Annotated in this window: 57 protein-coding genes (1 of these 57 running past the window's edge); 34 read left to right on the plus strand and 23 right to left on the minus strand. The window is 58.3% G+C overall.

The window, feature by feature from the left end; all coding sequences use genetic code 11:
• Positions 1-15: 15 nt before the first annotated feature.
• The 18 genes from HPY65_07870 to HPY65_07955 form a co-directional block, all read right to left on the minus strand.
• Positions 16-438, minus strand: a complete 423-nt coding sequence (locus HPY65_07870) for a hypothetical protein (GenBank protein NPU84392.1) — start codon at positions 436-438, stop codon at positions 16-18.
• Positions 439-640: 202 nt separating this feature from the next.
• Positions 641-979, minus strand: a complete 339-nt coding sequence (locus HPY65_07875) for a hypothetical protein (GenBank protein NPU84393.1) — start codon at positions 977-979, stop codon at positions 641-643.
• A gap of 10 nt (positions 980-989) precedes the next feature.
• On the minus strand, positions 990-1,460 hold the full coding sequence (locus tag HPY65_07880; GenBank protein NPU84394.1) for a DUF1018 domain-containing protein: 471 nt from the start codon (positions 1,458-1,460) through the stop codon (positions 990-992).
• Positions 1,457-1,966: a hypothetical protein gene (locus tag HPY65_07885; protein ID NPU84395.1), complete on the minus strand. Its 510-nt coding sequence runs from the start codon at positions 1,964-1,966 to the stop codon at positions 1,457-1,459. Before HPY65_07885 ends, HPY65_07880 begins: the two co-directional genes overlap by 4 nt.
• Positions 1,967-2,641, minus strand: a complete 675-nt coding sequence (gene thyX, locus HPY65_07890) for an FAD-dependent thymidylate synthase (protein NPU84396.1) — start codon at positions 2,639-2,641, stop codon at positions 1,967-1,969.
• 14 nt (positions 2,642-2,655) lie between these two features.
• Positions 2,656-2,889, minus strand: a complete 234-nt coding sequence (locus HPY65_07895; protein ID NPU84397.1) for a hypothetical protein — start codon at positions 2,887-2,889, stop codon at positions 2,656-2,658.
• Positions 2,890-2,900: 11 nt separating this feature from the next.
• A complete protein-coding gene (locus HPY65_07900; GenBank protein ID NPU84398.1) occupies positions 2,901-3,611 on the minus strand; it encodes a DUF2786 domain-containing protein in 711 nt (236 codons plus the stop codon).
• Positions 3,611-4,141, minus strand: a complete 531-nt coding sequence (locus tag HPY65_07905; protein ID NPU84399.1) for a hypothetical protein — start codon at positions 4,139-4,141, stop codon at positions 3,611-3,613. Before HPY65_07905 ends, HPY65_07900 begins: the two co-directional genes overlap by 1 nt.
• Before the next feature lie 244 nt (positions 4,142-4,385).
• Positions 4,386-4,604 carry a hypothetical protein gene (locus HPY65_07910; GenBank protein ID NPU84400.1) on the minus strand — a complete coding sequence of 73 codons (219 nt, stop codon included), beginning with the start codon at positions 4,602-4,604 and terminating at the stop codon, positions 4,386-4,388.
• Between the two features lie 21 nt (positions 4,605-4,625).
• Positions 4,626-4,778: a hypothetical protein gene (locus HPY65_07915; GenBank protein NPU84401.1), complete on the minus strand. Its 153-nt coding sequence runs from the start codon at positions 4,776-4,778 to the stop codon at positions 4,626-4,628.
• A gap of 38 nt (positions 4,779-4,816) precedes the next feature.
• On the minus strand, positions 4,817-5,683 hold the full coding sequence (locus HPY65_07920) for an AAA family ATPase (GenBank protein NPU84402.1): 867 nt from the start codon (positions 5,681-5,683) through the stop codon (positions 4,817-4,819).
• A 395-nt stretch (positions 5,684-6,078) separates the two neighbouring features.
• Positions 6,079-7,917 (minus strand): hypothetical protein, encoded by a 1,839-nt coding sequence (locus HPY65_07925; protein ID NPU84403.1) that lies wholly within the window; start codon positions 7,915-7,917, stop codon positions 6,079-6,081.
• A 2-nt stretch (positions 7,918-7,919) separates the two neighbouring features.
• Positions 7,920-8,315 (minus strand): hypothetical protein, encoded by a 396-nt coding sequence (locus tag HPY65_07930; GenBank protein ID NPU84404.1) that lies wholly within the window; start codon positions 8,313-8,315, stop codon positions 7,920-7,922.
• Positions 8,296-9,345: a hypothetical protein gene (locus HPY65_07935; GenBank protein NPU84405.1), complete on the minus strand. Its 1,050-nt coding sequence runs from the start codon at positions 9,343-9,345 to the stop codon at positions 8,296-8,298. Before HPY65_07935 ends, HPY65_07930 begins: the two co-directional genes overlap by 20 nt.
• Positions 9,329-9,646, minus strand: a complete 318-nt coding sequence (locus HPY65_07940) for a hypothetical protein (GenBank protein NPU84406.1) — start codon at positions 9,644-9,646, stop codon at positions 9,329-9,331. Before HPY65_07940 ends, HPY65_07935 begins: the two co-directional genes overlap by 17 nt.
• Before the next feature lie 14 nt (positions 9,647-9,660).
• A complete protein-coding gene (locus tag HPY65_07945; protein ID NPU84407.1) occupies positions 9,661-10,158 on the minus strand; it encodes a hypothetical protein in 498 nt (165 codons plus the stop codon).
• 54 nt (positions 10,159-10,212) lie between these two features.
• Positions 10,213-10,449 carry a helix-turn-helix transcriptional regulator gene (locus HPY65_07950; protein NPU84408.1) on the minus strand — a complete coding sequence of 79 codons (237 nt, stop codon included), beginning with the start codon at positions 10,447-10,449 and terminating at the stop codon, positions 10,213-10,215.
• Complete coding sequence (locus HPY65_07955) at positions 10,449-10,682, minus strand: hypothetical protein (GenBank protein NPU84409.1); 234 nt, start codon at positions 10,680-10,682, stop codon at positions 10,449-10,451. The genes HPY65_07950 and HPY65_07955 overlap by 1 nt, the downstream gene beginning before the upstream one ends.
• Before the next feature lie 129 nt (positions 10,683-10,811).
• On the opposite strand from HPY65_07955, the gene HPY65_07960 reads away from it, so the two are divergent.
• The 7 genes from HPY65_07960 (at position 10,812) to HPY65_07990 (ending at position 19,794) form a co-directional block, all read left to right on the plus strand.
• A complete protein-coding gene (locus HPY65_07960) occupies positions 10,812-11,504 on the plus strand; it encodes a helix-turn-helix domain-containing protein (protein NPU84410.1) in 693 nt (230 codons plus the stop codon).
• 222 nt (positions 11,505-11,726) lie between these two features.
• Entirely contained in the window at positions 11,727-12,977 is a 1,251-nt protein-coding gene (locus tag HPY65_07965; GenBank protein NPU84411.1) for a zinc-ribbon domain-containing protein, read from the plus strand.
• Positions 12,978-13,281: 304 nt separating this feature from the next.
• Positions 13,282-14,886, plus strand: a complete 1,605-nt coding sequence (locus HPY65_07970; GenBank protein ID NPU84412.1) for an AMP-binding protein — start codon at positions 13,282-13,284, stop codon at positions 14,884-14,886.
• A gap of 87 nt (positions 14,887-14,973) precedes the next feature.
• Positions 14,974-16,299, plus strand: a complete 1,326-nt coding sequence (locus HPY65_07975; GenBank protein ID NPU84413.1) for an FAD-dependent oxidoreductase — start codon at positions 14,974-14,976, stop codon at positions 16,297-16,299.
• A gap of 9 nt (positions 16,300-16,308) precedes the next feature.
• The gene (locus HPY65_07980) at positions 16,309-17,595 is read left to right on the plus strand and encodes a peptide MFS transporter (GenBank protein ID NPU84414.1); all 1,287 of its coding nucleotides are present in this window, start codon (positions 16,309-16,311) and stop codon (positions 17,593-17,595) included.
• Positions 17,596-17,709: 114 nt separating this feature from the next.
• Entirely contained in the window at positions 17,710-18,102 is a 393-nt protein-coding gene (locus tag HPY65_07985; protein ID NPU84415.1) for a cytochrome c3 family protein, read from the plus strand.
• Between the two features lie 177 nt (positions 18,103-18,279).
• A complete protein-coding gene (locus HPY65_07990; GenBank protein NPU84416.1) occupies positions 18,280-19,794 on the plus strand; it encodes an FAD-dependent oxidoreductase in 1,515 nt (504 codons plus the stop codon).
• A gap of 53 nt (positions 19,795-19,847) precedes the next feature.
• Here HPY65_07990 and HPY65_07995 read toward each other — a convergent pair whose 3' ends face one another.
• Positions 19,848-20,789 carry a ketopantoate reductase family protein gene (locus HPY65_07995; protein ID NPU84417.1) on the minus strand — a complete coding sequence of 314 codons (942 nt, stop codon included), beginning with the start codon at positions 20,787-20,789 and terminating at the stop codon, positions 19,848-19,850.
• A gap of 395 nt (positions 20,790-21,184) precedes the next feature.
• On the opposite strand from HPY65_07995, the gene HPY65_08000 reads away from it, so the two are divergent.
• Entirely contained in the window at positions 21,185-21,733 is a 549-nt protein-coding gene (locus HPY65_08000; protein NPU84418.1) for a DUF2726 domain-containing protein, read from the plus strand.
• Between the two features lie 64 nt (positions 21,734-21,797).
• Here HPY65_08000 and HPY65_08005 read toward each other — a convergent pair whose 3' ends face one another.
• Positions 21,798-23,162 carry a sigma 54-interacting transcriptional regulator gene (locus HPY65_08005; GenBank protein ID NPU84419.1) on the minus strand — a complete coding sequence of 455 codons (1,365 nt, stop codon included), beginning with the start codon at positions 23,160-23,162 and terminating at the stop codon, positions 21,798-21,800.
• A 227-nt stretch (positions 23,163-23,389) separates the two neighbouring features.
• Between HPY65_08005 and HPY65_08010 the strand changes: the two genes are divergently transcribed.
• From HPY65_08010 to HPY65_08055, 10 genes are all read left to right on the plus strand, one after another.
• A complete protein-coding gene (locus HPY65_08010; protein ID NPU84420.1) occupies positions 23,390-24,358 on the plus strand; it encodes a 3-hydroxyacyl-CoA dehydrogenase family protein in 969 nt (322 codons plus the stop codon).
• A gap of 28 nt (positions 24,359-24,386) precedes the next feature.
• Positions 24,387-25,361, plus strand: a complete 975-nt coding sequence (locus HPY65_08015) for a 3-keto-5-aminohexanoate cleavage protein (GenBank protein ID NPU84421.1) — start codon at positions 24,387-24,389, stop codon at positions 25,359-25,361.
• Positions 25,362-25,570: 209 nt separating this feature from the next.
• A complete protein-coding gene (locus HPY65_08020) occupies positions 25,571-26,593 on the plus strand; it encodes a hypothetical protein (GenBank protein NPU84422.1) in 1,023 nt (340 codons plus the stop codon).
• Positions 26,556-27,440, plus strand: a complete 885-nt coding sequence (locus HPY65_08025; GenBank protein ID NPU84423.1) for a hypothetical protein — start codon at positions 26,556-26,558, stop codon at positions 27,438-27,440. The genes HPY65_08020 and HPY65_08025 overlap by 38 nt, the downstream gene beginning before the upstream one ends.
• Before the next feature lie 500 nt (positions 27,441-27,940).
• The gene (locus HPY65_08030; protein ID NPU84424.1) at positions 27,941-28,855 is read left to right on the plus strand and encodes an ADP-ribosylglycohydrolase family protein; all 915 of its coding nucleotides are present in this window, start codon (positions 27,941-27,943) and stop codon (positions 28,853-28,855) included.
• A 141-nt stretch (positions 28,856-28,996) separates the two neighbouring features.
• Positions 28,997-30,055, plus strand: coding sequence for a DNA cytosine methyltransferase (locus HPY65_08035; GenBank protein ID NPU84425.1), 1,059 nt, complete (start codon positions 28,997-28,999; stop codon positions 30,053-30,055).
• A 37-nt stretch (positions 30,056-30,092) separates the two neighbouring features.
• On the plus strand, positions 30,093-33,218 hold the full coding sequence (locus HPY65_08040; GenBank protein NPU84426.1) for an ATP-dependent helicase: 3,126 nt from the start codon (positions 30,093-30,095) through the stop codon (positions 33,216-33,218).
• Positions 33,219-33,248: 30 nt separating this feature from the next.
• Positions 33,249-33,686 (plus strand): very short patch repair endonuclease, encoded by a 438-nt coding sequence (locus tag HPY65_08045; protein NPU84427.1) that lies wholly within the window; start codon positions 33,249-33,251, stop codon positions 33,684-33,686.
• Between the two features lie 474 nt (positions 33,687-34,160).
• Positions 34,161-34,760, plus strand: a complete 600-nt coding sequence (locus HPY65_08050; protein NPU84428.1) for a hypothetical protein — start codon at positions 34,161-34,163, stop codon at positions 34,758-34,760.
• A gap of 28 nt (positions 34,761-34,788) precedes the next feature.
• On the plus strand, positions 34,789-35,751 hold the full coding sequence (locus tag HPY65_08055) for a gluconolactonase (GenBank protein ID NPU84429.1): 963 nt from the start codon (positions 34,789-34,791) through the stop codon (positions 35,749-35,751).
• Positions 35,752-35,861: 110 nt separating this feature from the next.
• Here HPY65_08055 and HPY65_08060 read toward each other — a convergent pair whose 3' ends face one another.
• Positions 35,862-37,439 carry an ammonia-forming cytochrome c nitrite reductase subunit c552 gene (locus HPY65_08060; protein ID NPU84430.1) on the minus strand — a complete coding sequence of 526 codons (1,578 nt, stop codon included), beginning with the start codon at positions 37,437-37,439 and terminating at the stop codon, positions 35,862-35,864.
• 310 nt (positions 37,440-37,749) lie between these two features.
• Between HPY65_08060 and HPY65_08065 the strand changes: the two genes are divergently transcribed.
• From HPY65_08065 to HPY65_08080, 4 genes are all read left to right on the plus strand, one after another.
• A complete protein-coding gene (locus HPY65_08065) occupies positions 37,750-38,409 on the plus strand; it encodes a hypothetical protein (protein NPU84431.1) in 660 nt (219 codons plus the stop codon).
• The gene (locus tag HPY65_08070; GenBank protein ID NPU84432.1) at positions 38,402-39,271 is read left to right on the plus strand and encodes a nucleotidyl transferase AbiEii/AbiGii toxin family protein; all 870 of its coding nucleotides are present in this window, start codon (positions 38,402-38,404) and stop codon (positions 39,269-39,271) included. The genes HPY65_08065 and HPY65_08070 overlap by 8 nt, the downstream gene beginning before the upstream one ends.
• A gap of 102 nt (positions 39,272-39,373) precedes the next feature.
• Complete coding sequence (locus tag HPY65_08075; GenBank protein NPU84433.1) at positions 39,374-41,068, plus strand: AMP-binding protein; 1,695 nt, start codon at positions 39,374-39,376, stop codon at positions 41,066-41,068.
• A 73-nt stretch (positions 41,069-41,141) separates the two neighbouring features.
• Positions 41,142-42,053, plus strand: a complete 912-nt coding sequence (locus HPY65_08080) for a hypothetical protein (protein ID NPU84434.1) — start codon at positions 41,142-41,144, stop codon at positions 42,051-42,053.
• Positions 42,054-42,089: 36 nt separating this feature from the next.
• Here the strand turns inward: HPY65_08080 and HPY65_08085 are convergent, their stop codons facing one another.
• Both HPY65_08085 and HPY65_08090 read right to left on the minus strand, forming a co-directional pair.
• Positions 42,090-43,055, minus strand: a complete 966-nt coding sequence (locus tag HPY65_08085) for a YgcG family protein (protein NPU84435.1) — start codon at positions 43,053-43,055, stop codon at positions 42,090-42,092.
• A complete protein-coding gene (locus tag HPY65_08090; GenBank protein NPU84436.1) occupies positions 43,052-43,690 on the minus strand; it encodes a hypothetical protein in 639 nt (212 codons plus the stop codon). Before HPY65_08090 ends, HPY65_08085 begins: the two co-directional genes overlap by 4 nt.
• Before the next feature lie 241 nt (positions 43,691-43,931).
• Between HPY65_08090 and HPY65_08095 the strand changes: the two genes are divergently transcribed.
• From HPY65_08095 to HPY65_08150, 12 genes are all read left to right on the plus strand, one after another.
• Complete coding sequence (locus tag HPY65_08095; GenBank protein NPU84437.1) at positions 43,932-44,912, plus strand: hypothetical protein; 981 nt, start codon at positions 43,932-43,934, stop codon at positions 44,910-44,912.
• Positions 44,913-44,996: 84 nt separating this feature from the next.
• On the plus strand, positions 44,997-45,500 hold the full coding sequence (locus tag HPY65_08100; GenBank protein ID NPU84438.1) for an L-2-amino-thiazoline-4-carboxylic acid hydrolase: 504 nt from the start codon (positions 44,997-44,999) through the stop codon (positions 45,498-45,500).
• A 58-nt stretch (positions 45,501-45,558) separates the two neighbouring features.
• Positions 45,559-45,900 carry a hypothetical protein gene (locus HPY65_08105; protein NPU84439.1) on the plus strand — a complete coding sequence of 114 codons (342 nt, stop codon included), beginning with the start codon at positions 45,559-45,561 and terminating at the stop codon, positions 45,898-45,900.
• Between the two features lie 37 nt (positions 45,901-45,937).
• On the plus strand, positions 45,938-46,426 hold the full coding sequence (locus tag HPY65_08110) for a CreA family protein (GenBank protein ID NPU84440.1): 489 nt from the start codon (positions 45,938-45,940) through the stop codon (positions 46,424-46,426).
• Positions 46,427-46,484: 58 nt separating this feature from the next.
• Positions 46,485-47,300: a hypothetical protein gene (locus HPY65_08115; GenBank protein NPU84441.1), complete on the plus strand. Its 816-nt coding sequence runs from the start codon at positions 46,485-46,487 to the stop codon at positions 47,298-47,300.
• A gap of 25 nt (positions 47,301-47,325) precedes the next feature.
• Positions 47,326-48,483: an aminopeptidase P family protein gene (locus tag HPY65_08120; GenBank protein NPU84442.1), complete on the plus strand. Its 1,158-nt coding sequence runs from the start codon at positions 47,326-47,328 to the stop codon at positions 48,481-48,483.
• A 53-nt stretch (positions 48,484-48,536) separates the two neighbouring features.
• Positions 48,537-49,637 carry an NAD(P)-dependent alcohol dehydrogenase gene (locus HPY65_08125; GenBank protein NPU84443.1) on the plus strand — a complete coding sequence of 367 codons (1,101 nt, stop codon included), beginning with the start codon at positions 48,537-48,539 and terminating at the stop codon, positions 49,635-49,637.
• Positions 49,638-49,655: 18 nt separating this feature from the next.
• Entirely contained in the window at positions 49,656-50,150 is a 495-nt protein-coding gene (locus tag HPY65_08130) for a hypothetical protein (protein NPU84444.1), read from the plus strand.
• A 181-nt stretch (positions 50,151-50,331) separates the two neighbouring features.
• On the plus strand, positions 50,332-51,486 hold the full coding sequence (locus tag HPY65_08135) for a hypothetical protein (GenBank protein NPU84445.1): 1,155 nt from the start codon (positions 50,332-50,334) through the stop codon (positions 51,484-51,486).
• Between the two features lie 47 nt (positions 51,487-51,533).
• Positions 51,534-52,454, plus strand: a complete 921-nt coding sequence (locus tag HPY65_08140) for a hypothetical protein (GenBank protein NPU84446.1) — start codon at positions 51,534-51,536, stop codon at positions 52,452-52,454.
• 22 nt (positions 52,455-52,476) lie between these two features.
• Positions 52,477-56,049 carry a PAS domain S-box protein gene (locus tag HPY65_08145; protein NPU84447.1) on the plus strand — a complete coding sequence of 1,191 codons (3,573 nt, stop codon included), beginning with the start codon at positions 52,477-52,479 and terminating at the stop codon, positions 56,047-56,049.
• Positions 56,050-56,332: 283 nt separating this feature from the next.
• Positions 56,333-56,686 carry the 5' end (the start) of a PAS domain S-box protein gene (locus HPY65_08150; GenBank protein ID NPU84448.1) on the plus strand. The gene runs 2,841 nt beyond the window's last position, so only the first 354 of its 3,195 coding nucleotides appear in the window; it begins with the start codon at positions 56,333-56,335; the stop codon falls past the right edge of the window.

Genomic DNA, 56,686 nt, shown 5'->3' on the forward strand with positions numbered 1-56,686 from the left:
GTTCTCTTGAAATGATCAGTCTCGCTGAATCTTCAGCCAAAGATTGATGACCCGGTTTACCCATCCCCGGAAATACTTGGCCATCTTCGGGTTCTTTCTCACGACCTCCGAGTAATGCTTGATCCGCCGGACCATGAACTCTTCCCAGTGCCTGGTTACCTTCAGCAGCGCGATGGCATCGCCGGGAGCTGAGGTAACGGCAAAATCGAAGGCGGCAATGTCAAGGGGGGAGGGAAGATCGTCCGCTCCGATGGCGTCCCAGTATTCCTTCCGGTAGACCTGCTTGGCGTAGTCGATGGGGGTGTTCGCGTCGATCTCGGGGTGGTAGTGCTTCGCCAGGCCCCAGATGGTGAAGCCGCCCGGATCATCGGGGTCGTTGGTGGGTTTCCCCTCCGCTCCGATGACCAGGAGGAATGCCCTGTCGAAGTTCTCTCTCATCGCGAACCCTTGCCAATTTGGGCCGGCACGGACTGCGGCAACGGTTACCGCAGCCCGGCCGGGAAAAGGAGGTGAACGTGTCGGGGGGAACTATAGGAAATCGTGGAGAGGGAAATCTACCAAAGCACTTGAGAAAATTACTTGAATTGCCTTTGAACGGATCCCGCCCCCACGGGGATGTGAGGGCAGGATTGTCCGGGATTTACAGATTCTCGGCGGGGTCGCTTCGTTCTTCGAACAGATTTGCCTGCGTGTAGGGAGGCTTGCGCTGGACGATTGCACGGATCCAGGCCTCCGTAAGATCGTATTTCCGGGCCAGATCCCGGTGATTGTTCCCCGTGAACTCCGCCCGGATCCGCTCGTCCCGCTTGTCCCGAAACAGGCTGTCGAGCTTCGGATAATAAATCCTCATCCCGCCGATATGCCGGGCAAGCCGGAGAGTCGGCTCCATCCCGATGATCCGGGCGACGTCCTGGTAGCTGTCGGGAAGGCAGTCCAGGGAGATCTCTTTTGCAATCTCGGTCAGCCAATCCACATCCATCGTCATGTCCTCATTGCTGATGAGCCAGGAGCCCCTTCAGACCCTCGATGGTATCGCTGGCCTGCTGCGCCGTTTTGATCCTCGGGATCTTTATGTATTTCTCAAGCCAACGTTGATATCCATCCTCATAGCGCCAGGCGATCTTTTTCTGCAGGACATTGATCATCTCGATTTGATCGCGAGAGGGCAGCATGATGACGTTTGCCGGATTCTGCCTTGCACGCTTGCGGTCGTTTATCGGCTGCCACCGGGAGCGCCTGGCCTGGCCACGGGTGCGGATGTAGTTGGATTGGATTTTGAAACCGAGGGTTCGGAAATAATTGATCAGCCCGTCCGCCTCGAAATACGTCAGACCGGCGCTTGAGCGCTTCTTCCCTTTTGTCTGTGCTCCAATGGCCAGCCTGTACTCTTCGTCCGACAGGCCGAGTTGCTTCTTCGCGATATGAATCAACTGAATCTGAACCGGTTCAATCATTTTCATGACACGGACACCCCCAATTTTTTCTTTAAGCTGTTCAAGGCTTGCTGGTTCGCCTCGGACATGGGCTCCGGCTGGTCATCCGTCTCGCGGGTGATTCCCCGCCGTGCAGCCTCCCGCTCTACCTCCGCCTTTGCTGCCACTCCGGCCGCCATCTCCCAGGCAACATGCCGCAGGTAATTGTTGTTCTTGAGCCCCTTCGGGCCGCTCTGAAGAGTTGCCTCCATTGCCTTGCCCCAGATCTCGGGCGGGCAGGGCCTGGTCTCTCCACCCTGCCAGTGGACGTTCCCGGTCTCCACCAGGTCATTCAGGTTCCTGATAATTGCCTGGGCTCTTCGCCAGGGGAGTGCTTTTGTCCCCTGGCGGAAGAGTCCCAGGTAAGCGAGAGCCTGTCTCAAAACGGGCGGCGGCAGCTTCACCAGGGCATCGAAGGTGTTCCGACAAAACGTATCGTTCTGCCAGGCCTCCGCACTGGCCACAGCCCCGCAACTCGGACAGACAAGCCGCATCTATATCCCCTCTCTGCTCGGGATATCGTCGAACACGACGGGGATCTTCATCGTCAAATCCAGCAGGAGGGGCATCATCAATTCACGCATCTGGGGATGCGCGGCGGCGGATGTCCGCAACTTGAGTACGTGTCGCCACTCACGCAGATTGGATGTCATGACGATCTCCGTCTTCAGGCTGTTGGGGAGAACGGCTCTGGCGCTTTGAGGGCTCCACTCGTGCTGCCTCAGCGTTGCATAGTATCGTTCGGCATCAAGCATTGCCCATGCCCAGTAATGATCGCTGTTCCAGGCAGTGGAAAATTCATCAGGTGTATGGTATTCCCCCGGTGCAATCTCGACCCAGGGCGGAATGATAAATGTAACCTGGGGAGCCTCATCTTTCCCAACATAATCACAGTACCTGGTTGATTCCTGGCTGAATGCGGCCAGGCGATGACGGACCAGCTCGTGCGTCACTCCGCGATCACAAATAAATCGGACCGATATGGACTCATGCTCGATCACCGACTCGTGGCTGTTTTTGATGATACTGCGAACAAAAGGGACAGCAGACTCAGTGGTGATTTTTCGTTCTGACTTGTAGCAAGTCCGGCCGGCAGCCTCGATCCGCTGCAGGATCTCGCCACTATTGATCGTCGTAAGGATTTCATGGCTTGGTTTCATCAAGATCATAATCAGCACCCCTTTCAGGTCAGCGGCACATAGGTCGTTTTCTGGACATCACAGGTGTAATCTCCGCGGATCCGGAACATCCGTCCGGGTTTATCACCAATGACTTTACAGCGGCCGTCCGGAATCACTGTATCCTTAACCCTTCCTTGCTTGATGAAGGATTCACACCATTGGCAGTTCCTCGTTTCGCATGTCGATCCCTTGCGATAGCGGAGCTCGACCTTCTTCTTCAGTCTCGGGACTCCCATGGATGCCTCCTTTATCCCAACAGGGCAGCCTGCAGCCCGTTACCGTTGCAGGATCGGTTTAGCTGAGCCTGCCTTCCCGCTGCCATCCCGTTCAGGTAGTCCCGCCATTCATGTTCTCTCAGCGTTTCTCCGCCGTTCCTTCGTATGGGCATAACTTCCACGGTTTTCGGATAATGGTTTGCCACATAGGCATCAATGGACCGGCTGTTCCCATATATCCCCGCAAATGCTTCGACCTTCTTTTTGACGACCGTTACCCATGCCTCACAGAAAATATCGGCTCTCTGGGTCTTCCTTGCCGGTTTGCACCGTTTCAGATGCTTTCCGATGTAGATCCCCCGAGCGCGTCTGATTTGGCGCATGAGCACGATGTGCGCGTATTGTGCGACTTCCGGGGCCGGATCACACCCGATGAAGAGCCATTCACCGTTACTCTCCCAGGTGATGGGAGGAGAAAAGATAACCCGGCAGCCGAACGCCTGCCCGATGATCCGTACAAGTGCCGTCTCCCAGGCAACAGGGTTCTCTTTAGCCCTTGATTTCCCCCTGCACTCCGTCGCTTCGGCGGCAAGCATATCGCCATCGGAGATGGCATATTTATCCATCAGCGTACGGGCATGTTTTAGGGCCGCCGCTGCCTCGTGTTCATTGCTGCTTCCCGCCAGGGCAAAGCATTTCTTGATCTTGTCGATGATCCGTGCACGTTCCTCCTGTGTCATCATTATGCCGCCTCCTTTGCCTTCTCCGGATCCTCCTCTTTGAGCAGGGCGTCCACGAACTTGTCGATCTCCGAGTCCGTGCTCTTGATCACGACCTGGTCGCTGGTCTCCTCGACAGTGACTCCGATCCGCTTGAGATCTGCGGCGGGAAGGTTTTCCAGGGCGTTTTTGAGTGGCTTCTCCGTCGTTTTGATCAGGACGTCCGCCTGGTCGGGCAGGTGCTTCTTGATCAACTTCACCACCTGGTCATCATCCGCCCAGGAGATCTTGCCCTTGGCCTTCTGAAACCCAACCTTGACACCGTGGAAAATCATCGTCTTGGGCTTCACAAACAACTCCCGGCCTTCCTCCAGGGCGACCTTCAGAATGGAATGACGCTCCATCACGGTTTTGACGCTCTGTTTGATGGATGGAAGACGCCGACGCTTGGCCGCGTTGATCTCGTCTTCCAGGGACCGGACCAGGGTGGAGAGCCTCTCGCGGCTCTCGGAAAATTCCTTGGTCCGCTTCTCGATATCGCCGATAGATGGCATCTGATTCACCTTTCCTTTCGGAAACGCCCGCATTCCCGGCACTTGTCGGGATGGCGGGACTGTTGTACAATGCATACCGCCGTGTCGATCCGTTCGTTACGCACAAGGCAGTGGGTTCCATTGCTGCAGGGCGTTCGGCCCGTGGTATCTTCGCGAGAGAGACCGGGCTGATTCGTTTCGGTTCGACGCGGCATTTTCTTTCCCCGTCGATGTCTGTTTTTCCTTGCCATTGCCGACTCCACCGTCATTCTGCATCGAGGAATTCATCCGCCTGGATGAACGTGAATATCGAGGCTTCACACCCAGGACACGTCACCGACACTTCAACTTCGTTCTTGCCAACATCCACTTTGAAATCGCTTTCATTCAGTTCCGCATCACACCTCGGGCATTTCATTTTTTTTATCTTCTCCTTTCCTTGCTTGATGAAGGACCAACACCACTTCCGTCTCAGGACTCCCATGGACGTCTCCTTTATCCCAACTCACCTCAGGATAATCCCCAGGCAGCGCGGGCCAAAGTAGATCACAGCGAAGATGATGATGACCCAACAGATTGCCTTCAGGTACGGTTCCCGCGTCAGCAGCGTCTCGTCCCAGGGTTCATTCTCGATGTACGCTTTGAAACGTTCGATCATGGCTCCACAGCTCCTTTCGGGATTCGAGGGCCATCCGTTTACAATCTGTCGCTGCTTTCAATGGCCATGATGATCTTTTCCGTAACCTTCGGTTCTCCAAGCTCATAGGCCTCGTTCATTGCCCTGGCCGCATAGTTGTTCACGATCAGCGGGTAGGCGTGAGAGATGGTCTTGTTCTGTCGGTCCTTCGTCGTAAGGCGCCGGCTGAGGGCCGCGAAGGCGCTCTCATCAAAGATGTCATCCACCTTGGCTCCGATGCGCTTGAACTTCAGCGTCAGATATTCCCTGATGTTCCCGTTCAACCCCCGGATCTCCGCCGTCTGGATCCGCCGGATGACCTCCCGCATATCGATATGGAGTGTCTCATTGAAAAGGTTCTTGAGCTCCACCTGGCCAACCAGGATGATACCCAACAGCTTCCGGTAGCCATCCTCCAGCTCGTAAAAGCGTTTCAGGTATTTCAGGGTGTTGGTGTGCAGATCGTGGGCCTCCTCGACAATGAGCACGGACCGGAAACCCTGCTTGGCCCGCTCCAGAAGAAGTTTGTGGACCTGTCTGGTTTTCGTCTCCAGTTTGATGGCCGGCTTCTGTTCCGAGAGATCCATGATGATCGCGTCGCAGATACTGCCGGCATTGACGCGGGTCTTGTCGATCATCTGGGGGAAAATGACGATGACGTCCCCGTCCTTCTTGAGTTGCTCCACCACCTTCCGCCGCATGACCGATTTCCCCGATCCCACCTCGCCGATGACGGCCAGGAATCCCCCATGACGCGCCGCGTCGATCATGGCCGCCTCGATGTACCGGTGCTCCTCGCTCATGAAAATGTCCGAATCCTTCTGAATGTCATCGATAAAAGGATTCCGGAAGATCTTGAAATACTGCAGAGCCTCCTGCTTGATCATTTCACCCTCCACGTGATTGATGAATTGTTCCGGATCTCCCGGAACCATCGCCTTCTGTTTCCGGATCGCCCAGAGCCTCGCGCTCTGCCCCCTCGGGAGAATGTTCCGCAGGGTCTTCCCCAGAGGTTGCCAGACGTCCGAAATCTTCATCTGTCGGGAAATCAGCCAATGCATGGCGTTTGGATGATCCTGCAGCAACTTCTCCACGGCGGACTTCACTTCCGGGTGGTCGATAGGCATGTACCCGCGATTGAGCATCAGATTGATCGTCGGGCGGGACATGCCCGTTTCCTGGGCGATCCAGGACTGCTTGATGTCACAGTCCAGGACCAGTTCTTTGAGGACGATCGGTGCAAATTCCATTTTGTACGCCGTTGCCGTCACGTTTCACCTCCTTACCCTGTCGATCCAATCACGCGGCGATCATTCGCCGCCCACGTTCCGTTTTGGATTGCCGTGATCACCTCCTCCCACGTTCCGTCTTTCATTGCCGCGATCACCTCCTCTGCTTCTTTGATTTCGATGCCCTCGCCATACAGATCCCGCAGGACCTGGTTTCGCTCCGGCGAGATTCTTCCGGTTTCCGCCCGGAGGCGCCTCAGGAATTCCATAAATGATATGCGCCGTGCGGCGATGCTCCGCGACACGGTGGCCGCGTCCATCGTCAATTCCTGATTGTCCGTCAGCTCCGGCTGCCGGATCTCCAGGGGTGTTCCCTTCTTTTCGATGAACTCCAGGTTGCCGACCTTGTCAGCCTGGTGCCCGAACACCTGAAGAGGGGAAATGACGCCGGCGGCAGGGGCCTCGGCCCGCCGCTTGTCACCTGTTCCCTTCCAACTCAGGCCCCACGTCTCGGCCGTCTTCTCCATCTCCGTCTTGGCCTTCTGTGTCGCCGTATGCTGGATGCCGCGATAGGTGCCGTAAGGGACGCCGTTCGTCAGGCGTCCGAATTGATCTTTCCCGACGGGCTGGCACAGCCAGACATAGCCGTTGAAGTGAACCTCGACGGCGGGATATTCGTAGGGATGGCGGACCACATTGACTTTCTGGTGGGCAACCTGGGGATCCGGGATTTGATACTGGCGGTTGTCGACGCTGATCAGCCGGGCTCCGTCCGCCGTGCGAGTGATGGTGGGCTCCCGGATCAGGAGCCGGAAGAGGGATTCCTCCGGACAAAGGCGGAGCTGCTCCGCCGTGATGTAGGACCACAGGACGGAGCGGGGCGCGATATTGCGCATTTTCCGGGCCGCGTTGGCGTGGATGCACCAGTCCAGCGCCCACCGATTCAATTCATCCAGGCCGGAGGGGCGCTGCAGTTTGAGACGGCCTTCAAATCGATTGATGAAGTGCATCAATCCTTCGATGGCCCCCTTGGCCCGTGGGTTTCCCGGCAAATGGGTCTGCAGGTCGATCCTGAGGGCGTCAAAAAGAGCCTGATTGGCCTTCGCCGTTGCAATGGATCCCCGGTCAGCGATCAGAAGGAAGGGGACCCCGTGAAAGCGGTATTTTCCGAGCTTCTCTCCTGATGATCCGTTCCAGGTGTTCCGGATCAGCTCATCCTTCGGGCGCATGGCCGTGAACAGAAACTGCGAGCCGTCCGTCGCCCGCTCGCCCGTGGAATAGAAATACTGAAAGAAGAAGGCCCCGCTGCAATGATCCACCACGGCGTAGCGGAGCAGTTCCTTTTTGATTGTCTTGGCCGTCTTCACGATCTTATTCTTGTACAGCGTCATCTCCGCGTCCCGCTCGCCCAGGCCCTTCTTCTCATCGAGGAAGTACTGGAGGCAGTTGGTCACGTCGAACTGCCAGACGTGGTTGGGGTGATCAGACAGCAGCGTCCGATGAGGGGAAGGGCGGAGCAGATCCTTTGCCGAGATCTGTTCCTGGCGCATCCGGGTCAGAAACCAGCTCGTTGAGACGCCTGTGTCGATCCCGGAATCCTCCAGGATCTCCTTGGCATCACAGGCGGGGAGTGGAATCTGTTTTGATGTCCGTTTGGACACCAAGAGCATGGTGGAAGCCCCGAGCAGAACTTCCCGAGTTGCCCGTGACTGCCCCTTGGTTGCCTTCTCCTTGCGCCAGCGCAACCCGCGCCTGGCGGCCCACCGGAAGACACTCCGCTGTGTCACGCCGTAATGTTCCGCCAGCTCTTTCGCTTTCTGCGATGCCTCGCCACATGGCAGGTCCCGCAGAGTAGCCTGGACGTGGTCCAGGATGGAGTCTGAGACTGCCATGATTAATTGTCCTTTTTCGATCTCCGGTACTCTAGTTCCGCAGCAATAAACCTCACCAGCGCCAGGTTCTCACAACCGCCTCCGGCCAGGTATTTCCGGGCTTTGTGCAGATAATTGGTCGGATCTTTGGGAAAGGCGAAGCTGCTCCTGAAAACGCTCAGATATTTTTCTGCTGCCTCGGCACGTAGCTTGTATTTTCTCATCGGGTGATCGGGACATTCTTCAATGTGCGTTATCAACGCCTCATGGTTACTCGGCGGTGTTCCAGGCGGATAGACGTGGCCGCAAAAGACACACGTCACTGCCCGGCTGTCGTTCTGCAGGGCGATCCGCTCGGCCCGCAGGCGTTTATTCTCCGCTCTCAGGGAGAACCACGTTTTAAGCAGTCCCATTTCCATCCCCTTTCTTGCTTCCGGCTGGCTCGATCTTTTCCTTTGCCGTTCTGCGTTTCTCGATCTTGTCCTTGTAGGCCTTGCCCATCATGTGAGTTGCGGGCATGTTCGCCACAAGGACATCATCCGGCGGAATCTCTTCCTCCATGATCTCCCAGGGGACCTCCTCGGCATTCCGATACTCCTCATGCAGGGCCAGCCGCTCTTCCATGACGATCTTGCCGATAAAGATATAAAGGAAGTAGAGTTGTCGAAGGGCGATCTCCGGGGCCTGGTGCGGGATGATCTTCTTCTTGATGTCCGAGATCCCCTTGAGGAAATCTATCTGCACCTGGGCAAGGAGATTGATGGCATCCTGCTCTTCTTCCGTCAGGTCAGTCAGTTCGACCTTCCGTTCCAGGCGCTGCAGGTCCCGCTCCATCTGATTGATGACCTTCTCCTTCGCCTTGATGAGGCGGTCCTTCGTTTTGATCGTGGCTTCCGCTTCATCCTTCTCTGCCTTGTGGGATTCTTCGAGGGTCTCCAGAAGGGCCTGGATCTCGTCTTTGTGATCGGCGTCCAGGGGGATGGTTTCGCCGTTGTAGATGATGGCGTTATCGGCAATTTTGGCGGAATCCGCCGAAATCGCTTCGCCTAAGTACTTGACTTTATTTATTTGACATCCTGAAAAACTGGCGAAATCCGCCAAAAATTCAGTTCTGAAGGGTTTCAAGTCTATCAATTGCTCATCAACCCTTCGCCTATCTACGCCGACATATTCGCAGAACTGTTCCCATGTCATGTTCATCTTAGAACGATATTCTTTCGATTCCTTAACCTGCTTGAGCATCAGAAGCCCGAAGAAGGCCGATTGTGATTTTTGGAAATTTGTTACTTTAATTTTCCCGGCCATCTCGTAAACATTGGCAATTGCGTCTTCCTTTTCTTTCTGGATAGCCTCAGCGCTCTTCTCGATGTCCCGTTTCATGATTTCTCGGGATTCCGCTGCATCCGAGTAATTCTTCACAAGCTTGTCCGCGTCACTGCTGCCTTTCATCGTCGCCTCCCGTCAGTTCTGATAACTCTTTCCTCGCCCGGTCTACTTTGGTCTCCGTCAGGGTCTTCCGTCTGGCCCAGACAACCGCCAGCCGCATCCCCAGGACGTACCCCTCTCCGATCCGCTCCACCCATCGCAGGTCTTCCATCGTCCCGACCTGGCGAAACACCATGTCCACGGAAAACCCGGTGACTCTTGACAATTCAGAAATGCTGAGCGGTTCCTTCGAATCCTGGAGAACCCCCAGGATCCTGTCTGCCGTCGTCAGCACCTCAATTTTCCTGCAACTCTTTGCTGCCATTATTTCCGCCCCCCTTATCGTCTGATTCCCCGGAACTCCTTCTTCAGCCGTTGCATCTCCGCGATTGCATCATCCAGCTTTCCGATGGCGAGCTTGCGGACCTCCTCGCCGTTGATGACCCTGGCCTCTTCTGCTTTTGCGAGGGTGGAAATCGTCTCCAAAGAGCCGGTGATGTTCTGGATTGCGAAGATTAAAACTGCTGGTAGTGGGTATTCTGCGGGTTTCGATAGATAGTGGTTGAACATGTGGATGGACAGGCGTTTGTGCTTGTCCGATGCTCCAAAGTAGGCATTGATGGCATCAACCATCTCCTCCCTGCTCATGCCTGATGCTCGAAGGGCGCTCTTGACCGTCGCGGCGATCTCGATGCACCCTTCCTCGTAACTTTCCATCCGCCCCGATTTCTCCGGAGCAGCCAAAAGCTTCACTCTGAGTGATTCATATTCCTGGATGGGGGTGTCAAAATCAAATGAGCGTTGATTCGGGTCTAATTTCATTCTCTTTTTAGACATTGACTTATCCTTTCCCCCAGTCTATGAATAACCGTTAGAAATGCTTATTCATCTTCACCCACAAGCCACCTTGGACGTTGACCGCTTCGGCGGCTGCAGATAGTACTCGGGGAACACTTGGCGGTGGTCCCTTCCGATCTTGGAAGCGATGGCCTTCATGACCCGGTCCGAGACGATGATTCGGTGAATGACCTTGGAGACGGTCATCTCGGCAACGCCCAGATCGGATGCGATTGACTTCTGGGTGATGTCGTTTTTCCTCAGTGCTTCCTGGATCTTGTTGGGGGTCATTATCTTTTCGCTCCTTTGCTTTTTGAAGAAGCTTGCACAACAGGAAACGTTTCCGATGGGCGGGGGAAATAGACGCTTGCTCTATTAAAAAGATTGGCGATTTTCCTGGTCGCATCCTCTCCAACCAGGTTTTTTAGCTCCTCGTAAATCGGGTGGCCGAGGAAACATTGGTTCCAGTCAATGCTTTTAAGTGCTTCTACGGACAGTTCTTTTTTACATTGCTGCTGGTCCATGGATTCACCTTTTGATGGTGCGGTTTCGGTGTCTATTTTTTACGTGGGTTTAGATAACGGTTATTTGAATAGTCTAATAATGGGCATGTGTCAAGGGGAATTGTCTATTTTTACGATGCGGAATGTCTAATGCCAAAAGCGGGTAAGTTTGGGTTAAGAATCAAGCAGTTAAGAAATGCCGTGAGGCTAAGCCAAAACGCTTTCGCTGCTCGTATACTCCGCAACAGAAGCACCATCGCCAACATAGAGGGAGGCATCATTGAGTTATCTCCCAAGATAAGACGTGAAATATGTGATGCTTTCAAAGTCAGGGAAGATTGGATTTTAACTGGTGAAGGAGAGATCTTTGTTGATGGCGATATGTCATCGGATATAAGTGGGACCAGGCAGGTTCAGGATGAGCAAGAAACGTCTAAAAATTCCTTTGCTGATCCGCCACGTCATCCAGCTGCGGTATTGATACCATCACCGGATACAAGCCAAACTTTCATTGATCCAGCCCTCCAAGCTATGTCGGACATCAAAGATATTTTCGATTCTGGTGATCCAATTCTAATCCCTGCGATCCAGGCAAATTTGAACGCTTTCAAACGTGCGCTTTTGCGCGAGCGCCAGTTTGCCCAAGTCATTCAGGAGAACAAAGAACTCAAGGAACGCCTATTAAAACTGGAAGCTCTTTGCATGGACATTCCGAAGTTAAAGAATAAAATTCAGGAACTAGAAAAGAAAAACAGTAGTTTGCAGAAAGAAGTCAACCGTTTGAAAGCTACCTATGAGGACCCCAATGGAGAAGGAAGACCTCTCGCAAATACATCCGCATAAGCGAGAATGTTTTTTATTTGTTTCCTGATCATGCAATAAATCAAGATTTTTTGAAAATGGAGGGAATTAATGGGGAATGAAACTGGTTATCAGCATCCGGATACATTCGTCGTGAGGAGAATCGCGTCCGCGCATTCTTCTTGATCTGAATATCGGGACAACCAGAACCTTTTGACGTCGATCTTGATCAAGAGTCGATCTGATATAACTAAGGATAAAACAATGGAATCATATCAGCTTAAATTTATATCGAACATTATTTCCATTGCTTACGCTGACGGGAAACTGTCTGCCGCTGAATTAGCCCAGATAGAATTGATACGGTGCGATCTTAAGCTTAAAAAAAGTGATATAAAAGGTGCTATAAGCTCGATTGAGCAAGGAAAGCACGAGATGATACCGGTTGGTTCGTTTGCCGATCAGGTAAAAAATTTAGAATTGATGCTCCAAGTTGCGTATGCTGATGATGATTTAAATAATGCTGAAAGTGTTTTAATAGAAGATTTCGCAAATAAAGTGGGCATTCATCATGATCAATTGGGAAGAATGCGTTCAGAGGCAATTGATGCTCTGAAAACCCAAGATAGGATTTGCGTTTCATGCGGTACACTTATTGATGTCGAAGCTCGTTTTTGCCCAAAGTGCGGAACTGACTTGAATTCAAAAGGCGATTCTATTTCAGTAGATATGGTTATTCCAAGCACTGGTCTATCGATAGAGTTTGCGGAATCAACAGCAGCCTCCTTTCCTAAAGCATTGGAATTAGCCAAGGCCACCAGTGATTTTAAAAGCTGTTTGAGGAATAAAAAGTCATGGTATTTAGCTTCTTATCCTTCAGGAGATGTATCGGAGGCAATCAATCTCTGCGAATCTCTTAGCGGTATTCGCAATCGACGAGTTTACATCGACGGGAAAGAGAGGCTATGGGACGAAGTATTTGGTTTTGTGTGGTGTGCTGCACGGAGGACAATAGCATATAGACCTATTGAATATTGCTTTGGGAAAGATGATGGTCGGATTAATCCATGGGGTTGTAGACAGGCCAATATGGAATGGAATGATTGGTCAAAATGGTTTTGTTATGGTCGATGGGAGAAAGTTGGAATTTTTGGTGGGAAATATCAATGGGTATTTGACAAGGATAGGATACATCATGAAATAGCAACAAATGTATATCACTATCGCTTTTGTCCTCACCTTCGGACGGATTTATTCGACGCTGTCATAAAAAATCTGCCAATGACAATAATGCCTGATTCTGATCATAATTGGGGATACCGCAGGGCGTATGAACAGGTTCCTGGAGCTATTAAGATCATCGAAAAGGAAGGATCAGGAAATTATACATATACAAATGAATATTGGTCTGATGGTGTACGCCCGAAAAGTGTTGACCCTATGTTTAAAATCCTTTTGAAATCTTTAATGGATATAGGGTGTAACACGACGTTTGTAAATGCTTTGACTAAGTGATTATTCAGCAAGGAAAGATGATTTGATAGTGCAATCACGCGAGCGATCAAATTTCATTTGATTCGCGGTCGAATTTTCCCACCTGTAAAGCTTTCGTAAATCATCGGGGAAGTCAGTTATGACAATTTCAAGCACTTAGTTATGACCCCCCTGCACATGAAGCTTCAAATAGGGCTTTGTCCCTGGCGATCCTTGTGGCATAAAAGACCTGTCCACCCGGCAGTCGTGTATGACGGTCCGTCATTGTTTTATTCGTTCCTGTGCGGTTTCAGAATCTGTTCAACTTCAATAAAGGAGGCAGAGCATGATCGAAGACTGGTACCAGGAGAAGGACAGGGAGAACCGTTTTCCGAAAGAGCTGGTCATGGGAGAGTTTCTGCGGCGCAACGCCGACCGCTTTCCCAACCGGACGGCGGTTGTGTACGGGGACCGCCGCTACACTTACCGGGAGTTCAACCTCCGGGTGAACCGCCTGGCCAACGCGCTCCTGGCGCTGGGGCTGAAGAAGGGGCAGCGGGTCGGCATCTTCGCCCACAACTCGGACCGCTGCGTCGAGGCCGCACTGGCCGTCGCCAAGGCGGGATGCGCCTTTATCCCCATCAACTTCCGGCTGGTCGGCCACGAGGTGGAGTACATCCTCAACTTCAGCGACGCGGAGGCCGTCTTCGTCGACTGGCCGCTCCTGGACGTCATCCGGGAAATCCGCGGCAATCTCAAGGCCCGGAACTTCATCGTCATGCGCCCCGAGGGGCCCGTTCCCGAGGGGATGGTCTCCTTTGACGAAATCGCCGCCGCCGCATCGGAGCTGGAGCCGGCCGTGGACGTCTGGGAGGGCGACCAGGTGGGCCTCGCCCAGACGGGCGGAACGACGGGACGCCCCAAGGGGGTCATCGTCACGCACCGTTCGCTGTGCAGCATCATCTACCAGATCTGCTTCATTCATAATTACCGTGAGGAAGACCACGGCCTCCACGCCATGCCCGCCTACAGCTCCGCGGGGATCGCCTACGACTGGGGGGCCACCCTTTTCCACGGGGGCACGCTGTTCATCGCGCCGCTTCCCCCTTTCGATCCCGCGGCGATCCTGGAGATCGTCACCCGGGACCGGATCAACCATCTCACGCTGGCGCCCGTCATGCTGGACTTCATCCTCATGGTCCTGGCGTCCGCTCCGGGCAAGTACGACGTCAGCTCCGTCCGGACGCTCATCTCCGTGGGCGCCCCCACGCTGCCGAAGACCCGGGAGGCGGCCCTCAGGGCCTTCCGGGAAGGGGTCGTCTACATCGAGTACTCTGCCACGGAAATGGGCGTGGCCACCTGCCTGAAACCCGATGAAGTCATGAAATATCCGATCAGCTCCGGCCGCGCCGCACTGGGGCAGGAGGTGAAGATCGTCGGCCTGGACGGCAGGGACCTGCCCCGGGGTGAGGTGGGGGAGATCGTCGTGGCCGGCCCCATGGTGACGCCCGGCTACAACAAAAATCCCGAGGCCAACCGCGCGGCCTTCCATGGGCGCTTCATCGGCATCGGGGACATGGGCTTCATGGACGAGGAAGGCTACGTCACCATCGTGGACCGCAAGTCCGACATGATCATCAGCGGCGGGGCGAACATCTACCCGGCGGAAATCGAGGAGGTCATGATCCGGAACGGCAAGATCGCCGAGGTGGCCGTGATCGGCGTCCCCGACGAGAAGTGGGGCGAGTCCGTGAAGGCCCTGGTCCGGCTCCAGCCTGGCCAGGAGGCGACGCCGGAGGAGATCGTCGAGTGGTGCAAGGGGAAGATGGCGGGCTACCGGATTCCCAAGTCCGTGGAGTTCGTGGCGGACTTTCCCCGCACGGCGGCGGGGAAGATCCAGAAGGCGGCCCTCCGCAAGCAGTACTGGGAGGGTGTGGAGCGAAAGATCTGACGAGCGGATGCCGGCGACGGTTGGGGGACGGATTTTGATGCGTCCCCCGACGGAGGCCGAGCCCGGCAACACCATGACAGGGAAACCATGGAACCTTACAATGTCCTGATCATCGGTTCCGGTCCCGCGGGACTCTTCGCGGCGCTCGAGCTGGAGCGCCTGGGAGTGGATCGCGTCGCCGTGATCGACCGGCGGCCCTATCCGGCCGGGGGGCTGCTCAACGACGGCAAGCTGAATTTTGACTACCGGATCGGAATCGATCTGCACGAACTGCAGCTGGAACCGGACTCAGCCCAGCGCCTGATGGCGGAAATCCGCGAGGTCTTTGTCGGATTTCCGGCCTGCCGGCAGGTTACCTTCATCGACGGAAACGAGAAGATTGCGGCGCTTTCGGACATTGCCCGGGAGCATGGTGCCCTGTTCATCGCGCCGGAGCAGTGGCACTGGGGGACGGACAACGGGAAGGCCGTTGTCGACTACCTGAGAAGCCGGCTCACCCGGACGGAGTTTCTTCTTGGAACGGCGGTGACGTCCCTGGCCCGGCAGGACGGCGGCGGCTGGTGCGTGTCCTGCCTGCAGGGGCGAAAGAAGATTCGCCATGCGGCGAAAATCATCCTGGCCGCCCCGGGGCGGAGCGGCGCCTACTGGTTCCGGGACGCCGCTGGAAAGATGGGCGTGCGGCACAACTTCAGTCCCATCGACGTGGGAATCCGCATCGAGTTGAACCGCAAGTTCTACGACCCGGTGACGGACATCGTCTACGACCCGAAATTCATCTTCCGGACGGCGCGGCACAGGGACCGGGTCCGGACCTTCTGCACGAATCCCGGAGGGCGGGTACGCCTGGAGAGCTACGACCGCTTCAAGCTGGTCAACGGCGACGCCCTGTCCGGCCGGAAAACGGGCAACACGAACTTCGCCCTCATCAACACGGTTTCCCTGACGGAGCCCTTTTCCGATACGACCGAGTTCGGCCACATGATCGCCCTGCAGTTCCACCTGCTGGGGGGAGGGAAGCCCATCGTCCAGAGGGTGGGGGACTTCCGGGAGGGTCGCAGAAGCTCTTTGCGGACCTTCGACAGCGCGCCCCGGCATTTCGGCGTATGCCGGGCAACCTGCAACGCCACGCCCGGGGACATCACCCTCGGCCTGCCCGCCCGCATCATCGACAATCTCTGGGAGTCCCTGAAGAAAATGGACAAGATGGTGCCCGGGGTCCTGCACCCCTCCACCCTGCTGTACGCGCCGGAGATCAAGTTCTTCGACACGCATTTCCCCACGGACGGGACCCTGGAGACGAACGTCGGGGGAATCTTCGTGGCCGGGGACGGCACGGGCAAGAGCCGCGGCATTGTCGGCGCGGCCATCTCCGGCCTCATCGCCGCCCGGGGGATCGCCGGGAAATACTTCTGAGGAGACGGCATGCCTTCCCCGCACGATACGCTCTGGGGGCATCCCAAAGGACTGTACATCCTGTTTTTCACCGAGATGTGGGAGCGCTTTTCCTACTTCGGGATGCGGGCGCTCCTGATCTTCTACATGACCAAGCAGCTGATGTTTTCCCACGGCGACGCCTCCCGGATCTACGGCCTTTATACGGGCCTGGTGTACTTCACGCCCTTTTTCGGCGGGCTCCTGGCCGACCGGGTCCTGGGGCAGGGCAGGACCCTGATCATCGGCGCCGTGCTCATGGCCGCCGGGCACTTCGTCATGGCCTTCGAGTCCCTTTTCTACCCCGCGCTGGCCCTGCTGATCGTAGGCAGCGGCGCCTTCAAGCCGAACATCTCCACGCAGGTGGGAAGCCTCTACGAGCCTGGAGACCCGCGGCGGGACCGGGCCTTCAGCATCTTTTACGTCGGCGTCAACCTGGGTGCGTTTCTTTCCCCGTTCGTGTGCGGCACCCTGGGCGAGGTATACGGCTGGCACTATGGATTCGGCGCGGCGGGCGTCGGCATGGTGGCCGGGCTGTTCATCTATCTGTGGGGCCGGCGCTGGCTGGCGCCGGACAACCTGCAGTGGCGGGCTGCGCCCGACAGGAAAACCGATCCCGAAGCCCCCGTCCGGGGCGGCGGCGGCGCGCGGCGCGTTCTCGGGCTGGTTGCCGTCTGCCTCGTCGTCATGCTGTTCTGGGTCGCCTACGAGCAGCAGGGGAACACCATCGCCCTGTGGGCCGACGCGGATACGGACCGGCATCTCTTCGGCTGGGAGGTGCCGGCCACCTGGTTCCAGTCCCTCAATCCGCTCTGCATTTTCCTCTTCACACCGCTCATCACGACGTTCTGGGCCTGGCAGGCCCGGCGGGGGCGGGAGCTCTCGACGGCGGCGAAGATGTCTGTCGGCTGCTTTCTCCTGGGACTTTCCTTCCTGGTGCTTATCCCGGCCGCTTACGCCTTCGACGGGGACGGCGTTCCGGTGAGCATGTTCTGGCTGGTGGGTTTCAGTGTCGTTCTTACCGTGGGCGAGCTTTACCTTTCACCGGTGGGCCTGTCGCTGGTCACCAAGATGGCCCCGGCGGGAATGATCTCCATGATGATGGGGGTCTGGTGCCTGGGCCAGTTCGGCGGCAACTACCTGGCCGGCTATCTGGGACACTTCTGGGACCTGCTGCCCAGGGAGCATTTCTTCCTGCTGGTTGCCGCCGTGGCCGGAACGGCCGGACTGATCATCCTGGTCCTCCTGAAGCCGCTCAAACGGATCATGCAGCAATGAGCAGGGGGACGGATTCGATTATACCGGGCCGCGAAGAAATAAAACCGATCCTCTCCCGATTTTCTTGAGCTTTCGAAAACGGTCTGCTAATTTTCCCTGACGGAGGATGGAGCCATGAACCGGATCAGAGAGGAAAGAGGCTTGGCCGTCTCCTGTGTTTTTGCCGTTCTTGTCTGCTTCCTCGCGGCCGTATCCGTCCATGGGACGGAACAGGCTGCTCCGGCCGCCGCCGGACTCGAGAGGCACCAGAAGGCGGGCCTGACCTGCAAGAGCTGCCACAAGGAGGAGCCGCCGAAGACCGTCGTGCCGGGCGACCAGTGCATGACCTGCCATGGAGACTTGGCGAAACTCATCCAGAAGAGCAGCAAGGCCGTTCCCAACCCCCACGCGTCACCCCACATCAACCCGGGCGAGCAGCCCAAATGCGAAGACTGTCATCACATCCATAAACCGTCGGAAATCAGCTGTCTCAACTGTCACCAGGATTTCAAGTACAAGATGCCGTAAAGGCGGGCCTCGGGAGGCGGAAGATTCCATTCCAAGCTCCCGATCGTGTTTCGTACGGACGTGGCGAAATCGCGGGAAATCCCTTTCCCTGCCGCTGTCTTTTGCACCGGTGGCGACGGGAGGCGGTGGATGTGCGATTTCGCATGAAGGGCACTGTTCAGAAGAAGGGAGGCAGGTATGGAGAAGGACAGATTCGGTTCCGTAAACAGGAGGCAGTTCATTCGGGGTCTGGGGCTGGGTGCGGGGCTGCTCACCCTGGGCAGGATCGACATGGCGCAGGCTTCCCTGCTGCCGAAGGCCAAAAGGACTGAAAAATTCAACGTCGTTGTCATCGGGACGGGATTCTCCGGGATGGTGGCTGCCGTTGCGGCCTCGAACATGGGCGCCAAAGTGGCCGTGCTGGAGAAGATGCCGGAGAAGGGGCAGGGCGGCAACTCGATCCTTGCGGGAGGGCTCATCGCGGTGCCCCGGGAAAACAGCCAGGCCGCAAGGGACGAGTACTTCGAGGACTTCATGAAGAAGAGCTCGGGCAAGGGGAATGCGACGCTGTCCCGGGTGCTGGCCGAACAGTCCATGGACGCCGTCATGTGGCTGAAGGGGCTGGGTGCCGACCTGACCGACCCGATCACCGTGGCGGGCTATCGCGTCAAAAGCGTGGTTTTCAAGCCCGGCGCATACAGAGGGATGCCCAAGGGGCTGGAGACGCTCCGGAAGAATCTGAACGGGAAGGGCGGAAAAATCATTTATGATACCAAGGCCAAGCAGCTGATCATGAACGACAGGGGCGCCGTCGTCGGCGTCCGGGCGGAAGACATGGCGGGACTCAAGGATTTCATGGCCGATGCGGTGATCATCGCTTCGGGCGGCTACGGAGGAAACCGCGAGATGCTGGAGACCTTCGTCGATCCCAACGCCGACGACATGATGGTGCGCGGCGTGAAGACGGCGACCGGCGACGGGCTGAACATGGCCCGCGAGGCCGGCGCGATGTGGGTCAACATGGGAGGCATGGCGTCCGTCCATGTGGCGGCCGTTTCACCGAAGAACACGGCGGCGGGCAATCCCTTCATGGCCATCGCCTATACCCTGGGAATCAACCGGGACGGGAAGCGCTACGTCGACGAATCCCTGGGGTACGTCGCCAACGGCAAGGCCTCGATGAAGCAGCCCGGCCAGGTCGTGGCCATGATTTTCGACGAGGAGATCAAGAAGCAGGCCGGTGTCGCCGCCTCGGTGAAGCAGTTTCAAGGCCTCGGCATCGACATCGTGGAAGCGGGCTCCCTGGGCGAACTGGCCTCCAAAATCGGCGTTCCCGCCGCGGCCCTGGAGAAGACCGTCGCCGACTTCAACGCGGCCGTGAAGGATGGAAAGGCCATGGATGCACAACCCGCCAAGGCCGCCTTCGCATTCAAGGTCGAGGCGCCGAAGTTCTACGCCTTCTACCCCCTGTCACCGGGGATCACGCTCACCTTCGGCGGGATCCGGACCAACGAAAGGGCCCAGGCCCTGGAAGCGGACGGCAAGATCATCCCGGGCCTCTATGCCTCGGGCGAGTGCGCCGGCGGACTCTATTACGAGGACTACATCGGCGGCGCATCCCTGGCGAACTGCCTCGTGATGGGGCGCATCGCCGGACAGCAGGCGGCCGGGGCGAAGGCGCCGGCAAAGAAGGGGATGAAGAAGAAAGGCTGAACCGGTTGCTCAAGTCGTTAAAAAGGGGACGGATTTCAAATTCGTCCCTTTTTTTATATCTTATCCTTCAGGCTCGCCAGGTGCGGCATGTCCACCCCCAGCGCCTCGCCCGTTTCGAGAACGTCCAGGTAGAATCGCTTCATCTCCTCCGGGTTCGCGTCAAGATGGCTGTGGTCCCTGATGCGCTTGTAGTGCGGCACGCCCAAGATGCTCCGCCTCAAGAGCTCCGCCGCCTTCCCGTCATCTTCGAGGAGAAACAAGGCCGTCTCAGGGTATTTCCCGTACTCGACGCCGCGTGCGGCCAGGACCTTCAGGGCGTCCTTCACGGCCCGGACGATGAGAAGCCAGAACTCCATCGGCGTCTCCGTCGAGGGAAACTCGCGCCGGGAATAGATCGTGCCGAGAAGGCCCGCGTTGATCGCCTGGTGGATCCAGAGCCACTCGATGATGTCTTCCTTGATCTCCGGGTCGATTCCCGCCCTGGAGAAAGTCTCGACGATCCTCTGGAGCCTCTCTGTGTTCTTCCCGTCCACCTCCCCGATGCGATAGATCTTCTGGATGTTGGCGTACAGCACGCCGTCCTTTCCCTTCGCGCCGCTGAAGACGGAGTAGCCCCAGAGGTAGCGGCTCCTCGGCAGGAGCGCGTCGATCTCTGCGGGTCCGTTCCAGTTGGCGCAGAAGATCAGGAAATCCGATTCCGGGGCCTCTTCGCGGTACTGCCTCACGGCGTCCACGACCTGCAGGTGGTTCGTGGCCACCATGACCAGATCGTACCGGTCGCCGGGGCGGATTTGGTCCACGAGCCGGGGCCGATAGGAGGTCAGGTAGCACTCGGCGGGATCGCTGCGGAAATCCATGACGTCCATCGTGATGTCGCCCGCATGCTTCGGGAGAGAGCCCTTTCTCACGATGTGGGTCACGTCCACGCCTCCCCCGGCAAGCGCCCACCCGTGCATCAGGCCGACGTTGCCCATTCCGACGATCAGGATGCGCATGGCCTTGTCCTCCTTTGAAAAATGAAGAACTCGATTATTTCATAACACATTCACGATCCGGAGGCACGTCTCCCACAGGGAACGGAAACAGATTTCAACTTGTCCCCTTTGTTATGCATTATGTCAATCATGACACAAGTATTATCAACAATATTGATAGGTTCATGTTGCTGTGTTACTGAATCAAGTGTGCAGGCAAAGAACGCATGCCCGTCGCCCGAAGGCGCCGCGATGCCGAATCCCGCCGGCGCCGCCTGCGATCGACCCGCCGGCACCTGCTGCGGGAAGAAGCGGTCTCGGGGGCGGAAGGGGGAACAGGAAAACAAGGAGGGTGGCGGAGGTGTTGATTCAAAAGAGCATGTAAGGTTCGGAAACAGGATTTAAGAGGAATGGCGATGTTCGCTCAAATTCTTACCTCGTCGCTGATCATTGTTCTGCTGGTCGCGATCTTCGCGACTCTCCTGAAGATTTTCCTGTCGATCAAACGCACCACACCACGGGATTTCCCGTATCAACGAGACATGTTTCTTTTCAGTCCGACGGAGCGCTCTTTTTTCAGTGCTCTCGAACAGGCCGTGGCCGGGGAATATCGCATCCTGGCAAAGGTTCGCCTGGCGGATGTGATCGGCGTCAAACCGGAGCTGAGCGGGATCGCCCGCCGCATGGCCGAGAGCAGAATCAAGGGCAGGCACATCGACTTCGTCGCTTACCATCCCCTGACATTCGAAGTGGCGTTTGCCGTGGCACTCGACGACCGGGGCATCGCCCACTCGCAGTGGCAGCCCCGGGACGAGTTCGTCGACAATGCCCTGAGAAGTGCGGGCATCCCGATCATCCACTTCAACGTGCACCGGACGTACAAGGTCCGGGAAATCAGAAACGCACTATCCTGGATGTCGTCCATGACGACCGGCAGACAGCTCGATTGGGAGCAGCTTAATTAGTCCAGGGGGGCAGAATTGAATTACCGCCCCCTCGCCCCCCTTTCCCGCAGGCCCTTTTCCCGCCTCATCCCTTCAGCTTCCGGTAGAGCCTGGACCTCGGCATGTTGAGGATCTTCGCCGCCCGGGACTTGTTTCCCTTCGTCTCCTTCAGGGCCGACAGGATCAGCGACCGTTCGTGGGAGGTGTATTCCTCCCAGGCGCTCGATGCGGTCTTCTCTTCCGCGGCATGGGACCCGAGAAGGGTGCGAACGTCCTCCGAGGTGATGCTGTCCGCGTGGGAGAGGATCGTCAGCCTCTCCACCAGGTTCCGCAGCTCCCGGACGTTGCCCGGCCAGGAATACCGCTTCAGGTCCTCCAGGGCGTCCGTCGTGAAATCCTTGTTCAGCTTGTATTTCTGATTCATCCGCGCGAGGAAGTGCCTGGCCATCGGCCAGATATCCTCGGGTCTTTCCCGGAGCGGCTTGATTTTGAGGGGGAAGACGTTCAGGCGGTAAAAGAGATCCTCCCGGAATGACCCCCTGCGCACCTCCGATTCCATGTCCCGGTTGGTGGCGGAGATGATCCGGATGTTGACGTGCAGCGGCCGGATCCCGCCGACTCTCGTGATCTCGCCGGTCTCGATGGCCCGGAGGATCTTCACCTGGATCCGGTAGGGGATGTCTCCGACCTCATCCAGGAAGAGCGTCCCGTCCCGGGCGATCTCGAACAGCCCGACCTTGCCCCCCTTTGCGGATCCCGTAAACGCCCCCTCCTCGTAGCCGAACAGCTCCGACTCCAGGAGATTCTCCGGGATCGCGGGAATGCTGATGGGAATGAACGGCGCATCACGGCGCGGGCTGTTCATGTGGATGATCTTGGCCAGCACTTCCTTGCCGACGCCCGATTCGCCCGAGATGAGGACGGTGCATTCCGTCGGGGAGATCCGCTTCACCGCCTCGAGCATGGCCTTCATCTGGGGGCTTTCGAAGACGAAATCGGACTCGATCAGCAGGACCTTGCGCAGGTGCTCGATCTCGCGCAGGTATTGATCGGCCTTGCGCCGCTCGCTGTCGAGCATCAGCTTCAGCTCGTTCAGCTCGTTGAGGACCGTCGAGGTCACGACCAGGAATTTCAGCTCCCCCTGCTCGTCGAAGATGGGGCGGCAGCGCGACAGGGCCTCCAGCCCGTTGCGGCCGTGGATGATGTCGCAGACCTCGCTCCGGGTCCGGATCGTCTCCTCGACGACGCTCTTGTCGTAATACCCCTCGCTGATGATCTGCCGGGTCGTCTTGCCGACCCAGTCTTCGGGCCGGATCCTGAGGTAATCGCAAAGGGCCCGGTTGACCATGACGACCCGGGTGTCGGGGCCGTAGACGGCCACGATGTCCGTAAGGCTGTCCAGGACCTTGGTGAGGTTGTCCCGGACCTCTTTCATCAGCAATTGATCCATGGGCTGCTCCATTCTGTCCCGTATTGTCCGTCTGACCGGAGGCAATATGGGGCAAATCGGGACATCCGGCAACCCCTCTTTTTCGCCGCGGGATAAGCCGATACGCGAATCGCCCGATATCCATGGCGTATTTGCCACGGCACGAACCGCGCGCAGGATGGCACGCTCGTTGATGGGACAATTTTGGCCGGATCGGTCCAACATCACCGGCAAAGGAGGAAACATGCATGGGTGAAGCAGAGAACAGAGCGGTTGCGGTACTGGGGGGCGGCGGTGTCATCGGATCGAGCTGGGCGACCAATTTCCTGTGGAGAGGCCTGCCCGTGAATGTCTACGACGTCGGCGAGGACTGCCTGAAGACCGCCCGGGAGCGGGTCGGGGCAAACCTGGACTACCTCGTCGGCAAGGGCCTGCTGCCGCCCGGGAAGAGGGACGAAGCCCTGAAGAGGGCCGTTTATACGACGGACATCGCGGAAGCTCTCCGGGACGTCCGTTTCATCCAGGAGGCGGCCCCGGAGAAGTATGAGGTCAAGCAGGCCCTCCTGGCGGAAGTGGACCGGTATGCCCCCGCCGACGCGGTTTTCGCCAGCAGCACCTCGGGCCTCCTGATTTCGGAGATCGCCCGGGACTCCGCGCATCCCGAGCGCTGCGTCGGTGCGCATCCCTACAACCCGGCCCACCTGATCCCGCTCGTGGAAATCGGGAAGGGCGAGAAGACGTCCGAGGAGACGGTCCGGAAGGCCTGCGATTTCTACAAATCCCTCGGGAAGGATCCCATCGTGCTGCAGAAGGAGGCCTTCGGCTTCATCGCCAACCGGCTCGCCGTTGCCCTGTATCGCGAGGCCGTCGACCTGGTCGTGCGCGGCGTCTGCACCCTGGAGGACGTGGACAAGGCGGTGTGCCTGGGGCCGGGACTGCGATACGCGCTGATGGGGCCGAACCTGGGCTATCACCTGAGCGGCGGCGTGCATGGGATCCGGGGCGTCCTGACCCACATCGGCCCGACGGTCGAGTGGTGGTGGGAAGACATGGCCGCCTGGCATCGCTGGCCCGCCGGCTGGACCGAGCAGGCCCAGGCGGGGGTGCTCGAGGCCATGGCCAACCGCGATCCCGCGACGGGCCGCACGCCGGAGGAGATCAACCGCTGGCGCGACGACGGCCTGCTTCTGATCCTCAAGTACCTGAACAAGATCTGAGACGGTAACGCCGTCGAAAGGAGAGAATATGGATCACATCTGGGACCACAGGGACATTTACGAGTACGACAGGAAGCTCAAGGACGGCATGCCGCCCCTGATCATCTCCGTCGCCATCACCGGCGGCGCCGCCGGCAAGGAAGTAAATCCGAACCTGCCGGAGACCCCCGAGGAGCAGGCAAAGTCCGTCCTGGAGGCCTATCAGGCCGGGGCGTCGGCCGTCCACATCCACGCCCGCGATCCCCTGAAGGGCTATGCCTATTCGTCGGTCAATCCCGCACACTACCTGGAGATCAACCGGCGCGTCCGGGCGCTCTGTCCGGACATCATCATCAACAACACGACCGGCGCCGGGGCGGGGAACCTCACGGCGGAGGAGCGGATGCGGTCCCTCGATGCCGGCCCCGAGGTGGCCTCCCTGAACTGCGGGCCCATCATCCTCAAAGGGACCCTGCCGAGGCGGAAGGCGCCGCTGACGGGGCGCGACGAGCCGATGAACCTCGACGGGTTCATCATCCCCGTCACGGTCTCCGAGATCGAGCTCTTCGCGAAGACCATGACGGAACGGAACGTCAAGCCCGAGATGGAGGTCTACAACCCCCAGCAGTTCAACTTCGTGAACATCCTCATCGAGCAGAAGATGATCCGGCCGCCCTACTGGTTCAGCCTCATCTTCTCCAACGCCTCCGGCGGCATCGGCGTCTCTTCGCACCCCCGCAACATCGTCAACATGATCGACGCCCTGCCGAAGGAGTCGATCTTCCAGTGCATCGGTGTCGGCCCGACGCAGCTCTTCGTCAACACGATGTCGATCATCAGCGGCGGCCACGTCCGGGTGGGCATGGAGGACAGCGTCCTGTACGGGCGGGGGAAACTCCTGGAGAGCAACGCCCAGGCGGTGGAGCGCATCGTCCGGCTGGCGAAGGAACTGGGCCGGGAAGTAGCCACGCCGGCCGTGGCGAGGAAGATGCTGGGCATCTCGGAGACGCCCTCGCAGTATTGACAACGGCATCATTTGGGAAGCAGGGGACAGGTGTCGTCCGTCGACCAGTGCACCGCGCCGGGCCGACGGTAGCCTGTCCCTTTCTTATCCAAGGCCGGAAATCGGAGGGAAGCATCCTGAATTTTTTTGGAGAAAAAGGTTGTTGTGTGTTCATGAATATTGTATGTTCACAAAAAATGAACAGGCACAAAAAGTGAACGGTACGTGCCATGAAGAACAATTACCGGGAAGATGACCTGATCGCAGATGCTGTCGGTGCGTGCGCCCGGGAGACCGGTCTTGATCTGACTGTCGAGGGCGAGGGAGTCGACAGGAAGATCCTGATCGGCAGGCAGGGGGTGGGGATCCGCCTCGATCCTCGATTGATGCCGGGACTGAGCAGGACGATGGCCATCATGATGACAACGCGGGCGGAGAAAGATTCGGATCGGATCGTCGTGGTGACGCAGCAGGTGAACCGCAAGCTGGCCGGCCTGTTAAGGCAGTATGGGATCCAGTTTATGGACGAGGCCGGAAATGTCTATCTGAATCAGCCGCCGCTGTTTGTCTTTGTGAAGGGGAACATCCGCGAGGAGCCGCCCCGGGGGCCTGTCATCGGACGTATCTTCAAGAAGACCGGACTCAAGGTTCTCTTCGCGCTCCTTTGCAATCCGGGAATGGAGCAGGAGCCGTATCGGGCGATCGCGGCCGGAACGGGGGTCGCCCTGGGCATGGTGAACCGGGTATTCCAGGAGTTGAAGGAACAGGGGTTCCTGCTGGAAACGGCGGAAGGGCGCAGAAGGAAGGCGCGGCTGGTCGACCGGGACAAGCTTCTGGAGCGATGGATTGCAGCCTTCGGGGAGGAACTTCGTCCCAAGCTGCTGATCGGACGTTATCGGGGGCGTGATGAATGGTGGGAAGGAGTTGAACTCGATCCCGCATTGGCCCAGTGGGGTGGGGAAATGGCGGCGGCAAGGCTGACCGGTCAATTGAAACCCCAGGACATTCTTCTCTACGTCAATCATCCCCTTTATGCGTCGATTCTCCGGGAACATCGGCTGGTCAAGGACCCGGCCGGCGATGTTATGCTGCTTGCGCGCTTCTGGAATCCGCAGGCGGTTCCGCCTCAGGGCGACCATGTTCACCCGATCCTGGTGTATGCCGACCTGATGGCGACGGGAGACCAGCGCAACCTGGAAGCAGCCCGCAGAATTTATGAAACGCATATCATTCAACTTGTCCGGCCGGCTTGAGCCGATCCTCGTCGATGTCCTCCGGCGTATCAATATGGCGACGGGAGCCCTGGGGATTCCCTTCTTTGTCGTCGGTGCGACAGCCCGGGATATCCTGCTGGAACACTGCTACGGCATCAAGGCAGGCAGGGCTACGCGGGACCTGGATATCGGCATCAAAGTGGCCGGCTGGGATGAATACGGGAAACTGACCTCGGCGCTCCTGGACTCAGGCTCATTCACTCTGACTCGCGAGCCTCACAGAATGTGCTGCGGCATGCTGGAAATCGATATGGTTCCCTTCGGCGCCGTCAGTATCAACGGCCGTGAAATCCGCTGGCCCCCCGATCAGGCAATCGTCATGAGTATACTGGGTTTCCAGGAGGCACATGACGCCTCCCTGCTTGTCCGCCTGGCCGTCAACCCCTCGCTGGATGTTAGAGTTCCTACCATTCCCGGCCTTGCCCTGCTGAAGCTCATCTCGTGGCATGAGAGTTATCCGGGGCGCCCGAAGGATGCAGCCGACCTCCTGCTTCTCATGCTGAGTTATGCAGAGGCGGGAAATCAGGATCGCTTGTTTGAAGAGGCCGGCTTGATGGAGGCAGAAGACTTCAACCCGACCATGGCTGGTATCCGGCTCCTGGGAAGGGATATGGCCTCGATGGCAGGCCCGGAGACGTCATCGGTGGCCGCCTCCATCCTGCAAAGAGAGATCAATGCGGATGAAGGCCATCATCGCCTGGTCCGGGACATGACGCGTGGGAAGGCCGTGTTTCAGCGCAATCTGGCGGAAGCCCGAAGAATGCTGGAAAAGCTGAGCCAGGGATTGTCAGACCGGAACGATAAGGGGGGAAGTGTTCAGGGATAATCCTGAGCACATCCTTTCCGGAGGCAGCCTGCCCGGCAGTTTCTTACCCAGGACTTAGGACAGCCGGGACAGGGCTGCCACATCACTTTACTCCGCCGCTTCCTTCATTCCCGAGCCGCTCTTAGCCATGGCAATGAACCGGGTGCCGTCCATGCGGGCCAGGGAAAACAGGGCTATTTCAAGAGCTGATTACGATCTGGAATCATTTGGAACGCTCCTCCCGCTTCCAAATCCACGCCATGGAATTTTCTTCCTGTCAGTAGCGATACCGAAAAATGACATAATAAACTATCCGCAGGCATTGCGGTATTCCTGTGGCTGTGCTATCAATCTTCGCCGTGCGGGAAACCTCCATGCTTTCATCACCCGCGGTCACCCGTTACCGACGAACAACCAAGGTCTGATACCGGGCTCCTCGACGGCGCTGCCGGACAAGCAACGCCGGGCATTTCTTCATCCGTCGCATTCACCCTAAGCAGAATCTGTGCGGAGCCAGACAAATGGACAAGACGGAACGCTTCCGTGGCTGTCTCATCGGCCTCGCCGTCGGCGATGCCCTGGGAACGACCGTTGAGTTCAGCGCCCCCGGCGCCTTCAGGCCCCTCGTGAACATGATCGGCGGCGGCCCCTTCGGCCTGGAGCCGGGCCAGTGGACCGACGACACCTCCATGGCCCTCTGTCTGGCGGAGAGCCTGATCGCCTGCCGGGGCATGAATCCCAAAGACCAGATGGAGCGCTACCGCCGGTGGTGGCGGGAAGGCTATCTCAGCAGCACCGGGAAATGCTTCGACATCGGCTCGACAGTCCGCACCGCCCTCGCGGCCTTCGAGAAGACCGGCAATCCCCTGAGCGGCTCCACGGACCCCTTCTCCGCCGGCAACGGCTCCCTCATGCGCCTGGCCCCGGTGCCCATGTTCTTCCACCGGGACGCCCGGCAGGCCATCGAGCAGTCCGGTGAAAGCTCCCGCACGACCCATGGCGCCCTCGCCGCCGTCGACGCCTGCCGCTATTTCGGCGCCCTTCTCTGGGGCGCCCTGAACGGCGCCGGCAAGAATGATCTCCTCACCGATTTCTACTCGCCCGATCCCGGCTATTGGGAAGAAAAGCCCCTCATCCCGGAAATCGCCGACATCGCCGCCGGATCCTACAAGCGCAAGGAGCCTCCCGAGATCAAGGGCACCGGCTACGTCGTCCAGTCCCTCGAAGCGGCCCTCTGGGCCTTCCACAAGGGCGGTTCCTTCGAGGAGGGCTGCCTCCTGGCCGTCAACCTCGGCAACGACGCCGATACCACCGGCGCCATCTACGGCCAGATCGCCGGGGCATACTACGGAGAGAGGGGCATCCCGGAGGAGTGGAGGAAGAAGGTGGCGATGGGGGAGAGGATCAGGGGGATGGCGGAAGGGCTGATGTCATGACTTTTCATAATAGAAATATTGCAACTAGGATAAATCATATTCGATAATGATGATATGATTAATACTCTGTTGCTTGGGGAAAAGGTTAGAACATTTTCTAAATCAAAGAATTGGAGATTGGTTGTTTACAACTTGAGATTTATGACTTCGGCCCAACAAACAAGAACATATTCTAATAAACTGAAAGCAGTCGATCTTTTCTGTGGTTGTGGTGGACTGACTGTTGGTTTGAAAAGAGCAGGATTCCAGGTCGTGGGCGCGGTTGATGTCGATCCACTATCAATCAAGACCTATAGAGCAAATCATCACAATGTTACATTGTGGGAAACAGACATCAGAAAACTTGAGCCACGGAAACTACTCGATACTCTGGGACTGAGGAAAGGTGAGCTCGATCTCCTAGCCGGATGTCCACCATGCCAGGGCTTTTCTACGATGCGGACCAGGAATGGGGCTTTCAGTGTCGATGACCCGCGAAACGACCTGTTGATAGAGTTTGAACGGTTTGTGAAGGCTCTCCGTCCACGAGCCGTGATGATGGAAAACGTCCCCGGGCTTGCGGGTGACAAACGATTCGGGACTTTTTGTAGCAATTTGAAAAGATTTGGCTACCAGGGCGACTATTGCATTCTAAACGCAGCTGAGTATGGGGTTCCTCAACGTAGACGCCGGCTGATCTACCTGGCTGGAATGGGCATGGATATTCCTTTTGCCGAAAAGAACGGCAGACAAAAGACAGTTAAAGAAGCAATCGGTGGTCTCCCAAAAGCGGGACAAAGCGGGGACCCCGTACATGACATGCCCGAGAGTCGGACCCCGAAAGTTTTGGAGATCATCCAGCTTATTCCGAAGGATGGCGGAAGCCGCAGAGATCTGCCGGTGGAGTTCCAACTCGAGTGCCACAAACGATGTGACGGCTTCAAAGATGTTTACGGGCGCATGGCTTGGAATGATGTTGCCCCGACGATCACTAGTGGCTGTTTTAATCCGTCCAAGGGTAGGTTCATACATCCGGAGGAGAACCGTGCGATCACCATGCGCGAAGCAGCTCTTCTGCAAGGGTTTCCCCGCCAGTATAAGTTCCCCACCACTGACAACAAGACCGCCGTGGCCTTGATGATAGGCAACGCATTGCCGCCTCCTTTTATTGCAGCGCACGCCAAGGCCATTTTCAAACTCCTGCTGCAACAATCAAGATAGGAGGACCGTTTTGCCATCCATCAGTGACATATTGTTAATGGGTTTGACGAATAAGCAAGCAGAAGCCGTGAAGTCTCCCAAGCGGAACGTTCTGGTGGTAGCGGGAGCTGGTTCGGGAAAAACTGAAGTGATGGCCCGCCGCATTGGGTGGTGGGTTGGTGTCGAGGGAGTCTCTAAGGAAAACATCGTCGCGTTCACGTTTACTGACCGTGCAGCCGAGGAAATGAAGTTTCGGATCCGAAATTGGCTTGATAAAACCTCTTCAGAAGGTGCTGAAGCTTCATTAGGAGGAATGTATATAGGAACAATTCATGGGTTCTGTTTGGCGAAACTCCGTGAATATTGGCCCGATGAATACCATAATTACGACATACTAGACGAGAGCGCACGGGCTGCCCTAATCCTTCGAGGATATCATGGCCTGCTTGGTTTGAATTCACTTAGTACTGCACTTAGCCAAGGACAGTATGCAACTTTGAAAAGTTTCACCCAAGCTTATGATCAGCTTCAGGAACATGATCTTTTTCAGATTGAACTGCCTCGTGACGTGCCGCCCTATGAACTCGGTGTTATTGAGAATCAATGGTGTAAAAAGGCGAGATTGCTCACGGATGTTGGTGATACGCCTGCGGCCGAAGCATTCGCTATTTCAGCGGCCCGCTATTATGCATATATTCGATGTCGACGATTTCTGGATTTTAGTTCATCACAAAGCGAGTTCATCCGCCGTCTTCAACAGGACAGTGAAAGGATTAATATACTTGCCGAGCAGGGAATTCACCTCGTTGTAGATGAGGTGCAAGATATTAATCCGGTTCAGCGGAAACTCATAGAGTTGTTTGTCACAAGGTCAGGACGGCTGACCGCTGTAGGGGACCATCGCCAGGCTATTTATGGCTTTAGAGGTGCGAAAGTTGAAATTGTCGCCGAACTTTGGGAGCAATTTAAATCAAGGCCCTTGGATTCTGAGGTTGTCGATCTCCAGGAGAATTTTCGTTCGACGCCAAGGGTCATAAACGTGGCCAATGAATGGGCTGGTACCATTGGACAGGTTCGTTCAATGGAGACACCGGAAATGAAACACGGGAATACTGGACGGTGTGACCATCATAAATCCCACGTTGCACTGGTTTCTTTCAGCGAGCGCGCACGTGAAGCCAAGTGGATTTCCGAAGCAATCCGCATATTAGTGCCCTCCGAAGCCGAAGGTGCAAGGCATGATAAAAAGGATGGTTCCCATCGCGGATTAACACTCGCAGATGCAGTTATTCTTGTCCGCTCATCGACGGATGTTCGGACCTATATGCAAGCCCTTGAAGCAGCAGGCATTCCATGCGTCGTGCGTGCAGGACCCGACTTGTTTTCACAGCCAGAGGTTCTTTTTTTTGTTGCCGCTTTGGCTGTCTCAGCCGGAGTAAATGCATTCTACGGTTCCAACCATAACCCAAAGAGTCTTCCTAACAGAATCAATTCAGTCCTCGGGTGCCCCGCGGAGCCGGTGCCTGTTCTTCGGGAAGCGGCGCGAGCGATTCGCCGCACAGGTCTTGCTTTCGGACGAGAAGTCGAAGACAGGGTTTTTTACGCAGCACAAACACTTCAGGCCCGAATAGCTCAGAATCGCGGAATAACCTCTGCTCAAGCATCGACCTTACTGAGTCCCCAACTACGAGAATTCGTAACCTCTCGACATGAGCTCCGACGCGTTTTTCCGCAGAAAATTTTCCATATGCTGCTTTCGGAGGCTGAAGTCGCGGCATGGGACACATGTGATGGGCGTGGACAGTCAGCACTATTCCACTTAGGTGCTTTAAGTAGATTAGTCACCGGCATCGAAACCCCGGGCTGGACAAGTGTTAAAGACTATCCATGGCAGATTATAGGCCTTTTCCAATATGGAGCTGAAGAAGGTCGGACAGAGGAACAACCTCTCATGGTACAACCTGAGGCGGTGAGTATCAGCACCATACATGCTGCAAAGGGCTTAGAATTCCCAATTGTTTTTCTCGCAGACGTGAATGCACGGAGATTTCCAAGCGGTTTTGCCCGTAGAAGACTTAATCTACCTCTTGCTGGTCGCATCGTTCGGGAATGTGACATCGCTGGGCTGGCCGACAATGAGAATTATGACGGTGAGCGGCGGCTAATGTACGTGGCGATCACGAGATCTGAACGATTCCTTTTCGTCAGTCATTCCGGGAGGCAAACATCGCGATTCATCAATGAACTTGGTCCCATGATTACTAAAAGTGGAGGTGTGGTTACTGAAGACCCGGAGCAGCTCTTGAGCGAACTAAGGTATGCACCCAAAGAGCACCAACGCGACATCAGACTGGCGACCTCTTTCTCCGACCTCCGCTACTATATCGAGTGTCCGCATGATTTTTATCTTAGAAAGGTGCTTGGTTTCTCGCCCACCATAGACCAGGCGTTCGGCTATGGGCGTGGTGTTCATAACCTAATGCGGGCAATTCACTCCGAACCGAAGAAATGGGCCGCGCTTGCATCAGACCGCAGTGCCTTGGAACAAGGAATCCGGATATTTATCGAGCGGGGTCTTTTTTACCTTCGTTATACGACTGGAGATCCCGCGGCCAGGATGCGCACCAAGGGAGTGCAGATCGTTGCCGACTATGTGACGCAGTACGCGTCAGAGCTTAGCAGACTAACCTTCGAACCCGAAAAAGAATTCGAAACGCTTATTGAATATGAAGATGGTAGTGGAGGTGCACTCATTTCCGGGGCGATTGACATCGTCCGGCAGGATGACCCTCCACGAGTCACGCTGATCGACTTCAAGTCTGGAGAACCTGAGTCCGACAGTCGCCTTGCGCTTAGTGAAAACGAAATGAAATTACAGATCGCACTATATGCCGTGGCTGCAAAGAAAGAACTGGAATATCAGCCGGAATTAGGACTCGTTCGGTATCTTGATGCTGATGATTTGTTACGGGCGGAACTACAAGTACCCTTACATAACGATGCTCTTGATGAGGCCAAAAAGGAAATAGCACAGATTGCCGCTAGAATACGTAATCGCGAGTTTAAGGCGGGACCAACGGGTGTGCCACGGAATCCAACTAACGAGTCACGTTGTTTGGAGTGTGATTTTAATGAATTCTGCGGCATGCAGACAGCAAGGAAATGCCGACATCGACATGGGTGATGAAAATACAAAGATTTAAAGAATTTTGAAATGCCAGATAACCTGACACCAGAGCAACGTAGTTACTGTATGTCCCGCATTAAGGGGAAAGATACGGGCCTTGAGGTACGCGTACGATCAGCGCTCCACAGGAAAGGACTGCGATTCCGAAAACATGTAAAAAGTCTTCCCGGCAAGCCGGATATTGTTTTTAGTAGAGCAAGAATTGTTGTTTTTGTAGATGGAGATTTTTGGCATGGGTATGGATTTCCTGAATGGGAAAGCAAGGTATCTGATTTCTGGAAAATAAAAATAACTAAAAATCGAGAACGAGACAACACGAACCATGGAAAACTAAATAAAATGGGATGGAAAGTTATTCGCATTTGGCAGCATGAATTGGAAAAAGACTTTGACGAATGCATTGACAGGATTCTTGAAGTAGTTCATATGTCGAAGGTAAAACTAATAAGAGAAGTTAATCAATAAATTAATAATTATGTTCAAGAATTCATCAAAATATCTACAACATCGTGCATTTTACAAGGCGAAATCTGTTGATTCGGTTAGAATTGATAGATTGATAAGTGTAACTTGCCTTCTGTGTGGACAAAAGGTGTCAAAGAGTAAAATGCTCAAGCATTTGGAGAAAGCTCATTCTCTGAATAGTAGGCCCATGCAAGATGACTACTGCAAGTATCTTTACAAGAAAATGTTAAGAAAGATATTTGTTAAATGTTTAATCTGTAGTAAGAAAATCTCAGAGCATCAAATATCCATCCACCTAAGAAGAGAACATAAGTCGAAAATCAGCTGTCCACTGAATAAGTACTTTGTTTAATAATTGTAATCTCTATATAGATTAATAAATATAATGACAGCAACGGACTTGTTCGTATCAATACTTTTCAAAGAAAGAAGAAATCGGTGGTTTATGAACCGTTCTTCTGAAAGGGGGCAGCAATGGCTACCAAAGAAGATATTCTTGAGCAGTTAATTGAAGAATATCTTATACACAAAGGATACTTCGTTCGTCACAACATCAAGTATTTGCCTCGAAAAGATCATCCTGACTTCGTTTCAAATCAAGATTCAAACCACAGCGATATTGACATCCTTGCAATAAATCCCTTGTTAGAAGGCTCAAATAGGGTTTATGCCGTCAGTTGCAAGAGTTGGCAGAGTGGCTTTAACCCAACGTTTGAGCTTAATTGTATTCGCAATCAAAGGACGGTTCGAGGGAGAGAAGCTTGGAGAGGATTCCGTGAACTTGTGATCCCCAAGTGGTCTGAAGCATTTATCAAGGTTATTCAAGATAATACAGGTATGAAAAAATTTACATACATATTAGCTGTTGCAAAGATTAATGGAGACCGTTCTGTATGGGAAAATGATCAAGAGTTCAGACGTGCACTTGAAGGAAATCCTATTCGTATTCTAACATTTAAAGAAGTTATTGAAGATATTCTTCCAAATTTAAGGCAAACAGTGGCAGCAACAGAAGTCGGACGTATCCTCCAAATGTTTAAAGTTAGTGGTGTTCAGATGGAGGGTAACCAGTAGACCATAACAACGAAACCGATCGTTGATAATGTGTAAACGCACCTTGGTCAACTTCCCCCCCCCACCAACCTTGAAAGGAGGTCTCCGAATCATAACGTCGCGAGAATTTTCCACCATCATTTCCGGCTATGATTTCCTGGAGGCGCCCAGGTGGCATGACGGCCGCCTGTGGCTTTCGGACTTTTACTCCCATCAGGTGATTGCCGCCGGCATGGACGGCAGTGTGGAGAAGATCGCCACCGTGGAGCAGCAGCCGTCCGGCCTGGGCTGGCTGCCGGACGGCCGCCTGCTGATCGTCTCCATGCTCGGCAGAAAGGTTCTGCGGCGCGAACCGGACGGATCGCTGGTCGTGCATGCAGACCTGTCGGGCATCGCCGGGGGCTCGTGCAACGACATGGTGGTCGATGCAAAGGGCCGGGCCTACGTGGGCAACTTCGGATTCGACCTGATGGGAGGCGCCCCCCTGAAGACCGCCAAGCTTGCCCGCGTGGACCTGGACGGCAAAGTCAGTGTGGCGGCGGAGGATCTGTTTTTCCCCAATGCGGCCATGATCACGCCCGACAGCCGGACCCTGATCGTCAACGAAACCTTCGGAAACCGGATCTCGGCCTTTGACATCAAGGCAGACGGCACTCTGGGGCCGAGGCGTGACTGGGCCTGCTTCGGCTCTCTCCCCCAGGGGTGCGAACTCGCGGAGGTGTTCCCCCAGGCGAAGGTGGCGCCCGACGGAGGGGCGATGGATGCCGAGGGCGCCGTATGGATTGCCGATGCGATCGGCAACCGGTTGCTTCGTGTCGCCGAAGGGGGCCGGGTGCTGGACGAAATCTCCACGGGGAGCCAGGGGGCATATGCTTGTGCATTGGGAGGACCGGACCGCCGGACCCTGTTCATCTGCGTTGCCCCGGATTTCCAGGAGCACCTGCGGAAAGGTGCCCATGAGGCCGCCATCTGGGCCCTCAAGGTGGAAGTGCCCGGTGCGGGGCTGCCCTGAACCGATGGACCGGACATGGCTCAGACAAGACACAAGGGGCGTGAGCGCCCCTTTTGTCTTGCGTATTGCTGTTTCCGGAGGGGGGCGGTCAACCGGATCCCGGATCCGGCTTATCGCTTGCCCTCCATGGCCTTGGTCAGGACGTCGATGCCCTGCCGGGAGGCGATGATGGAGGCGGCCAGGCTTTCCCTCGCCAGCTCCGGGTTGTGCCAGCCGTCGCTGTTCTCGGCGGTCCACCATTCCCAGAGGACGTGCGCCTCTTCGTGCTTCTCCCGGGCCTGTGCGAGGGCTGATTCGGGAACCCCCGTTCTCCGGGCCGTCTCGTAGGTGTCGATCAGTTTCCCCAGCCAGTACTCGGCCTTCCGCATTTTGCCCTTCGTGTAGTTCTGGACCGTCTCGATCTGGTAGCGCTTCTCTTCCGCCGTGGATTTGGGATGGCAGCCCAGGCAGGCCTCCCGGACCGAGTGGATGGGCCGGACGACGGCGTGGGTCGTGTAGCTCTTCCCCGATCCGGCCTTGACCTTCGGCATGTGGCACTGGTGGCACTGGACGCCGGCCCGGTCGTGGGTGCTGCCCCAGTAGGTCTCCGTCTCCGGGTGCTGCAGCTTGACCAGCCGGGCGCCCGTCACGGCATGCCGGAAATCGTAGAAGTTCACCTTCTTGTAATGGGCCAGGATGTCCTTCGCGTTCTTCATCGGGTAATGGTTCGTGCGACGGTCCTCGTAGCCCACCTTCTTCCCCGTGGCGAACTCGAACCCGGCGTTGCAGGCGTATTCCACGTGGCACTGGGCGCACATCATCCGGGAGTCGGTCTTGCCCAGGACGCCGATCTTCCGGAAGCCCCGGAAATCGACCACCTTCATGTCCGTCTTCCCGTTCCGGGCGAAGGTCTGCGCGCCTTCCCGGTCGACCGCCTCGATGAGGGCGTCCCGGACGACCCGGGGGGCGGCGCCGTGGCCGTCATGGCAGTGAATGCAGCCCATGGGGTTCTGCGTCGCCTTGGACATCGCGACGATATCGGACCCCCGGTCCCACTTCGCTTTCGGATCCTTGTCGCCCATGTGCTTCCAGGTCAGGATGTGGTCGGAGGTCTTGCACTGGATGCAGGTGGCGTTCCCGGCCTTCGCGGTCTCGGGCAGCTCCCGGCCCGTGTCGACCAGGACGTCCCAGGCCCGGCCGGTCTGGTTGATGCCGGCAAAGCCCTTCTTGTGCTGGAAGCGGCCGCCGATGAAGCGGTCCACCACGAACTGGTCGGTCAGCATGAAGACGTGCGCCCGCGGCTCGTTGTGCTCCTTCGTGAAGCCGTGGGGAGCCAGGAGCTTGTCCTGCATGGGGGAGCGGCCGGCGGGCACGCCTTTTTCCTTGCGGGCCTGGGCCTGGTAGTTGACCATCCGGAAGCTCTCGAACTGGTCGCTGTGGCACCGGCCGCAGACGGGCTGGTCGACGGCCAGCGCGGCCGGCTTGTTGCTGGATTTCTGCAGGTGCTCCTTCATGCCGCTGTGGCAGGTGCCGCAGGCGAGGGGCGCGTGCCTGGATCCTTCTTTCAGGGATTTGATCTGGGGATGGCATCGGTAGCAGGTTTCCCGGGAGTCCCCGGCGCCGTTCTTCTGGGCTGTCGAAAATGCCGGAATCAAGAGGGCGATCGACAGGGCGGCCAGGACGACGAATCCGATGTTCCGTCTGCGCATGCCGGACCTCCTTTGTCTTGTCGTTCCGTTGTCGGCTGGTGAACCTGGTTGCGGCGCCGAATCTTGCGGAGACCCGGCAACACGGCCTGCCGGATATTCCAAAACCCTCCCGGGGGAAAACACCCGCGGGACGGTCGGGAGACGAAGGGCGGATGGCAAATCGGGCTCCATCATCGACGAATGCCTGCCCGATGTCAAGAATTGCGGCCACCATCGGCCCGGATGCATAATTGAGCACAGTAAGTCGACAAAATGTCGACATACCATGCTCAATTGTGCTATTTTCTCCGAAAACCTGACGGACACCTCCATGATCCAGAACATCCGAAACCGCATCACCGGCGAGGAATTCGACTACCAGGCCCTGCTGGACACCTTGCAGCAGTATGCCCGTCCGCGTGACAAGATCTCGGATCTCCTCCGGCGGGGCGACATCGTTCGCATCAAGAAGGGCATCTACATTTTCGGCTCCGCTTATGCCCGCAGGCCTTACTCGCGCGAGATCCTGGCGAACATGCTCTACGGGCCGTCCTATGTTTCCCTCGACTACGCCCTGCACTATCACGGCCTGATCCCGGAGCGGACGGAGGCCGTCACGTCGATGACCTGCGGCCGGAACAGGCGTTTTGCCACGCCCGTGGGCCTCTTTATCTATCGGTCCGTGCCGTTGGCAGGCTACCCTGAGGGGATCGACCGTGTGGAAATCGAAGGAGGACGGGCGTTTCTCATGGCGACGCGGGAAAAGGCACTGGCGGACCGGATCCGGGACGACCGGCGCTCGGGCGTTCGTTCCATGGGCGACATGCGGCGATATCTCCTGGAAAGCCTGAGGATCGATCCGGCCGGCCTGGCGGGCATGGATCCTTCCCGGCTGGAAGCAATGGCGGGCCTTTACCGCTCCCGGCGGATCCGCCTCGCCGCTTCCGTCGTACGCCAACTGGGTGGAGAGGAGAAGCTGCCGCATGAATGAGGCCGTCGCCCGCATGCTGGCCCGCTACGAATGCCGTCGCCTGGAGGACTATACCCGCGCCCTGCGGGAGATTCTGCAGGAGATGGCCCTGCTCGGCCTCTGGCGGAGCCGTTTTTTTGAAAAGGCCGCTTTCTACGGCGGAACGGCCCTCCGCATCTTTCACGGGCTGGACCGCTTTTCCGAAGACCTGGATTTTTCGTTGCTGGAACCGGATCCCGGGTTCGACCTTTCCCGTTACACCAGCTCGCTTGAGCGGGAGATCCGGGCCTTCGGCTTTGACGTTACGGTGCAGGAGAAGGCGAAGCAGGCGGCCGGCCCCGTTCGGTCGGCATTTCTGAAAGCCGACACCATGCGGCAATTGCTGACCGTTCAGGTCGGGTCGGACCTCGTCCGGGAACTGCCCCGGGGCCAGGCAATCCGGATCCGCCTCGAGGTCGATACGGATCCGCCCCCGGGTTTTTCAACGGAGGCCAGGTATCTTCTCCATCCGATTCCTTTTACGGTTCGAACGTACGTGCTGCCGGATCTCTTCGCCGGCAAGATGCACGCCCTCCTGTGCCGCCAGTGGAAGACCCGCGTGAAGGGCCGGGACTGGTATGATTTCGTCTGGTATGCGGCCAATCACCCGGAGCTGGATCTGCCGCACCTGGAGCAGCGAATGCGACAGAGCGGCCACTGGAAGGAGCAGGCCCCGATGACGAAGACCGACCTGGACCGGCTGCTCGTCGCGGCCATCGACCGGCTCGATGTCGATCGCGCCCGGAAGGAGGTGGAGCCTTTCATTCTGAATCCCGAGGCCCTGACGGTCTGGTCCCGCGATTTTTTTCTCGATGTCGCCGGCCGGATCCGCATTCAATCATAAGGAGGCTGACCCCTTGTTCGCCCATTCTCAGGCAACAGCCATGAATCGGATTTGAAATCCGCTTCATGCCGATCGAATCCCTTTTTTCGGAGGAGGTACGACGTGGCTGACTTTCCCTGGTTCAAAAACTACGACGCGGGGGTGCCCCGCACCCTGGAGCCCTACCCAGACCGGACCCTGCTGGATCAGGTGTACGACACGGCAAGGCAGCGCCCGGGACACACGATGATGTGGTTCAAGGGAACCGTCATCACCTACGGGCAGTTCCGGGCGCACGTGGAAGGAGTGGCGCGGGCGCTCGCCGGGCTCGGCGTGAAGAAGGGCGACCGCGTGGCCCTCATGATGCCCAACATCCCCCAAATGCTCATCTGCCAGTTCGCCGTCTGGAAAGCCGGGGGCGTTGCGGTGCCGGTCAACCCGCTCTACAACGAAGCCGAGCTTGTGCACACGGTGAAGGACTCCGGGGCGGAGATCGCCATCGTCATGACCCCGTTCTACCGCCTGCTGAAGAGCGTCCAGGGCCGGGCCGGCGTGAAGACGATCATCGCCACGTCGGTCAAGGAGTACCTGGCGCCGCTGAAGCGCTTCCTCTTCGGGCTCCTGATGGAGAAGAAGCAGGGACACCATGTGGAGATCGAGGCGGGCGACCTGTGGCTCCAGGATGCAATCCGGAAGTACGCAGGCGCCCCGATTCCCGACGTGAAGCTGAGTCAGGACGACACCGGGCTGATCCTCTTCAGCGGGGGAACCACGGGCACGCCCAAGGGCGTCATGATCTCCCACGGAAGCATCTTCAAGAACGGCATGCAGACGCGCGCCTGGTTTTCCACGCTGCTTACGGACTGGGACGACGTCACGATTCTCCTGATGCCGCTCTTCCACATCTACGGCAACATCATCCTGGTCTCGACCCTGCTGCATGCGCGGGTGCCCATCGTCCTGGTGCCCAATCCCCGGGACGTTCCCGACCTCTTGTCCACCATCCGGACGACCCGGCCGCGGTTCTTCCCGGGCATCGCCACGCTGTTCATCGGCCTGATGAACAACCCGGATGTGAAATCGGGCAAGATCGATTTCCGGTCCATGAAGATGTGCGTGGCCGCCGCCGCGCCGCTCCTGCCGGAGACCAAGAAAAGCTGGGAGGCCCTCACCGGCGGGAAGCTCGTCGAGGCCTACGGCCTGACGGAATCGGGCATCATCGCCATGGGACCGATCCTGGGAAAATGGAAGGAAGGGGCCGTCGGACTGCCCACCCCGGACGTGGAGGTGAAGATCGTTGACATCCTCGCCGGCGAGAAGGAGATGCCGACCGGGGAAACCGGCGAGATCGCAATCCGGTCGCCACAGATCATGCAGGGCTACCGGAACAACCCGGAGGCCACCGCGGAGATGCTGCGTGGCGGCTGGCTGTATACCGGCGACGTCGGCCACCTGGACGAGGACGGCTACCTGTTCATCACCTCGCGCAAGAAGGAGTTGATCAAGCCCAGCGGCCACCAGGTCTTCCCTGGGGAGGTGGAGGAGGTCGTCGCGAGGCACCCGGCCGTGCTCGAGGTGGGCGTGGCCGGCGTCCGGGACCCCGAGCAGGGGGAGGCCGTTAAGGCCTGGGTTGTGCTGAAACCGGACCAGAGGTGCACCGCCGAAGAGCTGCAGGCCTTCTGCAAGGAGAGCCTGACGGCCTACAAGGTGCCCCGGTACGTCGAATTCCGCGAAATGCTTCCCAAGTCGCTGATCGGGAAGGTGCTGCGGCGCGTGCTCCAGGAGGAGGAAGAGAAGAAACAGCAGTCGGGAAGATAGGTCAGGTCGATTGTGCACTGCATATAATCTGGCCAATTTTTATATAAAATCAATAATCAACAGGAGGTCGCGCATGGATTGGAGGAAAGAGAAACACACGTATCTGGCTGTTGTGGTCTTATGCAGCCTGGGCCTGCTCCTGCTGGCATTCGGCGAAGCTTTTGCGGAGCCGTCCACGGCACAGGTAAAGAAGATGTGGGAAGGGCAGAACAACGTCAAGGACCGTGTTCTCAGCATCAAGCGCATGGGCGGACAGCGCACGACCAATCAGCTTGACGGCAAGCACTACATCACCCCCGTGGGAACCTGCTGGGACTATGACATCGTCGAGCTGCAGAAATGCGGCTGCCGGCTCTTCCTGAAGGCCAGCGCCTGCTGCCGCAGGGGATCGTCACGGGAATGCGAGATGCGGGTCGGCAACTCGAAGATGGTGGACTGCTCCCCTTACGGGAAGCCGAAATTCGGGCTCGCGGGCAACACCGAGCCCGCCGACTGCAAGACGCAACGCATGCAGTCCGAGTGCTGGCACCGCAAAGACCTGCTTTTCGGAGCCGGTGTCGTCATCGGACCATGCATGGGAAGCAATGAGAAACAGGACTGGCCGCCCACATTCACCTGCCCCAAAGGCCAGGCAGCCGTTCAGGATTTTCTGAATAAAAAGTGCGGGCCGACACCGGAAGACTGCGGTTGCACAATCGTCGAAGAGTGCTCATCCGAAGGAGGGCTGAAGTGCTACAACGATTGGAAATCGAACAAGGCCGCCGTCGATTGTTTCTACAATCCCATCTATAAATCGGGTTACGAACAGGATAAATGCTACAAGGCCGTGATGGCGGGCGGCTCTTCCGAGGGTGCGAAGGAAGCTGCCGCCGGTGCTGCCGACTCGGTGAAGGAAGAGGCCTCCAGTAGCGGAAGCGCGGCAAAGTCAAAGGCCGGAAGTGTTGCCGACACGGCCGTGGACGCCTTGAAGAGGATCTGGAAGTAATTCGATCCGCGGTTCGGTCCGGGGCTTCGGCGGCACTCACCAGCCGCCGGACGCCCCGCCGCCGCCGGAGGATCCGCCGCCGCCGGAGAAGCTCGATCCTCCGGAAAAGCTCGATCCGGAACCGCCCCCGGATGTGAACGTGAATCCGCCGATGGTGGCGCTTCCCTTGGTGTTGAACCCATCCTTCAGCTTCTTGCCCAGGTTCGACCTGGCGAGCAGGATCTTGGCGATGGGGAACCCGATCACGTAGGTTCCCAGCAGGTAGAACGCGCCGGTCGTGCCGACGACGACAATCGGAAACATGGCCCAGAACGGGATCAGGAAGAAGTAGAGGAACCAGCCCGCTCCGGGCGTCAGGACGCCGATCACCGTAAACAGGCCGATGATGCCGAAAATGAAGGCGCCCAGCAGGATGCGCTCGATGATGGAAAGCTCCGGTCCTTCCAGCACAAAGCCGGACGAGGCGGGCTTCCGGCCGGCTCCCGTTTCCCCGGACGCCGTCTCTCCGGCATCGGGCCCCTTGCCCCCCTCCAGCACGCCGATCACCTCTTTAACGCCCGCCGCGACGCCGCCGTTGTAATCCCCGTCCTTGAAACGGGGTGTCATGGCGGTCCGGATGATCCGGCCGGCCATGCCGTCGGTGAGCGTGCCTTCGAGGCCGTATCCAACCTCGATGCGCATGCGCCGGTCGTTGGGCACGACAACGATCAGGATGCCGTTGTCCTTCCCTTTCCGGCCGAGCTTCCATGACTCGAAGACACGGACGGCGTAATCCTCGATGCTCTCCTCCACGATCGTGGGCACGGTGAGCACGGCGATCTGGTTGCTCGTCCGCTCCTCGTGGCTTTTGAGCTGTTCGGTCAGCGAGCGGCGCACCTCCGGCGAGAGAATCTCCGCATTGTCGGTCACGCGGCCGGAGAGGTAGGGGACGTCCGCGGCCGCGGCGAGCACGGCCGCCAGGAGAATCGCCGCAATGAGTGCAAGTCGCAGGGCTTTTCTCATGGACCCTTCTCCTCGATGACCCCGTCGGGAAGCTCGTTTTCCACGGGTTCCCCGGTTGCTGTGCGGGCCAGAAACTCCTGCAGGGCATCCAGCCCGTCTTCCAGGGCGCGGGAGACCTGGCCGCCCTTGAGGGAAGCCGTCATCCGCGCAATGACCGCCTGCAGGTCGTCCCTGCTCAGTCGCCGGCCTGTTCCCGTGTCGGGAAGGATGACCACCTGCCGCTCGAACAGGCTGACGAGGAGCAGAATGCCCGTCCGCCTGCGGGTGGCGAAGATTTCACGGGAGAGGAAAAGGTCCGAGGCGGATTGCCGCACCTCGTCGGAAGCGCGATGCGTGTCGAGGAAGAGCCGGGCGAAAGCGGGAAGGCAAACGCACAGGAGGGCGCAGGCGACGCCGGCTGCAAGCGTCAGTGCCAGGGAGAGCATGACCTCGGATCCCGAATACCATCCGGGCTGCAGCATCGCCCCTGCGGAAACCGCGAGTCCTGCGACGGCCGATCCCAGGGCGAAGGCCTTCCACGGCAGTTCGGGATAGGAGTCGCACCGTTCGACGACCGCCAGGACGATCTGGGCGCCGGTCCGCTTTTCCGCTTCCGCGATCCGGGGATCGAGATGGGTAAGATCGTGTGTTTTCACGGAGCGAGTATAAAAAGCGCTTCCTTATGTGTCAATTTAATTAGTCATTCGGAGGTGTTTTGATTACTATTCGGAACAGACCTGGGCAAGAGCCGGGCATTCCAACTCCAACGTTTCTGTTCCTATTTGATTGACACGCAGGACCGATCTTCATACACTCCGCGTAAATATCGGAAAAGGAACGGGTTTGTTCATGCGGGGCAACAATGAACCAACTCGTTTCGGGAGACAGAGGACGACCATGAAAAAGACGTTCCCGGCCGTGATCGTTGCGGTGCTTCTGGCGGTAAGCTGCGGGCATGCGTTCGGTGAAACGGCCGGCGAGCCGGATATCCAGGATCTGGTCCGGCTGGCGCCCCGCATCTCCCTGGAGGACGGGAAAATCTCGACCTTCGAGGTCAGAGGCACCCTCGACATCGACGGCATTCTGCTGCGGTTCATGGTCGCGGGGAAACAGCCCGGCAGGCACAGCCTGTATGTCCTGGACCCCCGCGACGGGATGCCGATCCTGGTCGGTGCCGGGAAGTCCTACCTGTTTTACGATCCTGTCGCCTCGGAAGTCCTGCTGGGCAAGGCGGCGCCGCAGTTTGTCCTTCGGATGGATTCCGCCGACGAGAGCCTGAAGCTTGGATTCGGGGTTCATCAGCCGGAGGACGGCAAGGGGAACAGGGAAGAGGCAAGGCCCGACGACGTGGTCGTCGACCTCCGTTCCGTCATGGCCGGGGCGGATCAGGCAGTAGGGATTGCCAAGGCGGAGGGAAACCGCTTTGTCGTCGAGGGGAAGACCCGGCGGGGGGGACGGTTTCTGGCGTACGTGACGCCGTCGAGAAGCGAGGGTCCCTTCAGCCGTGTCGAGTTCTTCAAGGCCGACATCAACGCGGCCCGGCCGTTCCTCGTCCTGGATGAAATCGCGCTGAACCGGCCGCTCCCGGACGAACGCTTTGCTCTCTCCGAAGAGAAGCTGCTGGCCGCCGTTCCCGCCGCCAGGCGGGTGTCGGATGACATGACGGTCAAGAGGGACGTCTCGCTCGGCGCCTTCTACCAGGCCCTCGTGACCCGTTTTGTCCTGGCGGATCCGGCGAACCACAGGCTGAAGCCGGTCGTCGAGAAGATGGCCCGGCATGTCATCGACTGGGAGCAGGTGAAGAAAAAGGACGCGGCGATTGCGCCGGTCCTGATGGCCGTTTTCAAAGATCTGGCAGTTGGATCGGTCAGGCCGTAGCGCCGAAGCGCCATGAAAGGGGACGGATGTTATTCCGCCCCCTTTCATGGCATGGTCGTTATCAGGATGAACGGAGACGACGGGATGTTGAATATCAGAAACGAACCCAGGTACAAAGGCAGGCTGATCAGGGCAATACGGTCGACACTGGAGCATCGGGCCACCTGGCTGTATCTTCTCCTGGACGAAGCGGAAAAGCAGGGCATCCGGACGGAGGAATTCGCGAAAGCGGCGATCATGCGATGCGGGTGCTTCCAGGGCGAGCAGCTCGTTGCCGATGCGCGCACCCAAAGCCTGAAAGGGCTGAAGAAAAAGCTTTTCACCCTGCCGGCGAGGATTGTCTTCGAGATGAAGATCCTGTCCTGCACGGACGACCGGCTGGAGATCGACTTTCACTATTGTCCGCTCATGGCGGCATGGCAGTACTGGGGAGCTTCGGATGATCAGATCGCAAGGCTCTGCGATATCACCATGCAGGGAGACCGGGGCATTGCCGCGTCATTCGGCTGCGAACTGGAGCTGGGCAGGACCATCGCCAAGGGGTATGACCGGTGTGAGATCCGGTTCAAAAGGCTGAAAGAGGGATAAAGGAGCCGGGCATTTTTTCGCAAGGCAAAAAACATCTGACCATTTTTTGGGAGGGCGTATGAAAAGAGCGCATCGGATCGTATTCGCGGTGGCGGCGGCCGTCGTGCTGTTTGCGGCCGTGTCCGTCCTCTGTCCCGTGGCGGCCCAGGCCAGATCGGCCGTGGCCGTGGAAGGTGCGAAGTTCGAGACGGCCGGTTCGATCAGGGACAACCTGAAGATCTATGCCGGCAAGAACGTGGTGATTCACCTCCGTTCGGGGAAAACCCTTCAGGGTTCCGTCAAATCCATCGGCGATCACCTGATCCACCTGGAGAAGCTGTCCGGCCGGGATTTTTATGACGCCCTGATCCGCCTCGAAGACATCACTGCCTTCGAGGCCCGGTTCCGGGAACTGAAGTGACAATCCAGAGACATTGAATCGAAACAGGTGAACCGTCATGAAGAAGTACCTCGTGGTGACCGGCGTCGCAATCCTGCTGGTAATCGTGTTGATCGGGTGGTGGATCGTCAGTCGCCCCGAGCGCGGGACGACCGGCTCGGTGAGCACCCAGTTCCGGTGGATCGGTCCCAATGACAAGATCGTCGTGGACGGCTTCGACGATCCCAAGGTGCAGGGCGTGGCCTGCCATATCTCCCGGGCCCAGACCGGCGGCGTCAAAGGCGCCATGGGCGTGGCGGAGGATACGAGCGACGCCGGCATTGCCTGCCGCCAGATCGGGCCGATCCGGTTCGTGGGAGAGCTCAAGGACGGTGAGCGCGTCTTTGACGAACAGCGCAGCCTTGTTTTCAAGTCGCTTCAAGTCGTTCGTTTCTATGACCGCAAACGCAACGTTCTGGTCTACGTATCCTACAGCGACCGGATCATCTCGGGCAGTCCGAAGAACAGCATCAGCACGGTGCCCATCATGGGATGGCAGTCTCCATGACCCCTCTCTGAAATCGGCCGCGTTCCGGAGCCGGCCGGGAAAGTCGAGGTTTGAGGCAATGAAGCACGGTATCGGAGCTCTTCTGGTCGCACTGGCCGTCGTGTGTTCCGTCATGCCGGCGGCCGCCGAAAGCGGAGACGGCGGGAAAACCCGGATCTACCAGGTCTCGTGGCAGGGCGGGAACGTCAGCGGCCGGCTCATGATCAACGGTTTCACTGTCAGCGAGTTCAAGGGGGGGCCGGTCACCGGCACCGCCGCCGTGAACATCTGGCTGACCGGCGGCAACGAGATCAAGGCGGTCCTCGGCAAGAAGGACCTGAAAGCCCCGGCTAATTTCTCCGTGGGAGTCTCCGAACTGTTTATGGGCGATATCACCAGCACCGGCGACAGGGGAAAACTGCTCAACATGGAGCTGACCGACGCCGACCTGTCCGGCGGATCGCTGAAGGCCGTCAGCAGAACGTTCCAGTCCGACCTGGACTTCAGCAGCCATCTGCTGTCCGCGAAGCCATCGCGTTTCCGCGAAAAGGAGGTCCTGGAATACGCGGTCAGGTTCTACGGCCTGTTCCGCAAGAAAGACGCCGGATCGATTCTCCAGGCGATGGCCGTCAAGGTGGAAGACTACGCCCGGGCTTACGGGCGGCCACCGGCGGAGATGAAGGAGGGGCTTGCTTCCATGCTGAAGGAAGATATTTTCAAAAGCAGGCTGGCCGTAATCGACCGCAGGAAGCTGAAGGCGTCGAAGGTGAACAATCTCTGGCATATATACGATGGGAGCGAGGAGCTGATCCGGAGCAAATCAACGGACGGCTCGACGTCGGAGCTGCCGGTCTTCATCGGTGACATCGACGGTAAACTGATGGTGGTCCGGTAAAGAACAGATCGGAGGAGACAGGGAAATGATCGAACCGGTCAAGATACCCCCGCCAGGGGAGGAACTGGAACTGCGGATGAACAAGGTCCGCGCCCTGATGGCCCGGGAAGGGCTGGATTGCTATGTCGCCGGACATACCGACAACGTGTATTACCTGACCAACTTTGCCTATGTCCCCTTTGAGCGCCCCTTTTTCCTGGTGATCCCCCTGGACGGCGTCCCCGTGCTGATCCTGCCGGGGCTCGAAGTGAGCCATGCGGAAAGCCGGGTCCTGCTTCCGGTGGAATACCGTACCTATTATGAATTTCCGGCGCCCAAGGGGCGGACGTATGTGGACGTGCTCAGGGACGTCATTCCCGGCGGGGCGCGGGTCGGTATCGAACCGTCGCTGAGCATTGCCCAGCAGGCCGTCATGCCCGGCCGGCTCAAGGCCGTCGACGTGATCGACGAGGCCCGCCTGGTCAAGACGGATTACGAAGCGGGCCGCATTGCCTATGCCTCTCGGGTCGTGAATGCCGGACTGGCCAAATGCTTCGAGCTGAGCAAGCCGGGCGCCATGGAAATGACCCTGTACGGCGACAGCGTCCGCCAGATGATGGGGGTGGTTCTCATGGAAATTCCCAACGCCAATCTCCTGGTCTCGAAGTTCCTCTGCGCCGTCTGGCCGAAAAAACTATCCGCCCAGCCCCATTCCGTGCCCGGGTTGTTCGAGCAGCTCGAGGAGGGCGGTCCCAACGTCGTCATCGTCACGGCCCAGGCCGACGGCTATTCCGCCGAGCTGGAGCGCACGTATTTCCTGGGCCGGGTCCCGGAGGACTCGCGTCGCCCCTTTGAAGCCTGCATGGAGGCGCGGGCCCTGGCCTACGAGCTGGTCAAGCCCGGCGCCGTGGCGGCCGAAGTGGATGAGGCCGTTCTGAACCTCCTGAAAAGGCGGGGATACGGCGATGCCATCCTTCACCGAACCGGTCACGGCTTCGGGATTACCGGTCACGAGCCCCCCTGGATCGCCTTGGGCTCCGGCGACGTGCTGGAGAAAAACATGGTGATCAGCATCGAGCCGGGCATTTACCTGCCGGACGTCGGCGGATTCCGCCATTCTGACACGGTGCTGGTGACGGGCGACGGATGCCTTTCCCTCACCACGGCCCCGGACCGGCTCGAAGAGGTCGTGCTGCCGGTCTGACCCGGTAAAGGGGGGCCGACCCTTTTCGCAGTCAGGGCAATCGGGGTGAAATCATGAAGACACGCCCTGAAGAGGAAGTTCACAGGATCCAGGCCGCCGTTCTGCGCCGGCGGGGCGGGCCGCTGACGATCGAGACCCTCGAACTGGAAGGGCCCCGGGACGACGAGGTCCTGGTGCGTCTCGTCGCCTCGGGCATCTGCCACACGGATATTTCGTACATCGACGGCTGGGACGAATCCGATGGGGCGCTGGTGCTGGGCCACGAAGGGGCAGGCGTCGTGGAGCGGGCGGGGTCGGGCGCAAAGGGCGTCCGGACCGGCGATCCCGTCGTCCTCTCGTATCAGTCTTGCGGCCGGTGCCGTCCCTGCCGGAGCGGCCGTCCCGCCCGCTGCAGCCGCTTTGGGGAAGCAAATTTCGGCTTCCGGCGCCTCGACGGCAGCAATGCGCTGCATCGAAGCGGCGTGCAGGGCCACTTCTTCGGCCAGTCCTCCTTTTCCACCCACGCCCTTGTCACGGAGAGAAACCTCGTCCGGGTCTCCGGGGACCTGCCGCTGGAGGTCCTGGCCCCGCTGGGCTGCGGTGTACAGACCGGGGCCGGCACGGTGATGAATTCGCTCAAGGTTGCAAGCGGGGAAAGCATCGCCGTGTTCGGAACGGGGGCGGTGGGCCTTTCTTCCGTCATGGCGGCGAGCCTTGCCGGCGCCGGTCCGATCATCGGTGTGGACATCAAGCCGGGAAGGCTCGGGCTGGCCATCGAACTGGGCGCCACCCACATCATTGACAGCCGCCGCCGGGAGGTCGCGACGGGCATCGCGGCAATCACCGGCCGCGGCGTTGATTACGTGGTGGAGACGACGGGCGATCCCGGCATGCACCGGATCGCCGCCGCCGTCCTGAATCCTCGCGGCACCGTGGCGCTCATGACCGGCGAGGAGGGCGAAAGGCTGCCGGGAAGGCGGAAAACCGTCGGCATCATCCAGGGCGACGCCGTGCCGCAGCAGTTCATCCCGAGGCTGATCGAGCTGTACCGGGCCGGGCGGTTTCCCTTCGACCGGCTGATGAAATTCTATGCCTTCCGGGATATCAACCGGGCTATCGCCGATTCCCGCCGGGGCGGCGCCGTCAAGCCCGTACTTCGGATCGGTGGGGCATAGGATGAAAGGAATCAGGCCATGCTGCAGTGCAAAAATAAATCAGACCTGTTTTTGAGGCGTGGGTTTACCCTCGTCTCTATCGTGCTGGTACTGGTCGTCCTGTGCGTTCTGGCGCTGTACGCGATCCCCGGGTTTCTAGGGCCCCAGGGGCGGAAAGACGCGGACAAGATCGAGGCGGGCAGACCCGCCGCCGGCCCGGGTCTGCAGCAGCCGATTGCGGGAAGGGAACCCCCCCAGAACGACGCTCGGAACATCGCCGGCATGAGCGCGCTTGCCGCAGCGGCGTCGAATGTCCAGATCGCTCAGGCGAAAATGACGGTCAGCAATCCGTCAGGCAGGGCCGTTACGAACGCGGACGTCGCAAACCTGCTCAACTCCGATTACACGGCCGTCGGCGATTACATCGTATCGTACGCTCCCTCCGGCACCGACAAAATCGTGATCACCCTTCAGCCCGGTTCCAAAGGCAAATTCGGGACGCCGAATTCAAGGGAAATTACGCTCAATCGATAGTGCGACGCCGTCTGGAACGCTGGGAATCCAGCCTTTTCACTGAAAAACACGCCGGTTTCCCGGGGAGCAGGCCGCCCGCTGGAGAACCGTTTCATCCCTCGCCGAAACGTGATAGGGTCGGAAAAACATCGAACATGTATCCCTCCCGCAGTCCCTCTTGTTCGTGAAAGGAGGCTGAACGATGGGCAACCTGAATCGAAGAGAATTCCTGCAACTCGGCGTGGCGGGAACCACGACCGCCCTTCTGGGATGGGAAGGCGTCGCGGGTGCCGTCCAGGGCGTCTCGCCGGCGGCGTTCGTCTTCCCGAAGCCCGTTTACCGGACGCTGGGCCGAACGGGGCTCAAGATCACGGTCATCAGCTTCGGGGCGATGCTGACGCCGGAGGCGGAGGTGCTGGAGACGGCCTTCGACCACGGCGTCAATTACGTCGATACGGCCAGGGTCTACATGGGCGGCCGGAATGAGGAGATCGTCGGGAGGGCGCTGAAGGGCAGGCGGGACAGGGTCCATGTCGCGACGAAAACGACCGGGCGATCTGGAAAGCAGGTCATCCGAGACGTGGAAACAAGCCTGAAGGAACTCGACACGGACCATATCGACGTCATACAGCTCCACAGCCTCAGCAGCCGGCAGGACCGCATCTTCAACCCCGACATCCGGGAAGCCCTCACGAAGTTGCGGCAACAGGGGAAGGTGCGCTTCTTCGGGGTGACCTCCCACCGAAACGAGGCGGAGGTGCTCAACGCGCTGGTCGACGACAAGGAGCGGTTCTTCGACGTTGCCCTCGTGAAGTACAACTTCCAGAGCGACGCGCAGACAACCCGGGCTGTGGCCCGGGCTGCCGGGGCCGGCGTCGGGATCATCTCCATGAAAGCACTGGCCGGAGGCTACCGGACGGGCGCCCTGGGGCCGCTCACGCCCTACCAGGCCGCCCTCAAATGGGTCCTCAAGAACAGGAATGTGGCCGCGATCATCCCCGGCATGAGGGACATGGCGGAACTCAGGGAAGACATCGCCGTGATGGGGATGCCCTTCGGGCCCCTCGACCGGGTTCTCCTGAAACGTTACGAGGCCTCCATCCGCCCTTTCTATTGCCATTTCTGCGGGCAATGTGAATCCACCTGCCCGCACGGCGTCGAGATCAGCACCGTCAACCGCAGCCTCATGTACGCGGAGGCGTACCGCGACCACGCGCTTGCCCGCTCCACCTACCGCCTGCTCCCTTCCTCCTCTTCCGCGTCCGTATGCCTGAACTGCCCGGAATGCGTGGCGAAATGCGTCAACCGGCTCGATATCCGGGCGAAAATGGAGCGGGCCGGAAAGCTGCTCGCATAGGGCCGTCCGGCCGCCGTTGGGCTCACGCCCGACAGGAGAGGAAAGCATTGATCCGAGTCAAGGCAATCCTTGCCGTCCTGGGCTGTGCCGTCGCCTTTTTCCTGGCGGCGGCCGTTCCTGCATGGTGTGAAGACGGCGCCCTGCAAAGCGTGCTTCCCCGGCCGGGATTCGCCGGGGGCTGGACGGCGACGGAGCCGGCAAATCTCTACGACCGAAACACGCTTTTCGAGCACATCAACGGCGAGGCGGAGCTCTTCATGCCCTACGGATTCGATCTGCTCGCCACATCGACCTACGCAAGCGCAGCGGACCCGGACGTGTGGATTGTCGCCGACGTCTACCGAATGGGGTCCGTCCTCGACGCGTTCGGAATTTACGCCAATTTCCGCCGGGCCAGGGCGGACCGCGTCGCCATCGGCGCGGACGGCTTTATCCTCCCCACCCAGATGATGTTCCATCAGGACCGGTATTTTGTCCGGCTCCAGGTAACCGGGGCGAACAGCCTTCCCCGGAGCGATTTCATGGCCTGCGGACAGGCGATCTCGCAGCGGTTGCCGCAGAACAGCCGGCCGCCGCAGGAGCTGGAGACGGTTCGCATACCGGCCCTCGTGTCCGGGAGCGAGCGGTACGTCACGCCCAGCCTTCTCGGATACGCCTTTTTCCGGCGGGGGATTGTCGCCGACGCCGTTCTGGACGGGAAACACATGCAGATCTTCGTGGTCCTGAACGATGATCCGGACGCCGCCCGGGAAGCGTTTTCCCGATACCGTTCCTACCTGGCGGCGGAGGGCCGGGACCTGCGGAATGGAGATACGCCCGATTCCCTGACCGCCATCGATCCCCTCTACGGGACAGTGCTTGCGGAGCAGGCCGGCCGGTATGTTGCCGGCATGATCCGGATCGGAGACGCCGCCGCGGCGGGACAAATCGTCAAGCAGTTGCGGGCGCGAATCGCAGCCTGCAGGTAAAAAGGAAAAGGAGTCCGATTCATTGAGAGACACCGATAAAACAAGGGAACAGCTCATCGAGGAACTGGAGGCCCTTCGCCGGCGGCTCGCCGGGACAGACAACCCGGGCGAAGACGGTCGCGGTGAAGCGGGAGGATACTCGGGGTTCTCCACCTTCCATGAATTTCTCCTGGAGAGCATCGACGAAGGAATCTGGGTGGCCGACCGGCACGACCGGATTCTTTTCGCCAACAGCCTGGTGGTAAAGATCACGGGCATTCCGAAGGAGCGGATGACCGGGATCGACGTCCTTTCAGACCGGGTCCAGGACCGATGGAGCGAACTCCAGTCCCTCTACCGGAACGCGAAAAGCAGCCTCCGCCCGGTCATCTACGATAACACGCCCGTTCAGACCCCGGGCGGTTTGATCCTGCTTTCCGGCAAGCTGGTGCCGGTTTTGGCGGACGGCCGTTTCCACGGAATGATCTGTACGGCCAGCGACGTAACGGAGCTCCGGCAGGCGGAGGAGGCGTTGACTCATGCGGAGGAGCGCTTTGCCACCGCCTTTCGCTCCAGTCCCGACGCCATCGTGATCAGCCGGGAAAGTGACGGCTGGATCATCGATTTGAACGACGCCTGGGAGACCGTTACCGGATACAGCCGCCGGGAGTCACTCGGCCGGAGCTCTAATGACCTGGGAATATTCATTCGTCCGGAGCAGCGGCGTGAACTGGCCGAGAGGATCGCCGAACAGGGGCAGCTGCAGGATTACGAGATGGAAATCCGTCACAAGTCGGGAGAACTGCGACGGGTAAGCCTGTCGGTGGGGCGGATCCGGCTCCAGCATCAGGAATATATGCTGAGCATCATCCGCGACGTCACGGAGCGCAAGCGCACGGAAGAAGCGCTCCGCGAGAGCGAGGAACGTTTCCGCAAAGCCTTTCTGACGAGTCCGGACGCCATCAATATCAACCGGTTCGATGATGGAACCTATGTCGACGTAAATGAAGGATTCATGGCCCTGACGGGTTTCACGCGGGAGGATGTCGTCGGGAAAACCTCCGTGGAATTGAATGTCTGGGTCGATCCGGCGGACCTGAGGAAGCTGATCGACGGGTTGAGGGAACACGGGCGGGTCAGCAATATGGAGGTCCGGTTCCGGATGAAGGACGGTACCATCTTGGCCGGCTTGGTGTCCGCCACGATTCTGACATTGAAGGGAGAGACACACGTCCTCTGCGTCACGCGTAACGTCGAGGAAATGAAGAAGACCCAGGATGCGCTGCGCGACCGGGAGGAAAAATACCGGGGACTGTTCGAAAACGCCCTGGTGGGGATTTACCAGTCCACTCCCGAAGGCCGGTTCCTGTCGGCGAACCCGGCCCTGGCCCGGATCTATGGATACGATTCCCCCGAAGATCTGATCGAAAGCGTCACGGACATCGCAACGCAGATCTTCTTGGATCCCGGGGACCGCACAGAGATCCTGCGCATCATGGATGCCGATGGAGTTCTCCCGGCCTACGATGTCTGGCACCGCCGGAAGGACGGGACACCCGTCCGGCTGTCCCTGCATTCGCGGGGCATCCGGGACGAGACGGGATGCATCGTCCGCCTGGACGGTCTGGCGGTGGACATTACCGAACAAAAGCGGGCTGAAGATGAGCTGCGGCGCCGGGAAGAGATCCTCAGCGGCATCTTCAAAGCGACCCCGATCGGCCTGTGCATCATGAAAGACCGTGTGTTTGAGAGCGCCAACAAGGCCTGGTATGACGTCTACGGCTATTCCGAATCCGAAATGATCGGTCATACGCCACGCATGCTGTATGACGATGAAGAGGAATATCGGCGCGTCGGACGGGAGCTGTATGCGGGCCTCGCGGAGCGCGGTCTGGCCATGGCCAGAACAAGACTGATGCGGAAAGATGGAGTGTTTCGGGATTCCATCCTGATTGCCGCTCCTCTCCCGTCGGACGACGAGGCCCTGCGTGCAATCGTTGCGATCCAGGATGTGACGGAGCAGACGCGCATCCTGGAAGAACTGCGGGAGAGCCGCCGGCAGCTGAGGGATATCATCGAATTCCTGCCCGACGCGACCCTCGTCGTCGACCAGGAGGGCAGGGTCATCGCGTGGAACCGGGCGATTGAAAACATGACGGGCATCAAGGCGGAGGAGATGATCGGCAAGGGGGATTATGAATACGCCCTTCCCTTTTACGGCTTCCGGAGACCCATCCTGATCGATCTCGCGCTTCATCCGGACCGGGATATGGAGCGGCAATACACGGCCATCCACAGGGTGGGGGAGATCCTGTTCGGCGAAGCCTATACGCCGAACCTTCCGCCCGGTGACCGGCACCTGTCTGCCACCTCCTCCGTCCTTCGCGACTCCAGGGGCCAGATCACCGCCGCCATCGAGTGCATCCGGGACAACACGGAGCGGAAACGGATGGAGGAACGGCTGAACCGGGCGGAGAAGATGGAAATCCTCGGCAGGTTGGCCGGTGGCGTGGCCCACGACCTCAACAACGTCTTGGGCGTGCTGACCGGATATTCGGAGCTGCTGGCGGAGAAGCTTCCCGAGGGCTCCCCCACGAGAAAGTATGCCGAAAACATATTGCAGTCCAGCATCCGGGGAGCCGCCATCATCCAGGACCTGCTGACCCTGGCCAGGAGAGGGGTGGCCGTTTCCGAAGTGGTCAACCTGAGCCGTGTGGTTTTCGATTATCTCCGGACGCCGGAATTCGAGAAACTGAAAGCAGGCCATCCGGCCGTGAAAATCTGGACCAACCTCGATCCCGAGAACCAGCTTCTGAACATCAAGGGGTCTCCTGTTCACCTGGGCAAGACGGTGATGAACCTGGTCTCGAACGCCGTGGAGGCCATTTACGGCGACGGGGAGGTGACAATCCGGACGGAAAACCGGTACCTGGACCGGCCGATCAGGGGGTATGACGATGTGAATGAAGGGGATTACGTCGTGCTCACCGTGTCCGACAGCGGAAAGGGGATCTCCGCGCAGGACATCGGGAAGATCTTCGATCCCTTCTACACGAAGAAGGTGATGGGGAGGAGCGGCACAGGACTGGGACTGACCGTCGTCTGGGGAACCGTGAAGGATCACAGCGGGTATATCGACGTGCATAGTGAAGAGGGGAAAGGGAGCACGTTCTCGGTCTATTTCCCGGTGACGAGGGACGAGCCCTCGGCCGCCGGTGCAAAAATGGAGATGTCCGCCTACATGGGGCGGGGCGAGTCCCTCCTGGTCGTCGACGACATGAAGGATCAGAGGGAAGTGGCCACGAGCATGCTGAAACGGCTCGGCTATCGGGTCGAGGCGGCCTCCAGCGGGGAGGAGGCCGTGGAGCGTATCAGGGAGAAGCCTTTCGGCCTGGTCGTCCTCGACATGATCATGGACCCGGGCATGGACGGCCTGGAGACCTACCGGAAAATCGTTGAGATCCGGCCGAAGCAGAAAGCCGTGATTGTGAGCGGATTCTCCGAGTCCGACCGGGTCAGGCAGGTCCTGGAACTCGGCGCCGGTGTTTTTGTCAGGAAGCCTTACATCCTGGAGAAAATCGGTGCCGCCATTCGCAGCGAACTGGACCGGAAATAGTGAAAAAATAGGTCAGCAATATCAGGGGAATAATTACTCCTTGCAATTGTCAGGCAATTGTGATGGCACTTCCCGCGCCTGCAAGAAAGCAACATCCCCCGAAACAGATCGGTCCGTCCTCGGTTGTCTGTAGCACTCGTTCGGATGAATTCCATTGTTCAGGTAGGCGGAAGAGCCCTGTGTAAGGCCATGCATATTTAGCATAGCCATAGAAGCAGCGAAACAACACGCCGTTTTCCCGGGACGGCGCAATCCTTGTTCATTGGGCTGCGGAGGAGGAATCGTGAGCGGCGGTGACGGAAAGAAAGACCCGTTTGACGGGGAAGTGGCGATTCCTCAGGAATGGCATGAAAAATCGGAATGTCCTGAAGGACTCCGCCTGGAGACGGGAGCCCCTTTTGCGGACCCCGCTGCTTTCTACAGGCTTCTCCTGGAGAATATCGATGAAGGGATCCTGGTGACGGACAGAGACGACAGAATCGTCTTCGTGAACGACCCGATGGCGAGAATTGCCGGTGTTCCGAAAGAACAGATCATGGGTGCCGTCATCGTAAGGAACTTTCCCGAAGACACGCTGAAGTATTTCCGACCCCAATATCTTGCGGCCAGGGAAACCCTCCGGTCCGTTTCTTTCGAC

Source organism: Syntrophaceae bacterium (genome assembly GCA_013177825.1).
GTDB lineage: Bacteria > Desulfobacterota > Syntrophia > Syntrophales > PHBD01 > PHBD01.

What these genes read in the sequence shown, in the direction of transcription:
- HPY65_08000 (NPU84418.1), top strand. Translation starts at nt 21,185, where the DNA reads ATGTTCGCTCAAATTCTTACCTCGTCGCTGATCATTGTTCTGCTGGTC.
- HPY65_08050 (NPU84428.1), top strand. Translation starts at nt 34,161, where the DNA reads ATGGCTACCAAAGAAGATATTCTTGAGCAGTTAATTGAAGAATATCTT.
- HPY65_07880 (NPU84394.1), bottom strand. Translation starts at nt 1,460, where the DNA reads ATGAAAATGATTGAACCGGTTCAGATTCAGTTGATTCATATCGCGAAG.
- HPY65_07925 (NPU84403.1), bottom strand. Translation starts at nt 7,917, where the DNA reads ATGGCAGTCTCAGACTCCATCCTGGACCACGTCCAGGCTACTCTGCGG.
- HPY65_08135 (NPU84445.1), top strand. Translation starts at nt 50,332, where the DNA reads ATGGGCAACCTGAATCGAAGAGAATTCCTGCAACTCGGCGTGGCGGGA.
- HPY65_07900 (NPU84398.1), bottom strand. Translation starts at nt 3,611, where the DNA reads ATGATGACACAGGAGGAACGTGCACGGATCATCGACAAGATCAAGAAA.
- HPY65_07870 (NPU84392.1), bottom strand. Translation starts at nt 438, where the DNA reads ATGAGAGAGAACTTCGACAGGGCATTCCTCCTGGTCATCGGAGCGGAG.
- HPY65_07965 (NPU84411.1), top strand. Translation starts at nt 11,727, where the DNA reads ATGGAATCATATCAGCTTAAATTTATATCGAACATTATTTCCATTGCT.
- HPY65_08125 (NPU84443.1), top strand. Translation starts at nt 48,537, where the DNA reads ATGAAGACACGCCCTGAAGAGGAAGTTCACAGGATCCAGGCCGCCGTT.
- HPY65_08100 (NPU84438.1), top strand. Translation starts at nt 44,997, where the DNA reads ATGTTGAATATCAGAAACGAACCCAGGTACAAAGGCAGGCTGATCAGG.
- HPY65_08120 (NPU84442.1), top strand. Translation starts at nt 47,326, where the DNA reads ATGATCGAACCGGTCAAGATACCCCCGCCAGGGGAGGAACTGGAACTG.
- HPY65_08015 (NPU84421.1), top strand. Translation starts at nt 24,387, where the DNA reads ATGGATCACATCTGGGACCACAGGGACATTTACGAGTACGACAGGAAG.
- HPY65_07990 (NPU84416.1), top strand. Translation starts at nt 18,280, where the DNA reads ATGGAGAAGGACAGATTCGGTTCCGTAAACAGGAGGCAGTTCATTCGG.
- HPY65_07905 (NPU84399.1), bottom strand. Translation starts at nt 4,141, where the DNA reads ATGCCATCTATCGGCGATATCGAGAAGCGGACCAAGGAATTTTCCGAG.
- HPY65_08055 (NPU84429.1), top strand. Translation starts at nt 34,789, where the DNA reads ATGTGTAAACGCACCTTGGTCAACTTCCCCCCCCCACCAACCTTGAAA.
- HPY65_07985 (NPU84415.1), top strand. Translation starts at nt 17,710, where the DNA reads ATGAACCGGATCAGAGAGGAAAGAGGCTTGGCCGTCTCCTGTGTTTTT.
- HPY65_07975 (NPU84413.1), top strand. Translation starts at nt 14,974, where the DNA reads ATGGAACCTTACAATGTCCTGATCATCGGTTCCGGTCCCGCGGGACTC.
- HPY65_07980 (NPU84414.1), top strand. Translation starts at nt 16,309, where the DNA reads ATGCCTTCCCCGCACGATACGCTCTGGGGGCATCCCAAAGGACTGTAC.
- HPY65_07895 (NPU84397.1), bottom strand. Translation starts at nt 2,889, where the DNA reads ATGGGAGTCCCGAGACTGAAGAAGAAGGTCGAGCTCCGCTATCGCAAG.
- HPY65_08130 (NPU84444.1), top strand. Translation starts at nt 49,656, where the DNA reads ATGCTGCAGTGCAAAAATAAATCAGACCTGTTTTTGAGGCGTGGGTTT.
- HPY65_07875 (NPU84393.1), bottom strand. Translation starts at nt 979, where the DNA reads ATGGATGTGGATTGGCTGACCGAGATTGCAAAAGAGATCTCCCTGGAC.
- HPY65_07910 (NPU84400.1), bottom strand. Translation starts at nt 4,604, where the DNA reads ATGGGAGTCCTGAGACGGAAGTGGTGTTGGTCCTTCATCAAGCAAGGA.
- HPY65_07930 (NPU84404.1), bottom strand. Translation starts at nt 8,315, where the DNA reads ATGGAAATGGGACTGCTTAAAACGTGGTTCTCCCTGAGAGCGGAGAAT.
- HPY65_08030 (NPU84424.1), top strand. Translation starts at nt 27,941, where the DNA reads ATGGACAAGACGGAACGCTTCCGTGGCTGTCTCATCGGCCTCGCCGTC.
- HPY65_08115 (NPU84441.1), top strand. Translation starts at nt 46,485, where the DNA reads ATGAAGCACGGTATCGGAGCTCTTCTGGTCGCACTGGCCGTCGTGTGT.
- HPY65_08065 (NPU84431.1), top strand. Translation starts at nt 37,750, where the DNA reads ATGATCCAGAACATCCGAAACCGCATCACCGGCGAGGAATTCGACTAC.
- HPY65_08035 (NPU84425.1), top strand. Translation starts at nt 28,997, where the DNA reads ATGACTTCGGCCCAACAAACAAGAACATATTCTAATAAACTGAAAGCA.
- HPY65_08040 (NPU84426.1), top strand. Translation starts at nt 30,093, where the DNA reads ATGGGTTTGACGAATAAGCAAGCAGAAGCCGTGAAGTCTCCCAAGCGG.
- HPY65_08010 (NPU84420.1), top strand. Translation starts at nt 23,390, where the DNA reads ATGGGTGAAGCAGAGAACAGAGCGGTTGCGGTACTGGGGGGCGGCGGT.
- HPY65_07995 (NPU84417.1), bottom strand. Translation starts at nt 20,789, where the DNA reads ATGCGCATCCTGATCGTCGGAATGGGCAACGTCGGCCTGATGCACGGG.
- HPY65_08105 (NPU84439.1), top strand. Translation starts at nt 45,559, where the DNA reads ATGAAAAGAGCGCATCGGATCGTATTCGCGGTGGCGGCGGCCGTCGTG.
- HPY65_08080 (NPU84434.1), top strand. Translation starts at nt 41,142, where the DNA reads ATGGATTGGAGGAAAGAGAAACACACGTATCTGGCTGTTGTGGTCTTA.
- HPY65_08020 (NPU84422.1), top strand. Translation starts at nt 25,571, where the DNA reads ATGAAGAACAATTACCGGGAAGATGACCTGATCGCAGATGCTGTCGGT.
- HPY65_07950 (NPU84408.1), bottom strand. Translation starts at nt 10,449, where the DNA reads ATGACCCCCAACAAGATCCAGGAAGCACTGAGGAAAAACGACATCACC.
- HPY65_07915 (NPU84401.1), bottom strand. Translation starts at nt 4,778, where the DNA reads ATGATCGAACGTTTCAAAGCGTACATCGAGAATGAACCCTGGGACGAG.
- HPY65_07940 (NPU84406.1), bottom strand. Translation starts at nt 9,646, where the DNA reads ATGGCAGCAAAGAGTTGCAGGAAAATTGAGGTGCTGACGACGGCAGAC.
- HPY65_07885 (NPU84395.1), bottom strand. Translation starts at nt 1,966, where the DNA reads ATGCGGCTTGTCTGTCCGAGTTGCGGGGCTGTGGCCAGTGCGGAGGCC.
- HPY65_08060 (NPU84430.1), bottom strand. Translation starts at nt 37,439, where the DNA reads ATGCGCAGACGGAACATCGGATTCGTCGTCCTGGCCGCCCTGTCGATC.
- HPY65_08005 (NPU84419.1), bottom strand. Translation starts at nt 23,162, where the DNA reads ATGGATCAATTGCTGATGAAAGAGGTCCGGGACAACCTCACCAAGGTC.
- HPY65_08095 (NPU84437.1), top strand. Translation starts at nt 43,932, where the DNA reads ATGAAAAAGACGTTCCCGGCCGTGATCGTTGCGGTGCTTCTGGCGGTA.
- HPY65_07960 (NPU84410.1), top strand. Translation starts at nt 10,812, where the DNA reads ATGCCAAAAGCGGGTAAGTTTGGGTTAAGAATCAAGCAGTTAAGAAAT.
- HPY65_07920 (NPU84402.1), bottom strand. Translation starts at nt 5,683, where the DNA reads ATGATCAAGCAGGAGGCTCTGCAGTATTTCAAGATCTTCCGGAATCCT.
- HPY65_08045 (NPU84427.1), top strand. Translation starts at nt 33,249, where the DNA reads ATGCCAGATAACCTGACACCAGAGCAACGTAGTTACTGTATGTCCCGC.
- HPY65_08070 (NPU84432.1), top strand. Translation starts at nt 38,402, where the DNA reads ATGAATGAGGCCGTCGCCCGCATGCTGGCCCGCTACGAATGCCGTCGC.
- HPY65_08085 (NPU84435.1), bottom strand. Translation starts at nt 43,055, where the DNA reads ATGAGAAAAGCCCTGCGACTTGCACTCATTGCGGCGATTCTCCTGGCG.
- HPY65_07945 (NPU84407.1), bottom strand. Translation starts at nt 10,158, where the DNA reads ATGTCTAAAAAGAGAATGAAATTAGACCCGAATCAACGCTCATTTGAT.
- HPY65_08025 (NPU84423.1), top strand. Translation starts at nt 26,556, where the DNA reads ATGAAACGCATATCATTCAACTTGTCCGGCCGGCTTGAGCCGATCCTC.
- HPY65_07935 (NPU84405.1), bottom strand. Translation starts at nt 9,345, where the DNA reads ATGAAAGGCAGCAGTGACGCGGACAAGCTTGTGAAGAATTACTCGGAT.
- HPY65_08110 (NPU84440.1), top strand. Translation starts at nt 45,938, where the DNA reads ATGAAGAAGTACCTCGTGGTGACCGGCGTCGCAATCCTGCTGGTAATC.
- HPY65_07970 (NPU84412.1), top strand. Translation starts at nt 13,282, where the DNA reads ATGATCGAAGACTGGTACCAGGAGAAGGACAGGGAGAACCGTTTTCCG.
- HPY65_07955 (NPU84409.1), bottom strand. Translation starts at nt 10,682, where the DNA reads ATGGACCAGCAGCAATGTAAAAAAGAACTGTCCGTAGAAGCACTTAAA.
- thyX (NPU84396.1), bottom strand. Translation starts at nt 2,641, where the DNA reads ATGATCTTGATGAAACCAAGCCATGAAATCCTTACGACGATCAATAGT.